The 57387-nt window shown below is 42.1% G+C and carries 54 protein-coding genes (1 of these 54 only partly in view); 36 read left to right on the top strand and 18 right to left on the bottom strand.

Annotated features, from left to right (window positions below):
• Nucleotides 1-77: 77 nt before the first annotated feature.
• Together HMPREF9444_RS11230 and HMPREF9444_RS11235 are read left to right on the top strand one after the other, a co-directional pair.
• A complete protein-coding gene (locus HMPREF9444_RS11230) occupies nucleotides 78-413 on the top strand; it encodes an AAA family ATPase (protein WP_009143224.1) in 336 nt (111 codons plus the stop codon).
• Entirely contained in the window at nucleotides 407-784 is a 378-nt protein-coding gene (locus HMPREF9444_RS11235) for a PD-(D/E)XK nuclease domain-containing protein (RefSeq protein WP_407083899.1), read from the top strand. The genes HMPREF9444_RS11230 and HMPREF9444_RS11235 overlap by 7 nt, the downstream gene beginning before the upstream one ends.
• Nucleotides 785-897: 113 nt before the next feature.
• Here the strand turns inward: HMPREF9444_RS11235 and HMPREF9444_RS04705 are convergent, their stop codons facing one another.
• Genes HMPREF9444_RS04705 through HMPREF9444_RS04720 form a run of 4 tightly spaced genes read right to left on the bottom strand, consistent with a single transcriptional unit; the run spans nucleotide 898 to nucleotide 6814 of the window.
• Complete coding sequence (locus HMPREF9444_RS04705; RefSeq protein WP_009143226.1) at nucleotides 898-3123, bottom strand: DEAD/DEAH box helicase; 2226 nt, start codon at nucleotides 3121-3123, stop codon at nucleotides 898-900.
• On the bottom strand, nucleotides 3120-4448 hold the full coding sequence (locus tag HMPREF9444_RS04710; RefSeq protein WP_009143227.1) for an ATP-binding protein: 1329 nt from the start codon (nucleotides 4446-4448) through the stop codon (nucleotides 3120-3122). The genes HMPREF9444_RS04705 and HMPREF9444_RS04710 overlap by 4 nt, the downstream gene beginning before the upstream one ends.
• Nucleotides 4449-4503: 55 nt before the next feature.
• The gene (gene prmA, locus HMPREF9444_RS04715; protein ID WP_009143228.1) at nucleotides 4504-5385 is read right to left on the bottom strand and encodes a 50S ribosomal protein L11 methyltransferase; all 882 of its coding nucleotides are present in this window, start codon (nucleotides 5383-5385) and stop codon (nucleotides 4504-4506) included.
• A 7-nt stretch (nucleotides 5386-5392) separates the two neighbouring features.
• On the bottom strand, nucleotides 5393-6814 hold the full coding sequence (locus HMPREF9444_RS04720) for a hypothetical protein (protein WP_040909243.1): 1422 nt from the start codon (nucleotides 6812-6814) through the stop codon (nucleotides 5393-5395).
• Between the two features lie 197 nt (nucleotides 6815-7011).
• Between HMPREF9444_RS04720 and recJ the strand changes: the two genes are divergently transcribed.
• On the top strand, nucleotides 7012-8709 hold the full coding sequence (gene recJ, locus HMPREF9444_RS04725; protein WP_050779003.1) for a single-stranded-DNA-specific exonuclease RecJ: 1698 nt from the start codon (nucleotides 7012-7014) through the stop codon (nucleotides 8707-8709).
• 90 nt (nucleotides 8710-8799) lie between these two features.
• Nucleotides 8800-9432, top strand: coding sequence for an RpiB/LacA/LacB family sugar-phosphate isomerase (locus HMPREF9444_RS04730; protein ID WP_040909244.1), 633 nt, complete (start codon nucleotides 8800-8802; stop codon nucleotides 9430-9432).
• Between the two features lie 50 nt (nucleotides 9433-9482).
• Here the strand turns inward: HMPREF9444_RS04730 and HMPREF9444_RS10525 are convergent, their stop codons facing one another.
• Complete coding sequence (locus HMPREF9444_RS10525) at nucleotides 9483-10292, bottom strand: DUF2786 domain-containing protein (RefSeq protein ID WP_009143234.1); 810 nt, start codon at nucleotides 10290-10292, stop codon at nucleotides 9483-9485.
• Between the two features lie 60 nt (nucleotides 10293-10352).
• Nucleotides 10353-11102 (bottom strand): polyphosphate--glucose phosphotransferase, encoded by a 750-nt coding sequence (ppgK, locus tag HMPREF9444_RS04740; protein WP_009143235.1) that lies wholly within the window; start codon nucleotides 11100-11102, stop codon nucleotides 10353-10355.
• Between the two features lie 208 nt (nucleotides 11103-11310).
• Between ppgK and HMPREF9444_RS04745 the strand changes: the two genes are divergently transcribed.
• The 6 genes from HMPREF9444_RS04745 (at nucleotide 11311) to hfq (ending at nucleotide 18669) form a co-directional block, all read left to right on the top strand.
• The gene (locus tag HMPREF9444_RS04745) at nucleotides 11311-12822 is read left to right on the top strand and encodes a bifunctional ADP-dependent NAD(P)H-hydrate dehydratase/NAD(P)H-hydrate epimerase (protein ID WP_009143236.1); all 1512 of its coding nucleotides are present in this window, start codon (nucleotides 11311-11313) and stop codon (nucleotides 12820-12822) included.
• Complete coding sequence (gene tsaE, locus HMPREF9444_RS04750; RefSeq protein ID WP_009143237.1) at nucleotides 12809-13312, top strand: tRNA (adenosine(37)-N6)-threonylcarbamoyltransferase complex ATPase subunit type 1 TsaE; 504 nt, start codon at nucleotides 12809-12811, stop codon at nucleotides 13310-13312. Before HMPREF9444_RS04745 ends, tsaE begins: the two co-directional genes overlap by 14 nt.
• Nucleotides 13300-14934 carry an N-acetylmuramoyl-L-alanine amidase gene (locus tag HMPREF9444_RS10530; protein WP_009143238.1) on the top strand — a complete coding sequence of 545 codons (1635 nt, stop codon included), beginning with the start codon at nucleotides 13300-13302 and terminating at the stop codon, nucleotides 14932-14934. The genes tsaE and HMPREF9444_RS10530 overlap by 13 nt, the downstream gene beginning before the upstream one ends.
• Nucleotides 14935-14936: 2 nt before the next feature.
• Nucleotides 14937-16889, top strand: a complete 1953-nt coding sequence (mutL, locus tag HMPREF9444_RS10535) for a DNA mismatch repair endonuclease MutL (protein ID WP_009143239.1) — start codon at nucleotides 14937-14939, stop codon at nucleotides 16887-16889.
• The gene (miaA, locus tag HMPREF9444_RS04765; protein ID WP_009143240.1) at nucleotides 16882-17823 is read left to right on the top strand and encodes a tRNA (adenosine(37)-N6)-dimethylallyltransferase MiaA; all 942 of its coding nucleotides are present in this window, start codon (nucleotides 16882-16884) and stop codon (nucleotides 17821-17823) included. The genes mutL and miaA overlap by 8 nt, the downstream gene beginning before the upstream one ends.
• 591 nt (nucleotides 17824-18414) lie before the next feature.
• Complete coding sequence (hfq, locus tag HMPREF9444_RS04770; RefSeq protein ID WP_009143241.1) at nucleotides 18415-18669, top strand: RNA chaperone Hfq; 255 nt, start codon at nucleotides 18415-18417, stop codon at nucleotides 18667-18669.
• A 261-nt stretch (nucleotides 18670-18930) separates the two neighbouring features.
• Here the strand turns inward: hfq and HMPREF9444_RS04775 are convergent, their stop codons facing one another.
• Complete coding sequence (locus HMPREF9444_RS04775; RefSeq protein WP_009143242.1) at nucleotides 18931-19866, bottom strand: ribokinase; 936 nt, start codon at nucleotides 19864-19866, stop codon at nucleotides 18931-18933.
• A 305-nt stretch (nucleotides 19867-20171) separates the two neighbouring features.
• Here HMPREF9444_RS04775 and hflX point away from each other — a divergent pair, with 305 nt between their 5' ends.
• The 4 genes from hflX to HMPREF9444_RS04795 all read left to right on the top strand — a co-directional run bounded on the left by hflX (nucleotide 20172) and on the right by HMPREF9444_RS04795 (nucleotide 25195).
• Nucleotides 20172-21536, top strand: coding sequence for a ribosome rescue GTPase HflX (gene hflX, locus HMPREF9444_RS04780; protein WP_009143243.1), 1365 nt, complete (start codon nucleotides 20172-20174; stop codon nucleotides 21534-21536).
• 26 nt (nucleotides 21537-21562) lie between these two features.
• Complete coding sequence (hflK, locus tag HMPREF9444_RS04785; protein ID WP_198002758.1) at nucleotides 21563-22852, top strand: FtsH protease activity modulator HflK; 1290 nt, start codon at nucleotides 21563-21565, stop codon at nucleotides 22850-22852.
• Nucleotides 22852-23817 carry a protease modulator HflC gene (hflC, locus tag HMPREF9444_RS04790; protein ID WP_009143245.1) on the top strand — a complete coding sequence of 322 codons (966 nt, stop codon included), beginning with the start codon at nucleotides 22852-22854 and terminating at the stop codon, nucleotides 23815-23817. The genes hflK and hflC overlap by 1 nt, the downstream gene beginning before the upstream one ends.
• 79 nt (nucleotides 23818-23896) lie before the next feature.
• Nucleotides 23897-25195 (top strand): adenylosuccinate synthase, encoded by a 1299-nt coding sequence (locus HMPREF9444_RS04795; protein ID WP_009143246.1) that lies wholly within the window; start codon nucleotides 23897-23899, stop codon nucleotides 25193-25195.
• Between the two features lie 71 nt (nucleotides 25196-25266).
• Here HMPREF9444_RS04795 and HMPREF9444_RS04800 read toward each other — a convergent pair whose 3' ends face one another.
• From HMPREF9444_RS04800 to rnhA, 3 genes are all read right to left on the bottom strand, one after another.
• Nucleotides 25267-26109: an aldo/keto reductase gene (locus HMPREF9444_RS04800; protein WP_009143247.1), complete on the bottom strand. Its 843-nt coding sequence runs from the start codon at nucleotides 26107-26109 to the stop codon at nucleotides 25267-25269.
• Between the two features lie 262 nt (nucleotides 26110-26371).
• Nucleotides 26372-27313 (bottom strand): lytic transglycosylase domain-containing protein, encoded by a 942-nt coding sequence (locus tag HMPREF9444_RS04805; RefSeq protein WP_009143248.1) that lies wholly within the window; start codon nucleotides 27311-27313, stop codon nucleotides 26372-26374.
• A gap of 35 nt (nucleotides 27314-27348) precedes the next feature.
• Complete coding sequence (gene rnhA, locus HMPREF9444_RS04810; protein ID WP_198002759.1) at nucleotides 27349-27816, bottom strand: ribonuclease HI; 468 nt, start codon at nucleotides 27814-27816, stop codon at nucleotides 27349-27351.
• 373 nt (nucleotides 27817-28189) lie between these two features.
• Between rnhA and dnaQ the strand changes: the two genes are divergently transcribed.
• From dnaQ to HMPREF9444_RS04825, 3 genes are all read left to right on the top strand, one after another.
• The gene (gene dnaQ, locus HMPREF9444_RS10540; RefSeq protein ID WP_009143250.1) at nucleotides 28190-29119 is read left to right on the top strand and encodes a DNA polymerase III subunit epsilon; all 930 of its coding nucleotides are present in this window, start codon (nucleotides 28190-28192) and stop codon (nucleotides 29117-29119) included.
• 12 nt (nucleotides 29120-29131) lie between these two features.
• A complete protein-coding gene (gene gmhA / locus HMPREF9444_RS04820; RefSeq protein ID WP_009143251.1) occupies nucleotides 29132-29713 on the top strand; it encodes a D-sedoheptulose 7-phosphate isomerase in 582 nt (193 codons plus the stop codon).
• A gap of 145 nt (nucleotides 29714-29858) precedes the next feature.
• Entirely contained in the window at nucleotides 29859-30383 is a 525-nt protein-coding gene (locus HMPREF9444_RS04825; RefSeq protein ID WP_009143252.1) for an SMI1/KNR4 family protein, read from the top strand.
• Between the two features lie 70 nt (nucleotides 30384-30453).
• Here the strand turns inward: HMPREF9444_RS04825 and purM are convergent, their stop codons facing one another.
• On the bottom strand, nucleotides 30454-31491 hold the full coding sequence (gene purM / locus HMPREF9444_RS04830; RefSeq protein ID WP_009143253.1) for a phosphoribosylformylglycinamidine cyclo-ligase: 1038 nt from the start codon (nucleotides 31489-31491) through the stop codon (nucleotides 30454-30456).
• A 167-nt stretch (nucleotides 31492-31658) separates the two neighbouring features.
• Here purM and HMPREF9444_RS04835 point away from each other — a divergent pair, with 167 nt between their 5' ends.
• Nucleotides 31659-32810: a DUF2066 domain-containing protein gene (locus HMPREF9444_RS04835; RefSeq protein ID WP_040909245.1), complete on the top strand. Its 1152-nt coding sequence runs from the start codon at nucleotides 31659-31661 to the stop codon at nucleotides 32808-32810.
• A 10-nt stretch (nucleotides 32811-32820) separates the two neighbouring features.
• Nucleotides 32821-33531, top strand: coding sequence for a DnaA regulatory inactivator Hda (gene hda, locus HMPREF9444_RS04840; protein WP_009143255.1), 711 nt, complete (start codon nucleotides 32821-32823; stop codon nucleotides 33529-33531).
• Between the two features lie 6 nt (nucleotides 33532-33537).
• On the opposite strand, the gene HMPREF9444_RS04845 is transcribed toward hda, so the two are convergent.
• Entirely contained in the window at nucleotides 33538-34977 is a 1440-nt protein-coding gene (locus HMPREF9444_RS04845; RefSeq protein ID WP_009143256.1) for a M48 family metalloprotease, read from the bottom strand.
• A 186-nt stretch (nucleotides 34978-35163) separates the two neighbouring features.
• On the opposite strand from HMPREF9444_RS04845, the gene HMPREF9444_RS04850 reads away from it, so the two are divergent.
• Entirely contained in the window at nucleotides 35164-36345 is a 1182-nt protein-coding gene (locus tag HMPREF9444_RS04850; RefSeq protein WP_009143257.1) for an AI-2E family transporter, read from the top strand.
• Nucleotides 36346-36440: 95 nt separating this feature from the next.
• On the opposite strand, the gene HMPREF9444_RS04855 is transcribed toward HMPREF9444_RS04850, so the two are convergent.
• From HMPREF9444_RS04855 to HMPREF9444_RS04865, 3 genes are all read right to left on the bottom strand, one after another.
• Nucleotides 36441-37469, bottom strand: a complete 1029-nt coding sequence (locus HMPREF9444_RS04855) for an alpha/beta hydrolase (RefSeq protein WP_009143258.1) — start codon at nucleotides 37467-37469, stop codon at nucleotides 36441-36443.
• 103 nt (nucleotides 37470-37572) lie between these two features.
• Complete coding sequence (locus tag HMPREF9444_RS04860) at nucleotides 37573-38409, bottom strand: tetratricopeptide repeat protein (protein WP_009143259.1); 837 nt, start codon at nucleotides 38407-38409, stop codon at nucleotides 37573-37575.
• A gap of 6 nt (nucleotides 38410-38415) precedes the next feature.
• The gene (locus tag HMPREF9444_RS04865) at nucleotides 38416-40134 is read right to left on the bottom strand and encodes a DUF3413 domain-containing protein (protein ID WP_040909246.1); all 1719 of its coding nucleotides are present in this window, start codon (nucleotides 40132-40134) and stop codon (nucleotides 38416-38418) included.
• Between the two features lie 210 nt (nucleotides 40135-40344).
• Between HMPREF9444_RS04865 and HMPREF9444_RS04870 the strand changes: the two genes are divergently transcribed.
• The 8 genes from HMPREF9444_RS04870 to HMPREF9444_RS04905 all read left to right on the top strand — a co-directional run bounded on the left by HMPREF9444_RS04870 (nucleotide 40345) and on the right by HMPREF9444_RS04905 (nucleotide 49869).
• Nucleotides 40345-41934, top strand: a complete 1590-nt coding sequence (locus HMPREF9444_RS04870; RefSeq protein ID WP_009143262.1) for a vWA domain-containing protein — start codon at nucleotides 40345-40347, stop codon at nucleotides 41932-41934.
• Nucleotides 41935-42024: 90 nt separating this feature from the next.
• Nucleotides 42025-43104 (top strand): tRNA preQ1(34) S-adenosylmethionine ribosyltransferase-isomerase QueA, encoded by a 1080-nt coding sequence (queA, locus tag HMPREF9444_RS04875; protein WP_009143263.1) that lies wholly within the window; start codon nucleotides 42025-42027, stop codon nucleotides 43102-43104.
• Between the two features lie 12 nt (nucleotides 43105-43116).
• The gene (gene tgt / locus HMPREF9444_RS04880; RefSeq protein ID WP_009143264.1) at nucleotides 43117-44226 is read left to right on the top strand and encodes a tRNA guanosine(34) transglycosylase Tgt; all 1110 of its coding nucleotides are present in this window, start codon (nucleotides 43117-43119) and stop codon (nucleotides 44224-44226) included.
• 261 nt (nucleotides 44227-44487) lie between these two features.
• Entirely contained in the window at nucleotides 44488-44838 is a 351-nt protein-coding gene (gene yajC / locus HMPREF9444_RS04885; RefSeq protein ID WP_009143265.1) for a preprotein translocase subunit YajC, read from the top strand.
• Nucleotides 44839-44889: 51 nt separating this feature from the next.
• A complete protein-coding gene (secD, locus tag HMPREF9444_RS04890) occupies nucleotides 44890-46767 on the top strand; it encodes a protein translocase subunit SecD (protein WP_009143266.1) in 1878 nt (625 codons plus the stop codon).
• 14 nt (nucleotides 46768-46781) lie between these two features.
• The gene (gene secF / locus HMPREF9444_RS04895) at nucleotides 46782-47729 is read left to right on the top strand and encodes a protein translocase subunit SecF (protein ID WP_009143267.1); all 948 of its coding nucleotides are present in this window, start codon (nucleotides 46782-46784) and stop codon (nucleotides 47727-47729) included.
• Between the two features lie 10 nt (nucleotides 47730-47739).
• The gene (nlpI, locus tag HMPREF9444_RS04900) at nucleotides 47740-48747 is read left to right on the top strand and encodes a lipoprotein NlpI (protein ID WP_009143268.1); all 1008 of its coding nucleotides are present in this window, start codon (nucleotides 47740-47742) and stop codon (nucleotides 48745-48747) included.
• A gap of 138 nt (nucleotides 48748-48885) precedes the next feature.
• A complete protein-coding gene (locus HMPREF9444_RS04905) occupies nucleotides 48886-49869 on the top strand; it encodes an amidohydrolase family protein (RefSeq protein WP_009143269.1) in 984 nt (327 codons plus the stop codon).
• A gap of 258 nt (nucleotides 49870-50127) precedes the next feature.
• Here the strand turns inward: HMPREF9444_RS04905 and HMPREF9444_RS04910 are convergent, their stop codons facing one another.
• The gene (locus tag HMPREF9444_RS04910; RefSeq protein ID WP_040909248.1) at nucleotides 50128-50457 is read right to left on the bottom strand and encodes a DMT family transporter; all 330 of its coding nucleotides are present in this window, start codon (nucleotides 50455-50457) and stop codon (nucleotides 50128-50130) included.
• Between the two features lie 158 nt (nucleotides 50458-50615).
• Here HMPREF9444_RS04910 and HMPREF9444_RS11325 point away from each other — a divergent pair, with 158 nt between their 5' ends.
• From HMPREF9444_RS11325 to HMPREF9444_RS11240, 3 genes are read left to right on the top strand one after another with little or no spacing between them, the layout of a single operon-like run.
• Nucleotides 50616-51257, top strand: a complete 642-nt coding sequence (locus HMPREF9444_RS11325; RefSeq protein ID WP_009143272.1) for an AAA family ATPase — start codon at nucleotides 50616-50618, stop codon at nucleotides 51255-51257.
• Entirely contained in the window at nucleotides 51223-52002 is a 780-nt protein-coding gene (locus HMPREF9444_RS11330; protein ID WP_009143273.1) for a P-loop NTPase family protein, read from the top strand. Before HMPREF9444_RS11325 ends, HMPREF9444_RS11330 begins: the two co-directional genes overlap by 35 nt.
• The gene (locus HMPREF9444_RS11240) at nucleotides 52002-52298 is read left to right on the top strand and encodes a PD-(D/E)XK nuclease domain-containing protein (RefSeq protein ID WP_009143274.1); all 297 of its coding nucleotides are present in this window, start codon (nucleotides 52002-52004) and stop codon (nucleotides 52296-52298) included. Before HMPREF9444_RS11330 ends, HMPREF9444_RS11240 begins: the two co-directional genes overlap by 1 nt.
• Here HMPREF9444_RS11240 and HMPREF9444_RS04925 read toward each other — a convergent pair.
• Nucleotides 52295-52912: a hypothetical protein gene (locus tag HMPREF9444_RS04925; protein ID WP_040909249.1), complete on the bottom strand. Its 618-nt coding sequence runs from the start codon at nucleotides 52910-52912 to the stop codon at nucleotides 52295-52297. The two genes, HMPREF9444_RS11240 and HMPREF9444_RS04925, sit on opposite strands and share 4 nt — an antisense overlap.
• Before the next feature lie 35 nt (nucleotides 52913-52947).
• A complete protein-coding gene (locus HMPREF9444_RS04930) occupies nucleotides 52948-53160 on the bottom strand; it encodes a hypothetical protein (protein ID WP_009143277.1) in 213 nt (70 codons plus the stop codon).
• Between the two features lie 208 nt (nucleotides 53161-53368).
• Here HMPREF9444_RS04930 and HMPREF9444_RS04935 point away from each other — a divergent pair, with 208 nt between their 5' ends.
• The 5 genes in view from HMPREF9444_RS04935 to HMPREF9444_RS04955 are tightly spaced (at most 15 nt apart) and all read left to right on the top strand, a layout consistent with a single transcriptional unit that may run on beyond the window.
• The gene (locus HMPREF9444_RS04935; protein WP_222859202.1) at nucleotides 53369-53716 is read left to right on the top strand and encodes an ArsR/SmtB family transcription factor; all 348 of its coding nucleotides are present in this window, start codon (nucleotides 53369-53371) and stop codon (nucleotides 53714-53716) included.
• A 4-nt stretch (nucleotides 53717-53720) separates the two neighbouring features.
• A complete protein-coding gene (locus tag HMPREF9444_RS04940; RefSeq protein ID WP_040909251.1) occupies nucleotides 53721-54911 on the top strand; it encodes a cysteine desulfurase family protein in 1191 nt (396 codons plus the stop codon).
• Nucleotides 54912-54926: 15 nt separating this feature from the next.
• Nucleotides 54927-56267, top strand: coding sequence for a putative peptidase B (locus HMPREF9444_RS04945; RefSeq protein ID WP_009143280.1), 1341 nt, complete (start codon nucleotides 54927-54929; stop codon nucleotides 56265-56267).
• Between the two features lie 8 nt (nucleotides 56268-56275).
• Complete coding sequence (locus HMPREF9444_RS04950; RefSeq protein ID WP_009143281.1) at nucleotides 56276-56683, top strand: lysozyme inhibitor LprI family protein; 408 nt, start codon at nucleotides 56276-56278, stop codon at nucleotides 56681-56683.
• A 9-nt stretch (nucleotides 56684-56692) separates the two neighbouring features.
• Nucleotides 56693-57387, top strand: partial view of an NAD-dependent deacylase gene (locus tag HMPREF9444_RS04955; protein WP_009143282.1) — the 5' portion only. The gene runs 34 nt beyond the window's last position; the window shows 695 of its 729 coding nt (coding positions 1-695); the start codon lies at nucleotides 56693-56695; the stop codon falls past the right edge of the window.

Raw genomic sequence — 57387 nt, forward strand, 5'->3', positions numbered from 1 at the left:
GACAGGGTCTTAGCCGCTGATCTTTTTTGATAAACTTTGCTGTTAATCTCTTGATTGTATGAGATCTGTAGAAAGAAATGATGATCAATTTAACCGAATTGCCTTTAAGTGTTACTTCCTTTAGTGAGTTTTGTGATAGGGGTAAAATTTATGTGGACAAAACGGATTTAGTTGCCGATTTGGCAAAATTCGATGCTCCGATTTTTTTATCCCGCCCGTGCAGATTCGGTAAATCTACTCTGCTCAGTACTTTCCATGAGCTGTTCTCAAACGGGCTTGATAAGTTCCAAGGTCTTAAAATCGTTACCGATAATTTATGGAATGATAGAACCTATAATGTAATTCATCTTGATTTATCTAAAATCAAAGTGATACCTAATTTGGAGGTAAAGCAGGCTTTTGTAGAATCTTAAACGAGTTTTCCTATGAAAGCGTAGTAAGTTTTAAAGAATACGCATTTCGTGACGTATATAAGGGGATGCTGCAGATACTGGGGTATAACACTTATGCGGAGTATCATACGGCTTTAGGCATAAGCGACTTATGTTTTGGGGATGGGGATAGGATTTATATCTGTGAATTTAAGGTAATAGGCAAGTCCGACAGCGGCAAAGAGAAGCTTGAGGAAGCGAAAGCGCAAATCCGGGAAAAGAGATACGGATTAAGACTTACAAACAAAGAAGTGATCACGCTTGCTGTTATTATTATCAATGAAAATAAAGATGATAAGCACGAAGCCATGCGTGAAGTGGCGGCAATTGAGGAAGTGGGAAAAACTTGTTGATTTTGGATTACAAATTAAAAACTCCTTTGTCGCATTATTTTCATAATGTTTGAGGAGCTTTAGTTTTTAGGTATGCAATAAAATTTGCTTGCGGCTGTTGCCGAATAATTACATTAAAGTTCTTTGGCAAGACGCTTAAAAAAGGTTAGAGCACCGTCTAAATCAAGCGAACGATGAGCATAGTTAAGGCGTTTTAGCTCATCGCTTAAACAGTAGTCAAACTTGTCTGTTTCAAGGTTTTTAACTTTCATTACCAAATCGTTAAGTTTAATGTCGTTTTGCCTTAGGATGTTGGCTACTGCGACTTTTAAAGAGTCAATAGAGCAGTATTCAAGCTCGATATGGCTATTGTATTGGACATTTTTAATCTGCTCTTTTGCGAGCATGAGACTGACGGTACGCATGATGCGATCTCCTTTCCAAGGGAAAAGAGCAAGCCCTTGCGGACCTGAGATCATGCACTTTTTATCAAGACCTAAATTAAAGAAAGTATCACGTCCTGCAGCAAGGTTTTCTTTAGCCTGTGAATTAAGACAAGGCGGATAGTTGCCTTTCATATAAATATCAAACATAGTCATGCGGATTTCATCATGGATAAAGCCGGTATTTCCGGAAACGGATAACGGAGATGCATGAAATTTATACGGTTTGACTGAAATGATGCGTTTTTGGGGGTTAACGTCGCTAACAATCCAACCGTTACCGGCAAAAAGAAAAGTATCTTGAACCGCTATCGGCTGACACAAAGGAATGGTTCCGATGTGTTTACCGTTATATTCAATAATGTAATCAGGTAAGGTTTCAAAAGAAGCGTAGAATTTCCATTGACTGCACAATCTTTCGCCTTCAAGCCCTAAAGTTAATGTACCGTCACGCAATTGTACGATGAGATCGTGCTCGGCAAGCGAACGCAGAAAGTTTGCGTATAAAGGTGCAGTACAAAGATTAAAAGGTCCTGTCTTGCAAAGCAGTTCCCAAAGATTTTTGGCTGAAACACTGCCGTTTGCCGCAATAACTGAAAGGGTTTGTTGGACTAATGTGGAAAAAGAGTACTCTTTTTCAAGCGGAGGCTCATACCAGCGATTTAGCAAAAGCTTAATCATTGCTGCTGACAAAACCGTGTCTTCCGAAAGTTGCTCGGTTAAATAATGTTTTGAGCTGTAATATTCAGGAATGAAAAGTCTTAAAACCGCAAGACCGTCACGGCGTCCGGAGCGCCCTAAGCGCTGACGCAATGAAGCAACGGATAACGGCGGAGATATCTGACCTATGGAGGCAACATTGCTTATATCAATACCGAGCTCAAGTGTTGCGGTGCATATGGCCGTAGTAGGCAGTCTCCCTTCCTGAAGTCTAGCTTCAAGACTTTCACGCATGTCTTTTGACAAGGATCCGTGATGAGGGAAGAATTCCTGCGGTACGTGATTCTTATCGCACAGCTCGTGAAGATCGTTTGCAATGACTTCGGTTGCGGCTCTTGAATTGGTGAAAACAAGATTAGTCGTACCGCGCAGCAATCTGAAAATATCTCCGGCAATTTCCCGATAGCGGGTATCGGAGGTTTTTATTATCTCTTCGTCCTTTGTTAGGCGCTTTACTTCATTAATTCCTTTTTCTACATCATCATTGTCAATGATATAGCCGCGCACTTGTACGGCAAGGCGAGATTTACCGACGCTGTCGTCTTTGATTAAATCGCATTTTATAGTATGGTTGTTCGGACGCAGGTATTCTGTTACTGAGCTTAAATTTGAAAAGGTGGCGGAAATGGCGATACGCCTTATAACGCGAGCAACGCTGTTTTCAATGCGGTGCAGCTGCGATTGGAGCTGATAGCCGCGCTGAGTGCCCATGAAAGCGTGGAATTCATCAATGATGACAAAATCGGTATTTTTAAACGCTTCTTTTACAAAAGCGTTATGATTCATCAAAAGAGACTCAAGAGATTCGGGGGTAATGAGTAAAATTCCCTGAGGATTGTCAAACAGCTTTTTTTTATTGTTGGCGGCACTGTCCCCATGCCATGGCGTAACGGTAATTTTCAGACTTTCGGTCAGATCTTTTAATCTTCTTGTCTGATCGTTGATTAAAGCTTTAAGCGGGCTGATGCAGAGGATCCTGATGCCTGGTTTATTTTCTTTTGCAATGTAAGTAAGTGCCGGCAAAAACGCAGCTTCGGTTTTACCGCTTGCTGTTGATGCGGAAATGATTATGTCATCGCTGCTGTTTAAAATCGGGATGATGGCATTTTTCTGCACCGGATGCAGATCCTGCCATCCCCGCTGTCTGATCCATTTTAAAAGCCGCGGATCCAGTAAATCTATAGGGTTTTCCGTCATAGGGTAAAGGCGGTCAGAGCGTCCTCGTCATTGCTGTCATCCTTATCGGATGAAGCGTCATTTTTAACCGTTACCAAAGAAGGATCACTTTCATTGGCGACATTAATGCCCTCAATCAGCGTTTGCCATTTCAGATCGGGGTTTTGCGCCAAAATAGCCAGAAGATCGGTAAAAGCCTTAATAGTATTGCGCGGTGTTCTGAAGTACGCATCGCCGATACGGTTGCTGCAATGCTGTAAGAATGCGGTAAGCGCTTCGTCCGGCAGCAGATATTTTTCTTTATCGCCGCCGGCAAACACATTGCGGATATTGCATAAAAGGACGTAAAGTTCTTCCGGGTGCAGATTTTCCAGCATCAAAACCGGACTCGTGTAATCAACGACGTTGGCAATTTGGGCAAATGAGTTTTCAGCAAGGCGTGAATGTAAAGCCTCATAACTGTAAAGACCTTTGCGCGGATCGATTAGAAATTCTGGAGTTCCGCCTAAAAGAAAACCTAAATATTCAGCAGAGCCCTGCAGACAATCATTTAAGATACGCAGAATTTGCTCATAGTTTGCCGAGCGGGAACGCTGGTTGGAGATCTTGTATAAATTGACCATTTCGTCAAGATTGACAATAAGACCTTTGTATCCTGCCTGGACGACAAAACGGGCTAATAATTTTAAGTGATCGTAAACGGAAGAATCATCGATGATGGTTCTTACGTCCAAATCGTTTCTTGCTTCGGTGCGGGTGGAATATTCTCCGCGCAGATATCTTACGGCTGCGGCTTTTAATTCTTCGTTATCTTCATTGTAGCCGCGCCAATATGCCGCAATCACTTTGGCAAAATCATAGCCGCCGACAAGCTCAGAAAGTGAGGATAGCTTTTCTTTGATAAGTACTTCAACGTCCTTTCCCTGTTTTTCAGCTTCAGATCGCTGAACGGTAATAAATTTTTCGATGATGGGAATCATCGCGTTGCCTTCGGGGTGGGCTCGGGTGGCAATATTGCGGGTTAACTCTTGATAGAGGTTGCGGGCTTGTCCGTTGCTTGCCTGCAGGCGGCGATCCGGTGACAGATCCGCATTTACGGCAACCATGCCTTTTTCCAGCGCAATGTAACGGATTAGTTGTAAAAAGAAGGATTTACCGGCACCGAAATCTCCGATGATAAGTCTGAAAGCGCTTCCGCCTTCGCAGATCCTGTCTAGATCTTCAATTAAGGCTTTAACCTCGTTAACTCGTCCTACCTGAATGTGTTCCAGTCCGATACGCGGAGTTACGCCGGCGCGCAGCGATTGAATGATTGCTGATCTTTCACGAGGTCTTATTGCTGCCATGCTTATTCCTTAAATCTACCAAAGAAAATTTTATTATAGCCCTATATATGCAAATTTACTTCTTTTGCCCTGTAATTAACGCCCATCCGTCCTTTTCACGACTTAAAGCCATGTTGAAGTCCTTACTGTAAGCGTCAATGATTTCAGGGGCCTGCTCGGTCAAAATACCCGATAAAGCCAGCATACCGCCTTGGGCGGTAAGTTTGGCAATATGCGGTTCAAGCTCTGCAAGCGGGCCGCAGAGAATATTGGCTACGGTAACCGGCGCCGGAGTTAAGACAGAGCTGGATTTTTTACCGTCGCATAAGGTTAATTTATCTAAAACACCGTTGCGCTTGGCGTTTTCTTCACTTGCTTCAAGAGCCTGCGGATCGATATCGACGCCGTAAGCTTCTTTTGCGCCGAGTTTTAATGCTGCGATGGCAAGAATTCCGGAGCCGCAGCCGTAGTCAAGAACTGTTTTATCTAAGAGGTTAAGGCCGTCAAGCCATTCAAGACATAAAGATGTGGTCGGATGGGTTCCGGTTCCGAAAGCAAGACCGGGATCGAGCATAACGGTAACGGCGTCAGAGTCGGGAACCTTACACCAAGTGGGGCAGATCCATAGCTTTTTACCGAATTTTAACGGCTTGAATGAATCCATCCAGGCTCTAATCCAATCTCTGTCTTCTAAATTGACCGACATGACAGGCACATGATCGCCTAAAATTTGCTTTAACGAATTGACGATGGCTTTATCGTCGGTTCCTTTATCAAAAAGACCGGTTACATCCGTATTGGGCCATAAGCGGCGTTCGCCGGGGAGGGGCTCTAAAATCGGGCTGTCTTCTGCGTCGGAGTAGGTGACGGCAAGCGATCCTAATTGCTCCAGCAATGCTGCGATAGTATCGGCGTTTTTTGAAGTGGTACGTATTTTAATTTGAATCCAGTCAGACATATATCACCTATAAGGGTTTAACGTGCGGCATGGGTTTTATTGCAAATGCCGGGGTTAAAGGGACTTCCTGCTCGGTCATGAAGAATTCATTGGCGTTTAGAAGCTGCAGGCGTTTTTGAAAGAAAGCCGCATTATCCCCGAAATCACAGGATAAAACCCGTTTAATGCGGTCATAAGAAATTTTCTTGTTGGTCAAAGTGTTTAAAGTCGGCATATTGATGAACGCGATATCGTTAATATGCAGGAAAACGGTACTTCCTTGCCGTTTTACGTCACGCAAATTACTAAGTCCGCCTATGGAACGCAAAATCGCAATAACACTTAAATCGGGGCTATTTTTATTATTGGCGCCGGTTCCCGCTTTTATTAAGGATTTTCTTTGCTTTATTACCTGAGTGCGCTCTTTTTTGAACATAATGCTGATAAGGACGTAAAAAACGGGGAAGATGAAAGCAAATAGGAAAAGATAAAGATGTGTTTTTCTAAAACCGATAAGGTGACTCGTCATCATATTGATGTCGGGAGTATAGAGATTGGAGATCTCGGTTAAAGCCGGCAGGATCATGAAGTAAGACAAAAAACACAGGATTACGCTGTTTAATAAAAACACGATGAAGGTCCCGGGCAGAAAAATCATTATCAGTAATGAAATAAGCGAGACGCAGCCGCCTATTGATGCAGTCATGGCACAGATAGCTGAGAGAAAGGTTAAAAACACTCTTAAGCCGGGCCCGTTAAAAAAAGATCGCACTAAAATAATCGTCGGCAATGAAATGACGTTGCTGACGAAAATAGCATTGATAAATGCGTTGCGCATTAAAGGATCGTAATTGGTTGAAGCAAGATAGCTTAAAAATTCATGATGACCGAAAGTCTGCATTACAAGAAAAATCGGTGCATAAATAAAAGATAAGAAGCTTGTTCCGAAGGACGGGCTGAAGCTGAATTCGACAAAGCTTTGTATTTGCCGCAATATGACGATCGATCCTATAAGAACGAGGTAGGGCAGGATAAAAGCCGAAATACGGTTGCCTTCATGAGAGTCATTTACGGATTGATCTTCGTCAAACAATACGGAAGACGGCAGCATCGCAAGAATTGAGGCGGAAGCGGCAAATGAGCAGATAACGGGGTTATGCAGCAGATCGGGATTGATATTGGCGACGAGAACAATGAGGATGATATAAGAACTTAAAGTGATGACAAATTGAATGAAACGGTTTTTAAGCGGAATAAGTAAAACCAGCATCACGGCAAAAATTCCGGGAAAAACGACGCGGATGATATTAAGGCACAAATGACGAAGACCCGGAGTCATTTCAGTGGTAATGCGCGGGTTAAGCGTCCATATAAGCAGAGCAAAAAGCATGAGAGGAAGCAGGAGAAACAAGCTTCTTTGCTGATAGGCCTGATTTTGCAGTCGCTTCAATTTATATCCCCGTTAACCGATCTTAGTTATTTTAACAAAAACATAGCGATTTCAATGAAAAAACGATCATTCTTTCATGAGATAGGAAAAATCTTGTTTTGGGTATGATAAATTTCCTTAAGTTTTAAGTCCGGCTTATAACCCTAAGAGGCTTTTTTCTTGTGTTACAATTTGTGCCGTTTTTAGAGGAGAGAAAAGTGAAGATTGTAAGACGGGAAAAAGTAGATGACAGTGCGCTTAAAGATTGTATTTCCGATCCGATATTGCGGCAGGTTCTGGTAAGCCGCGGAGTTACATCGGATAAAGAGCTTTCTCCCGATCTTGCATTACTTTTACATTATCGTGATTTAAAAGATATCAAGGAAGCGTCTGAACGAATTGCTGCAGCCGTAATTAATAAAGAAATCGTCATGGTTTGCGGCGATTATGATGTAGACGGGATTACGGGTACGGCTCTTGGGGTTTTGTGTCTGAAAACTTTCGGCTTGGATAAAGTGTTGTTTGATGTGCCGTCTCGGTATGACGGCGGATACGGATTGTCATTTAAAATGATTGATAAAGCCGTAGAAAATGGAGTGACACTGATAATTACCGTAGATAACGGTATTAGCTGCTGTGAAGCGGCATTATATGCCAAAGAAAAAGGAATTGATTTAGTCATAACCGACCATCATGAAAGTTTAGGTACTCTGCCCGAAGCTGCTGCGGTCGTCGATCCTAAGCGGTGTGACTGCAATTTCGCTTCTAAGAATCTGTGCGGAGTCGGGGTTCTTTTTTATGTTTTAATCGCGGTTAGGGCGGTTCTTATTGAAAAAGGATATTACTTATCACGCTCGGCAGCTCCCTGCATGGGGCAGTTTTTGGATTTAGTTGCAATCGGAACTATAGGTGATGTAGTAAATCTTGATGCCAATAATCGTCGTTTGGTTAAAGCGGGATTGCAGCGCATGCACAGGCAAAATGCGCAAATCGGGGTGAAAGCTCTTGCCGAAGTGTCAAGAATCGATATGGCAAAAATCGATCCTGTCTCTATCGCTTTTGACTTATGTCCGCGTCTTAATGCGGCAGGAAGATTGAAGCTTGATGATAATCCGGCGCTGTTGTGTCTTTTAAGTGATGATTATGACAAAGCACTTTCCCTTGCGGTAAAACTTGATTTTTGCAACCGCCGCCGCAGTGATTTTGAAAAGGTAATGCTTGCCGAAGCCAAAGAGGACGCTTTGCTGCAGGCAAACGATAATGTTTTGGTTTTATACCGATCTTCATGGTTAAGCGGAATTTCAGGACTTATCGCCGGGCGGCTTAAAGAACAATATCAAAAGCCTTGTTTTGTTTTTGCCGGAGATACGGAGAATGTTACTGGATCGGCACGCTCGGTTCCCGGTTTTTCCATAGTCGGGGCTTTAAATCACATCAATGATGCCGCACCGGATTTGCTGCTGCGTTACGGCGGACACTCAATGGCGGCAGGAGCTACTTTGAAGGTTACGCAGCTCAAGCGCTTTAAAGAGCTTTTAAATAAAGAAGCATTGATCCTTAATGATAAAGGTGAAGAGGAAGTTCTGTCAGACGGCATTTTACCCGAATCTTATTTTAAGGATCTGGATTTTGCCTTGGCACTTGAGGCATGCGGGCCTTGGGGGCAAGGTTTCCCCGAGCCGGTATTTGACGGCGTGTTTTATATTGAAGAGACTCGAGTCCTTGCCAATCGGCATGTCAGATTCAGGTTGCGTACGGATAATACGGTTTTTAGCGCGATAAGGTTTCGGGCTTCGGTTTATGAAAAAAATCTTTTGCCGGGAATTGAGGTTAAAGCTGCTTTTTCGGTAGGCGTCGATCGTTATTACGCCAATGAGCGGGTGGAAATTAAGATTGAGTATATTGAACCTGTATAGAACAATGAAAAATTTGTGTTTTTTTGATACAACCTGTCGTTGATTGCTATATAGTATGTTCTGGTAATTTCTTTTTTAGGAAAAATGAATATGAAAATCGCTCTTATTCTGGAAAATTCCCAAGCCGGAAAAAACAAGATTATTTTTGAAGAGTTAAACCGTGCTGCTAAAGCTCACGGTCATGAGGTTTTAAATTTCGGTATGTATACCGCTGAAGATAAGCGCTGCCTTACATATGTAATGAACGGTTTGCTTGCTTCATTGGTACTAAACTGCAAGGTTGCCGATTTCGTCGTAACCGGCTGCGGTACCGGTGAGGGTGCCTGCGTTGCATGCAACGCATTCCCCGGCGTGCAGTGCGGTCATGTGACTTCTCCTGTTGATGCATATCTTTTTACCCAGGTAAATGCCGGTAATGCCATTTCCTTGCCTTATGCCCAGAATTTCGGCTGGGGCGGCGAGCTTAACTTGCGTTATACCTTTGAAAAGCTGTTTGCAGCTCCGTTCGGCGGCGGGTATCCTCCTGAGAGAGTCGAGGCCGAGCAGCGCAACAAGAAGATTTTAGACGGCGTTAAGGAAATCACTCAGCGTCCTTTAATCGAAGTGTTAAAGGGATTGGATCGCGATTTCGTCAAGAACACTATTGACGATCCTAAGTTTGCCGAGCTGTTCTATCCTAACTGCCAAGATGAAGAAATCGCGGCTTTCTTAAAGTCTTTATAATCTCTGAAAGCTGTAAATGAAGCGCTGATTTTATTTTCAGCGCTTTTTGTTTAATCATCAAAACGAAGCCGAGCCGTAGTTTTTCCTTTCACTCCCTGAAATATGTTGAATGTTTGTGCATCTTTATTACCGCGGGTATATGACTGTATCATTTCTTGAGTAAATTTTTTGCTGCGTTGTCTCATATCGGTAAGATTCGGGTAGTTTTGGGCCTTATATTCCGTTATCAGTTTTTGTTCACTAAAGCTTAAAGCGTAGTCCTGAACTTTTTCTTTTAAAACTTTTAAATAACCGTAAACGTAAGCTTCGGTATTTTTACAAACTTCTTTATTTTCTTGCTGCTTGACCGTTTTCTTGATGTACGCAAAAACGGCGGCAGGAGGCATTTTAAAAGATTGTGAGTACTCTAATATTCGTTGTTCTGAAAATAAGGCTATTTTTTGCCGTGTAAGTGCGGAAAGTCTGATGCGCTCTTGTTTGGCAAATTCTTTTTTAATTACGCAAATTTGGCGGGAAAGCAAGGTGAAAGCATATCCTGCCGCTTCAACACGATCTTTTGCACCGATAAAAATTATGCTGTTTATTTTGCCGTTTACGGTGTGAAAAAAATAGTCAAGGCCGAAAGCGCTGCTTATGATGCTGCCTAATAGTCCTATCAAATGTTTGGCGCGCAGCGCGGAAGGGGCATCTAGCTCAAGTTCCGTAATTGAATTTAAATTGATATCATCAAGAGTTATGCTGTGCTCTTTCATGAGTTTTTGCGCTCGCGAAAGAGCGATAGCTGCCTCTGAGGAATTGGAACTGTGCGATAGGGCTAAAAGCTTTTTAATTTTTTCAAATATCTGCTGCCTGTTTAGCATGTTTATTTACAGTTAAAAAAGGAGCACAAAAAGCGCTCCTTATTAAAAACAGTTTAAAAATCAGTTTCCGGTAAGTCTTTGCTCTCCGTATAAGGCTGCGCCGATAATGCCTGCAAGATTAAGCGTTTTAGCGGGAATCACTTCCGTAGACAAATTAAAGCGATCAGCATATTTTTCAAATTTCTTGGAGGCTCCGCCGCCTAAAATGAAGACGTCAGGATGCATGACGAACTCCAGATGCTTGAGGTATTCATTGAAGCGATCGCCGAATTCTTTCCATTTGATGCCGGCTTTTTCGCGGGCGGCATCCGAGCAGTATTTTTCAGCGCTGTCGCCGTGGAAAATCAAGTGACCTAATTCCGAATTGGTATAAAGTTTGCCGTTTAAGAAAATAGCCGATCCGATACCGGTGCCGATAGTAAGCACGATGACCTGTTTATCAAGGTATTCTTTACCGGCGCCGAAATGCATTTCGGCGATTCCTGCAACATCGGCATCATTAGCGACGAAAACAGGTTGTCCTAAAGTTTCGGAGAAAAGTTTTTCAACCGGTGTATTAATCCAGCTTTTATCAATGTTAGCCGCGGTAAGAACCGTACCTCTTATAACGCGGGCCGGAAAACCGCAGGATACGGGACCGTCCCATTTTATAGTTGCAACCAGCTCTTTTAGCGTTTGGGCTATGGCTTCGGGAGTGGCGGGCTGCGGAGTTTTGATTCTGATCCTTTCTGTAAGCAAAGTGCCGCTGTCGGTTTCGACGATAGCGCCTTTAATGCCGCTTCCGCCGATATCTACGCCTAATATTTCCATTATGCTTCCTTCATATAATTAAGGTTTTGCATTTACTTTTAAAAAGTAATTTAAGTGTAGAAAATATTAATATAAGCTTAGGTTTTTAAATTAATTTTTTCTCACAGTTTTATAATTTTTTACTCGGTTTTTGAGATTGACTTGCAAAAAATAGAAAACATCGCCCGGTTTTCTTTACAATTTAGATAAGCATAAGGCGGAGCTTAGTATGTCTAATTTATCTCATTTAGTATTTACGTCAGCGCAGATCCGCGCTATTGAAAGATTTCATGCCAAAGAGCATGACGGGCATTGCTTTGATTTAATGGAGGAAGCGGGAAAAAGCGTTTTTAATAATATAAAGTCGCATTGCCCCGATTTCCATGACGTTTGGGTTTTTGCCGGCAGCGGCAATAACGGCGGTGACGGGTATATTGTTGCCGCTTTGCTGTTGGATGCAGGAATAAGTCATCGTGTTTTTGCTTTAAATAAGCCGCATCCCGGATCTGAGGCAGCAACCGCTTGCGAGTATTTTTTATCTTTAGGCGGAAAGATTGAGCATGCACTGCCTGAGATTAATGACGGATGCCCTGACGTGATAGTTGACGCTCTTTTGGGCACGGGGATAAAAAGTGCACCGCGTGCCCCTATTGATGAGTGGATTTTATTTATAAACCGTACTAGGGCATATACTGTGGCAGTTGATGTGCCCTCAGGCGTAAATGCCGATACGGGGACGGTTGAGGGAGATTGCGTCAAGGCTGATTTGACCGTTTGCATGCTGGCTTTAAAACCGGGGCTTTTAACCGGGGATGCCGTGGATTACACCGGAGAGGTTACGGTTGAGTCGTTAGGCGTTGACGTGAGTGTTTTTCACGGCAAACTTACGGATCTTGACGAAGAAATTCATTTGCCTTTGCTGCGTCGATCTTATGAAGATATCATTGATGATTTGCCGCATCGTGAAAAAACGGCCAACAAAGGAGATTGCGGTAAGGTTTTGATTATAGGCGGGGCCAAAGGTATGGGCGGGGCTGCCCGTATTTGTGCGCAAGGTGCGCTGCGTGCCGGAGCCGGGCTTGTCAAAGTTGCAACCGATAGTGTTAATATTAATGCACTAAATGCCGGATTGCCTGAGGCAATGACGGTTGATTTTAACGATGAAGAAGCTCTGTCAAAAGCTTTATCTTGGGCTGATGTAACTGCGATTGGCCCCGGTCTTTCACAAAATGAAAAAGCCCGTAAACTGCTTGAACTTGCTCTCTCTTTTGACGGCCCCGTTGTTTTGGATGCCGACGCTTTAAATCTTATTGCCACAGGAGAGTTTTCTCTTTCTGATAAAATTATTATGACGCCGCATCCCGGTGAGGCGGCACGACTTTTGGGACTTACCGCTGATGAGGTCAATTATGACCGCATTAAATCCGCCGTGATGCTGCAAAGAAAATACGGAGGCATTGTCCTTTTAAAGGGAGCTGGCAGTGTGATTTGCGACGGTAAGAGGATCACTATCGTTCAGGAAGGCTCTCCCGCGATGGCATCAGGCGGCATGGGAGATTTGCTAACCGGCATAATTGCAGCTTTTTTAGGCCAGGATTTAACTCCCAAGCAAGCTACCGTGGCAGCAGCATGCGTGCACGGCAGAGCAGGTGAACTTGCCGGTCGTGACGGCGGAATTGTCGGAACTTTAGCTACTGATTTAACTTCATATGTAAGAGCATTGGTAAATGGAAGAAACTGAGTTTTCATTTAACGTAAAGGATGAAGAGCACACTAAAAAATTAGGTGCGGTTTTGGCACGGATCATGCCTGCGTTTTCTCGGCGGGTCAAACGAGCGGCATGCGTGTTTTTAGAAGGTGATTTAGGTGCGGGAAAAACTACTTTATCCCGCGGCTTTATTCGCGCTTTAGGTTATGACGGGTTGGTTAAATCGCCGACTTATACTTTGGTAGAGCCTTATCAAATCGAAGATTTAAATATTTTTCATTTTGATTTGTATAGGCTTTTAGATCCGGAAGAACTTGAATTTATGGGAGTACGCGATTATTTTGCTAAAATCGGAGTATGTCTTGTAGAGTGGCCTGAAAAAGCTTGCGGATTATTGCCCGAGCCTGACGTTACCGTAACTTTGTCTTATGCTGACGGAACACGCAATGCCGTTATAAATGTCAAGGCACTTAATAAAGAAGAATTAAACGAATTTGAAAAATTGTTGCCGTGCTTAAATTAATTAAACTTTTTTGTGTAGTCGTTTGGTGCGTGTTTTCTGTCGTTTTCGGCAGTACCGCAATGGCTGACAGCATTAATAATGTCCGGGCATTTGCCAACGCTGATAAAACTCGCGTGGTCTTCGATCTTGACTATAATGCCCGTTTCTCGACGGCATTAAATGACGGCGGCAAGACTTTCGTTATCAGAATCAATAAAGTAAGTAATCCGGTTTCAAGCCCAATAAGCTTTAGCGTACAGGCAAACAGTGTGATAAAAAAAGTGTTGCGCAATATTCAAAAAAATGACGTGCGCTATATTTTCACGCTGGAAAATTCAGATAAGCCCAATGTCTTTATGCTTGCGCCGCAGGACGGCTATTCTTATCGTCTGGTGGTTGATTTCCCGCATTTAAAAAAGACTGTGGCAGCTTCAAATGAGATCAGAGTCATATCACAAGAAAGTGCTCAGGATTTAAAAGGAAAAAATCGCGGTGCGGGCGCTTATGTGGCACAAGTCGTAACACCCGACAAGGCCGATAGAGCGGAAGATGCTTTACTTAATAAAATGGGTAAAGTCGGAGATGACGGCATCAGAACTTTAACCCCGGCCGAGGTTCAGGCTTATGAGAAGCTTTTAGAGGAGCTTCGTGAGCAATATGCCAAAACCCCGGTTATTGAGGATAACAGTCCTGAAGAGTCTGTTCCCGAGGCTAAAGCGCCGCCTCCGCCTAAGGTAATAATGTCCGATCCTGATCCGTTTATCATTGCCGTGGATGCCGGACACGGCGGTAAGGATCCTGGGGCTATCGGTAAGCGCGGTGTGCGTGAGAAAAACGTTACTTTGGCAATTGCCCAGGAGCTTGCCCGCTACATCAATTCCAACAAGCAATTTCGTGCCCGTCTTATTCGTTCTAAAGACGTGTTCGTTGATTTAAATCGCCGCTCGGAAATCGCAAGACGTTATAAGGCTGATATTCTGATTTCAATTCATGCCGATTCAGTGGCCTCAGGTTCGTCGGCACGCGGTGCTTCGGTGTGGGTATTGTCAAACAATCGTGCCAAACGCGAAAATCGTAAACTTTTAAAGGACAGCGGTAAGTCGTCGCGTCTTTTAGGAGGAGCTGGTGAGGTGATTTCCGATCGCGATCAGAACCCGTATCTGGCGGCGACTATTTTGGATATGTCATCAGATAACGCACGTTCTGACGGCTATATGTTAGGTGAGGAGATCTTAAAGAAATTAGGCAGTTTTACGCGTCTGCATAACCGTAAACCTATTCATGCCTCCCTTGCAGTCTTAAAATCCCCGGACATCCCGTCGCTTTTGATTGAAACGGGCTTTTTATCCAATCGTTATGAAGAAATTCAGTTAAATCAGCCTAACTATCAAAAACAGATTGCCTATCGTATTTATCAGGGTATCAAAACTTATTACGCCAAATATCCCGCACAGCGCTTTAAGTCACGTCAGGAATCTGCTTTAAGAGCCAGTTTGCCTGAGCGTGATCATGTCGTGCAAAAGGGGGAATACCTTACTAAAATTGCTCGCCATTACGGAGTTTCGGTAAGTGCTATTCGTCAGCGCAATAATTTAAAAAGCGATACTCTAAAAGTAGGACAGCTTTTAATTATTCCGAAATAATTATGCCGATTCGTCGTTTATCCGTACAGCTTGCAAACCAAATCGCGGCAGGAGAGGTGGTCGAAAGGCCGTCTTCCGTCGTAAAGGAATTGCTTGAAAACGCCGTGGATGCCAAAGCCACCAAGATTGTCTGCGATTTGAAAAACTCAGGAAAAACTCTTATCAGAGTAAGGGATAACGGACAAGGGATCCCGCATGAGGAATTGCCGCTTGCTCTTGCTCCGCACGCTACCTCCAAAATAGCTACGCTTGAAGATCTTGAGGCGATTTTAACCTTAGGCTTTCGCGGTGAAGCATTAGCTTCGATAGCTGCGGTATCGAAGCTTACCTTAACCTCTCGCACCAAAGATGAAGATCATGCTTTTAGCGTTGAAGTCGAAGGTCCACAACAGGATCCGGAAATTAATCCGGCGGCCCATCCCGTCGGTACGTCGGTTGAGGTTTGTGAGCTTTTTTTTAACACTCCGGCAAGACGGCGCTTTTTACGCTCCGATCGTACCGAGTTCATGCATATCCGTGAAATTTTCGTGCGCACGGCTTTAGCTAATCCGGATATTGATTTTGAACTTAATCTTGACGGTAAAAACGTAGTTAACGTTAAAGCGGTAATGGGCGATGAGAAAAAGCGCTTAGTCCGTTTGTCAAAGCTTGCCGGCAGTGATTTTAACCGTAACGGTATCTTTGTCAGAGGTGAAGATCCGTGCCTTAACGTAAGCGGGGTGCTTTTGCCGCCGCCTGACGTTGAAGAAAGCGCGGTGGAAAATATCTTTTTGTTTTTAAACGGCAGACCGATTGCCGATAAAGTTCTCACTCATGCATTAAAACAGGCTTATTCGGAAGTGGCGGGAAGAAGTTGTCCGGTGCGCTGCGTTTTATATTTAAACTGCGATCCTCATGAGGTTGATATTAACGTTCACCCGAGAAAAGATGAAGTACGTTTTCACGAAGCAAGACTTGTACATGACGTGTTGCTTGAGACGGTGGCAAATTCCCTTAGAAAAGAGCTTCGTTCTGTAGATGACGGGTTAAAAAAAGAGTCGGGAGTTGATGATGTTTCTTCCTTTGAAGATAAAGATCAAGGTGCTGATGAAAATCCTTTAGGTCAATTTGTAAAAGATATTAAAAGCGCTGCTTCATCAAGATTAAAATTTTCATCTTACAGTGGCGGCAATTTTGATAAAAATAAAAGCTTTGGAGCAGATAATTATGTTGCCTTAGATTCTATCGGAAATCGCCGCAGCATCAATTACAGTCCTCACGCTATTCAAATGCCGTCAAGTAAAGACAGCGTTAAAGAAAATCTGCGCCGTTATGATTATCGTATTGCCGCGGGCAATGCTCAAAGTCGTGCCGGTATTTATGATATTGAGCGAGTTGATTTAACTTCACCTAAAGCAGCCAAGCTTCTCTCTTTGCCGGCACCTGACGTACTCCTTGTTATGCAGGAAAATCGTTATTTTTTAGTCAAAGCCTCGGTTTTAAACCGTGAACTGGTCTCCCGCGACTATATGGCAAAGGTAAAACTCGGCACGGTTGAGGTTTACGCTTTGTCCATGCCTTTTGTGCTGAAGGCGCAAAAGACGCTGATTAATGCTATAAAAGCTTGCCCTGAGGCTTTGGTTCGAGCGGGATTTACATTAAATCTTAAAAAAGAAAGCATTGAATTTTTGAAAATTCCCTCACTTTTGCAGGGTGTGGATTTGGCCGGCATTTTGTTTAAAGCTTTGCCGCTTGCTGCAGCTGGGGCTAAAAATTTAAGTATGGGTATTTGCCCAAAGCAGCTTGCCGATATGTTTGCCGCAGCAAAAAAAAGCGTGGTTTACTATAAGGATGAAGCGCAGGTGATTGTAGATAAGATCTCCGATCCGGAAATTTTGGAAAGTTTAGGAGCTGACGCGTTTGAGCTTGATATCGCACGGTGGGCACGGGAACTTGGAGGCGCGAATAATGCCTGATTTTGATGCTTTAGTGATTTTAGGACCGACAGCTTCAGGAAAAAGTGCTTTAGCCCTTAAAGTTGCCGAGCATGTTAAATGTGAAATCATAAGTCTTGATTCCGCTCTTGTGTATAAAGATATGGATATCGGGACGGCAAAACCCACCAAGGAAGAGCTGTCCTTGGTACCTCATTATTTAATCAGTATCATCGATCCTAAAGACAGCTACAGCGCGGCGCAATTTAGAACGGATTGCATAAGACTTGTAGGTGAAATAAAAGCACGAGGCAATCTTCCTATAATCTGCGGCGGTACTATGATGTACTATAAAGCTTTGGTTGAGGGGTTGTCTTCCTTGCCTGAAACCGATCCTTTAGTTAGGGATAAAGTTGCAAAGCAAGCAGAAATTTACGGTTGGCCTTACATGCACGCAAAGCTTGAGACGATTGATCCGCCTTTATTTGCAAAGCTTGCACCTAATGACAAGCAGCGCATTTCCCGCGCACTTGAGGTTTATGAAATGACGGGAAAAGCTTTAAGCTCTTTTTATGCAGCTAAAAAAGATGCCTGTCCTTTTTCCTTGTGTGAGTTCGTGATTTTACCCGATAACGATCGTAAAGCTCTGCGCAACGGCATAAGAGCAAGATTTGAAAAGATGCTGAATCTCGGACTTATTGATGAGGTGAAAAAACTAAAAGATAGGGGTGATTTATCTCTTGATATGCCGTCGATGCGCTCGGTAGGTTACCGACAGGTATGGGAATATCTTGACGGCGTTTATGATTATGACACGATGATTGAAAAAGCGGTAATTGCTACCGCAAGGCTGGCAAAACACCAGATGACCTGGCTGCGCGGCGGACTGAAAAGTGAAAACCGTACCGTTCTTGACTATAAAGATCCGAATAATCTGCAGAAAATCCTTAATAAGGTTGGTAATTTACAAGCCTAGTGCTTACACATTCTCTTAATAAGAAACAGTAAAAATTTTTTATATCAATCCTCCTTATGAAGTTGATTTTCTGATTTAGCATGAAAAGGACATTTTCCCTGCGGAAGTTAAGTCTGAGACCAATATTAAAAGCAGGAGTTTTAAAAATTTTTAAGAATTGTATGAAGATAAAGTTAAGCTGCGCATCCGCTTCTTGCTTAATAATTTAAAGCTTGACGGCGATGTTCTTAACATTCCTTTGTTCATGGCTGATCATCTGCTAGGCTGATCGGTTTTGCGCTTAAAAAAACAGTAAGGCAATGTTGAAAAATAAGTTTGATCCTACAAAAGGAAGAAGTAAAAAACAGATTTTTCAGATAGGCATAAGTAATATGAACAAAGTTTAAAAAATTTGATATTGGTAAATTTTTTAATAAAAAAGTGCCTTTTTTTACTCACATTAGGTAAGCTTTTTATTAAAATTTAGCGTCTCATCACTACTATTTATTTAATTTAGTTGTAGTTTTGTACAAAAGACGTTTAAACAACAGTAAAAATTGTTTGTCGTCTATTATTTATAATGATTAATAAGCCAATAATAACGGGATAAATATGGCAAAAGTACAGTCTCTTCAAGATCCGTTTTTAAATACTTTAAGAAAAGAGAGGATCTTGGTTTCAATATATTTGGTCAACGGCATTAAGCTTCAAGGTCAGATTGAGTCATTTGATCAGTTCGTGGTTCTCTTAAAGAATCAGGTAAGCCAGATGGTTTACAAGCATGCTATCTCTACTATTGTTCCGGCTCGTGCTGTAAATATGCAGACAGGACAGCAAGATCAGACGGCAGAAGATGTTTCGTCCTAATTAACAATAAGTGCCTAAGTTCATTTTTTAGGTTTAGGCACTTGTGATCTTATTTTTGTTAATATGTAAAAAAGCAAGAAAAACGTCGGTTTAAATATGAATCGGCGCGGAAGGATTGCAGATTAAAATCATTTTTTAGATAAAACTTTTTTAATCTCTGCTTAAAAATAGAACGAAACTTTGTTCTCTATCTCTTTTTGTGAAAGTTTGTGCTGCGTGAATTCAATGTTGTTTATATGAGTTTACAGAAATCAGCTACAATTAAAGTTTGTCGGTAAGCACTTCATCCTTTGTTTTAGATAAAAATTTCGTTACTTCATTATTTAAAGGAATTGACGGAGAAGCTCCCTTCCGCGTAACGGCAATAGCCGATGCGGCCGTGGCGGTCTTAAGCGCTAAAGCCGGATCTATGTTATTAGCCAGATTCGCTATAAGATAACCTAAAAAGGTATCACCGGCAGCAGTGGTATCAACCGCTTTTACTTTAAATGATTTGCATGAAATAACATCTTTACTCTGAATTTTAAATAGAGAGCCGCGAGATCCTAAGGTTAGGACAAAAGAAGTTTCGGGGAATTTTTGGGCAAGCGCTTCAAGGATGATATAAGGATCGGTATCTTCAGTCATATCTACCATTGAAGATCCTTCAATTTCATTGACGATAAGATAAGAGCAAAGATTAAGCGGCAGCTTTAATAATTCAGCAGTGAAAGGGGAAACGTTAAAACATACGCGCATACCTTTTGCTGATGCCTGCCTTATCATGTATTCGATATTGTTGACTTCATTTTGCAGAATTAAAAAATCACCTTTGGTAAAGCTATCCAAAGTACAGTCAATTTCTTCTTTTGTTATAGTTTGGTTAGCACCGCCGTAAAGGAGAATACAATTTTGTCCTGAGGTGTCGACTTGAATGAAAGTGTGTCCGCTGGGACCGTTACGGCGCATTAAAAACTTATCATTGATATTGTTGGCGGCAATTGCATCGGTTAATACTTGGCTGTCGTCCTTACCTACGGCTCCTGCATGATAAACTTCACCGCCGGCGCGAGATAATGCTACTGACTGATTTAAGCCTTTGCCTCCGGCAAAAACATTCCTGTTGATGGCTGCCAAGGTCTCTCCCGGCATGACGAAATGCGGAACGTTATATACATAATCGATATTAAGTGAGCCGTAATTTAAAATTTTGCTCATAGTTTTACCGCCCTTATAAAAAATTACTGACAGATTAAATTATGCTCATTAAAAGCCAAGTGTGATATTTATTTTTAAGCTATAGCTGATTTTTTTGAAGTAAGCTGTATATTTAAGATAATTAATGCCGATGTTTTAATAAGAAGCAATGATACTTGGTGTAATGCAGAGCTATCATTCAGTATTTGGAATTAATCTGCGATAATATATTATGATAAATCATAATGTTTAGAGGCTTGATAATAATTAATACTACGCAGTAAACAGGTTTAGAAACAAAAAAGAGGAATTTTATTAAGGAAAACATGTCAGATCAGAAAATTGAAGCATTAGGTCCGACACTTTTAGTTCATGTTGAGCTGCCGCAGGCAGAATCCCAAGAAGATTTAGATGAGTTGTACCGTCTTGCAGAGTCGGCAGGAGGAAATGTGCGCGATGCCATCGTTTGTAAGCGCGATGTTCCGGATGCCAAGACTTTTATCGGGAAAGGCAAAGTCGTAGAAGTAGCTGATGCCGTAAGAGCGCATGACGTATCTTGCGTTATCTTTAATTCGCCGCTTACTCCTGCTCAAGAGCGCAATCTTGAAAAAGAGTTTAGTGTTCGCGTCATGGACAGAATCGCGCTTATTCTGCAGATTTTTGCGCAGCGTGCCAGAACCTATGAAGGAAAGCTGCAAGTTGAACTTGCCATGCTGCGCTATGAACAGGCGCGATTGGTACGCGGATGGACTCACCTTGAAAGACAAAAGGGTGGTTTCGGTTTGCGCGGCGGACCGGGTGAAACTCAGATTGAGCTTGACAGGCGAGCTTTGCGTGAGCGTATAGCGGCAATCAAAGCCGACCTTGACGTCGTTGCCTCACGTCGTGAGCAAAATCGCAGACAGCGGGTTAAAAACGCTGTTCCCGTAGTTTCTTTTGTCGGCTATACCAATGCGGGCAAGTCAACACTGTTTAATCGCCTTACCAAATCTGCGGTTTATGAAGCCGATCAGCTTTTTGCCACGCTTGATCCTACGCTGCGTACCGTAAGCCTTGATGTGGTCGGAAAGGCTGTTTTTGCCGATACCGTAGGTTTTATAAGACATTTGCCGCACGATTTAATAGCCGCGTTTAAATCCACGCTTGAAGAGACGGTCAAGGCTGATCTGCTTTTGCATATCATTGACGCAGCTGACAAGCGCGTTGAAGAAAATATCAAAGCGGTAAATGCGGTATTAAAACAAATCGGCGCTGATGAAGTTCCGACGCTTTTGGTGTTTAATAAGGCCGATTTACTTGATACTCCTTACGATAAAGTTGTAAGAGATGAAACTGGTAAGCCCGTTAGGGTTAATGTCAGTGCCAAAACCGGCTCGGGACTTTCCGATCTTTTATCATGCGTAAGTGAGCTTTTATCTTCAAATTTATGCACTTTTGCTGTTAAGATATACCCTCAGGACGGTAAATTGCGCAGCATGCTTTATGAAAGTAAAGCCGTAAGTAAAGAGAGTTATGCCGATGACGGCTCATTAATTCTTGAGCTTAAGATTTTAGCTGCCGATGCCGCGCGCATAGACAAAAAGACAGCAGGTCGCTTGAGAGCTTCATGCGTTGACGGAAAAGCTCCGTGGATAACGACTGAGGCAAAAGAAGATCTTGATCTTGATTTGGTTTTTGATGATATAGATTAAATATGAAAGAAAATAATCGCGATTATATGGCTTGGAATGCTCCTGGATCGTCTGGTTCGGGTAATTCTGGTCAAGGACCGCAAAACAACGGCAGTCAAAACAATAATAACGATCCTTGGGGTCGAAATAACAACAATAATAACGATCCGTGGGGAAGACGTAAAAAGAACAATCAATTTGACGTAAACGATCTGCTAAATCGCCTTAAAAAAATGTTCGGCGGAGCCGGCGGCTCTGCAGGGAAAGCGGCTAAAAAAGGTGCCAGTTACGGACTTTATCTTTTAGTTGCCGTAGCCTTGGGCGTTTATATTTTTTCGGGTTTTTATACCGTACGCGAAGCTGAGCGCGGCGTAGTGTTGCGTTTTGGTAAAGTTTATGACGTAGTTGAGCCGGGCCTGCGCTGGAAATTTACCGGCATTGATGATGTTAACGTAGTCGATATCGAGCAGGTACGAGCTATCCAATCTTCAGGCATGATGCTTACTGAAGATGAGAATGTGGTTATCGTTGAAATGGATGTGCAGTATCGCATTTCCGATCCGGTTAAGTATTTATATTCGGTAACCGATCCGGATAATTCTCTTACCGAGGCCACCGACAGCGCTTTGCGTTACGTAGTCGGTCATACCATGATGGATGATATTTTGACTTCCGGTCGTGAAATGGTAAGACAGAATACCCGTGATTTGCTGGTTTCAATCATTGAGCCTTATGATATGGGTCTTAGTGTTGTTGACGTAAACTTCTTGCCGGCCCATGCTCCTGATGAAGTTAAAGAAGCTTTTGATGATGCAATTGCCGCTCAGGAAGATGAGCAGCGCTTTAAGCGTGAAGCTGAAGCTTACGCCAATGAAGTGCTGCCGCGGGCTGACGGTCAGGTGCAGCGTATTACTCAGGAAGCTGAAGCCTATCGTTCCCGCGTAGTTCTGGAAGCACAAGGTCAAGTTGCCCGCTTTGAGCAGATTTTGCCTGAGTATCTTGCAGCTCCTGAAATTACGCGCAAGCGTATTTATCTTGATACCATGCAGCAGGTAATGGGCAGCTCCTCCAAGATTATTTTGGATACTCCCGAGGGATCTTCTCCTGTTTTATATTTGCCTCTTCCTGAGAACAGGCAGGCACCTGCTCCGGTACAAAGCTCTGTAAATTCCGATCAAAGTGCCGATTCGGTTCCTGTAACCGTTACTGAGACTTCGGTAAATGAACCTTTGCCTTTGCCGAGAAATGAAAGTTCTCAGACATCAAGCTCAAATACTAATCAAAGATATGGAAGCAGTTCGTATAACACTTCAGGATATGGAAGGAGCGTAAGATAATGAGCAAAGTAGGTTTTAATTCAATTCTTGCCGTTATCGTCGTTCTTGCGTTAGTGGCTTTTAACTCTCTGTTTGTGATTAAAGAAGGAAATGTCGGTATCGTTACACGTTTCGGTGCCGTTGTCCGTACTTCCGATGCCGAGCTTAATGTCTCAAGACCCGGACTGCACTTTAAGATTCCGTTTATCGATAAAATCAGAATTCTTGATTCAAGAATTCAGACCTTAAGTTCACGTGCCGATCGTTTCGTTACTTCAGAGAAAAAGGATTTGATTATCGACTCCTATGTTAAGTGGAGAATAAGCGATCCTGCTACTTTTTATCTGACAACTGCAGGCGGCAACAAGATGCAGGCAGAGGAATTATTGCGCCGTCGCATCACCAACTCTTTGCGCAGCCAAATCGGCCGTTTGACCATTCATGAGATTGTCTCGGGACAGGGCAGTGAAGATATTAATACTCCAAGCGGCGCTAATGAAGAGCCTGCCGTTATCGGTGCCTCAAAACGCGATGAAGTTATGCAAAATGCCTTAAAAGATATCGGTACTTCAGCTACTGAGCTTGGCATCGAAATTGTCGACGTTCGTATTAAGCAGATTAATTTGCCGCCTGAGGTATCAAACTCCATTTATCAGCGTATGCGCGCCGAACGTAATGCCGTTGCTAAGCTGCACCGTTCCGAAGGTCGAAAAGAGGCCGAGACCATTCGTGCCAAAGCTGACCGTGAGGTGGCGATAAAGGTCGCATCAGCCGAACGTGATGCCCGAAAACTTAAAGGTGAGGGTGATGCTGAGGCTACCAAGATATATGCTGAGGCTTATTCCCGCAATCCCGAGCTCTTTAATTTCTTGCGCTCTATGGATGCTTACCGCGCCTCAATGCAGAGCGGTCGTGACGTCATGGTATTAAAGCCTGACAGCGAATTCTTAAGATACTTTAATGATTCGCATGGCAATGCTCAGTAAAAATAGCTATAATCTATCGTTTGCGATTTTTACCTTGATTTTGGTTTAAAGCGGATTTTCCGCATGAGAGAGATGCAAAATGCCGAATAATGTTGTAGTTCTCGGAACACAATGGGGTGATGAGGGCAAAGGCAAAGTGGCCGATTTGCTTACTGCAAAGGCCGGAGTCGTTGTTCGCAGTCAGGGCGGCAATAATGCCGGACATACTTTGGTGGTAGGCGACAAGAAAGTCGTGGTACGTTTGGTACCGTCAGGTATTTTACACAGTTCCTGCCAGTGCCTTATCGGCAGCGGCGTAGTGGTTTCTCCGGAGGCGCTTTTCACTGAAATAGAGGAGTTGAAACAAGCCGGATTTACCGATGCTGAATCCCGTATCAAGGTATCAGGGGCTTGTGCCATGCTGCTTCCGATCCATCCGGCTATTGATCGCGGTGCTGAGAAAAAGCGCGGCAAGAATGCTATCGGCACTACCGGCCGCGGTATCGGTCCTTGCTATGAAGATAAGGTCGCTCGCCGCGGAGTTCGTATCGGTGACTTATTTGACATGAAGCGTTTTGAAGAGCGTTTGAAGTCTTTGCTTGATTACCGTAATTTCATGCTCAAAAACTACTATGATGAGCCTGAAGTTTCATTTGAATCCGTAATGGAAAACGTCATGCGTTACCGTGAGCGCCTTTTGGCTATGGTTACCGACGTTTCGGATGTTATCGCTAAAGCACGCGCTGTCGGTACTAAAGTTTTATTTGAAGGAGCTCAGGGTACATTCCTTGATATCGATTACGGTACTTATCCGTACGTAACCTCTTCAAATACTGTAGCAGGCGGCTGCTGCACAGGATCCGGTGCCGGTCCTTTGCATATTGATTATGTTTTAGGCATTGCTAAAGCCTATACTACCCGAGTAGGCGGCGGCCCTTTCCCTACCGAGCTTACTGATGAGATCGGCAAGGGAATTTGTACTCGCGGTAAAGAGTTCGGTGCCGTAACCGGACGCCCGCGTCGTGCCGGATGGTATGATGCTGTGGCTATGCGCCGTGCCGTTACCATTAATTCTTTGTCAGGCATCGCTTTGATGAAGCTTGATGTTTTGGACGGGATGGATGAAGTTAAGATATGTACCGCTTACAAATTGCCCAACGGTGCAATTACCGAACTTCCTCCGCTTGCTGCTGATGATTATGCCATGGTCACTCCGGTATATGAAACGATGCCGGGCTGGAAGGAATCTACTTTCGGTATAACCGAGTTTGATAAATTGCCGGTTAATGCCCGCAATTATGTACGCCGCTTAGAAGAGCTTGCCGGTGTTAAGATTGCTATCCTTTCTACCGGACCTGAGCGCGATCAGACCATTTATATCGAAGATCCTTTTGCTTAGTTTTTAAAGATCTTAAAGAAAAATGCCCTGCAATTTGCGGGGCATTTTTACTATGGTGATATGTTTTCTGTTTAGAAATCGTAAGTGTCGGGATCCGGTCCTACACGCTCGTCTTTATTTAAACTGTCTATAAGTGCAATATCTTGAGCGCTGAGCTTAAAATCAAAGATGTCAGCATTGGAAATAACTCGTTCTTTTTTAGTGGAGCGTACGGCAAGACATAGGCCTTTTTCAATGATCCACCTTAAAACGATTTGAGCTGCGGTTTTGTGATATTTTGCGGCGATCTTATTGATGGTTTCATCATTTAAGACTAATCCTCGCATTAAAGGAGACCATGCCTGAACTACGATATCCTGTTGTTTACAGAATTCAACTAAATCTTTACGTGTATTGTAAGGATGAAATTCTATTTGATTTAAAACCGGCTTTACTTTAGCAAAAGTGAATAAATGTTCTAAATGATGAATTTGAAAGTTGCTGACACCAATGGCTTTTGTTCTTCCGCTTGCGTAAATTTCCTCAAGAGCTTTCCACGGCTCTACATAAGCCTCGTTTTGTCCGGGCCAGTGCAGCAGGTATAAATCGATATAATCAAGATTAAGCTTTTGCAGGCTTTCGTCAAAGGCCTTTAATGACTCTTCTTTTGAAATATGCTTGTTCCACAGTTTTGTGGTAACGAAAATGTCTTCACGCTTAAGTCCGTTTTTTTCAAGTCCAAGCTTGATGCCGATACCGGTTTCAACTTCATTACCGTAAATTGCGGCGGTATCAATAAGGCGGTATCCTGCACTTATAGCATCTTCAACATTTTGTGCGGTCATATTGGTATCGACTTTAAAAACGCCGAGACCAAAAGCGGGAATTGCGGTTTTGTTATTAAGCGTGATCCTTGAAGCAAGTGAATCAATCATAGAAGCCTCTACGGTAAAAAAGAAAAAGCAGCAATTAATATGCTGGTACTGTCAAAGTATACTTTAAAAAAAGATTATAAGTTTCAGCTTGTTCATCTATTGATCTTAAAAAGGCAAAATTAACTGTATATAACGGTTTGTTTTTTTACTTGCCTTGCTCAGATTAAAATTAACAGTTTTATTTTTTAGGTTAATAAGTTTTATCAATAGAAAAGAGCCGACTGGGAAGTCGGCTAAAAGACAGAATTTTTAATTGAAGCTCTTACTTGCTCAAGGCTTTTTCAAGACGTCTTGCGTTTTCAATCGGTACCAGCAATCCGTACTGGTGTTTAGTCTTAAGCGAGTCGGTTAAATAACCTGCGTTTAAATGCTGCAAGGTAGTGATCTTAACGCCTGAAAGCTCGGCAGCTTTTTTCATGGAGTTAATCTTTCCTGCAACTTGAACGCGTTTGAAAGCAGGACGATTCTTAAGCATAGGACGTTCTACGCCGTATTTTTCAGGGAAACGCAGAATGTCAGCATATGCATGGAATCTTCTTACATATAAGCGTGCATGTTTTGAAAGCTTCAAAGTGCTCATATTGTAAGTTTTCACGCCGCTTTTTTGGGCGTTGCGGATTGCTCGCTTAATAGTGAACTCGCCTTGGTTATAAGCGGCGATGGCAAGATCCCAGTTATGATTGAGTTCGTTGTATAGATGAGTCAAATAACGCAATGAGGCATCGGTAGAGCGGATGAAATCATAAAACTCATCATAGTTTGAAGAGGTCTTAAGTCCGTATGATTTTCCGGTGGCACGGATAAACTGCCACGGACCTTTAGCCCCGGCATTGGAACGGGCACGCTGATTATAGCCGCTTTCAAGCAAAGGAAGAGCTACAAGCTCTACCGGAAGATTGCGATTTTTAAGCTCGGTGAGCAAATGGTGCATAAACGGCGCACCCTTTTCCATATGTGACTCAAAAGAATTAACCAGCTTTTTTGCCTCCTTCTTTTCCGCCTCGGTAAGTTTTATGTTGAGCATAAAACGTGAAGGATTAAAAAGATCGCTGCTCCATAAAGAACCGCTTGAGTTGCGGTTTACAACAACGGAGTTTTCCGTTTTATAAGTTTGGTTTTTGTTTACCGTAGCAGATTGTGCTGAAAATACGGTCAATACGCATAATAATATAGCTGTCGCAAGCGCAATAGTTTTACTAACCATTTTCACCAACTTGGCTAATGCCGTTTACTTTCTCCCTAGGAAAAGGAAAAACCGGTATCTTCCTGTTTTCCTTCGCCGCTGGCCGCGGCACGGGCAAGTTCATCGCAACGCTCATTCTCAGCGTGTCCGGCGTGACCCTTTACCCACTCCCACTTTACAAGGTGTTTTTGGCAAAGTGAATCAAGTCTTTGCCATAAATCCTTGTTCTTGACGGGCTTTTTGTTGCTCGTCATCCAGCCGTTTCGTTTCCAGGTTTTGATCCAGGACGTAATTCCGTTTTTGACATATTGACTGTCACTGGTAACGGTTACGCAGCACGGCTCTTTTAGTTGTTCAAGTCCCACAATGACTGCCATTATCTCCATGCGATTGTTGGTCGTTTGAAGATAACCGCAAGATAATTCTTTTACGTGTTCCTTATATTTTAAGATTACCCCGTAACCTCCGGGTCCGGGATTGTTTAGACAGGAACCGTCTGTATATAAATTTATTTCTTTCATTATTATTCGCAGCTAGATTTAACTTGGCTGTGCGTAGATTATAACATAAAGTTTATTAAAATACTTTCTTATAAATCAATAAGTTACTTACAGAAGGGCGAAAATTGGATGGTTAAAAAGCGTGATCGGAGTCAAAATTTGAAAAGAGTGCACAAAAAGTCATAGTAAGGCAGAGATTAAACAACAAATTATTTTAATTCGCTGTTTTTCTTTTTTACTTAAAGTGATTTTCTCACTTTTGTATGTTTTGTCATCTGCATTATGTATAATCACATAACTTGTATATTCTCTTCTCTTTTTAAAGATCAAGCTGGTTTTCTTTTGTTTTATAAGCGCAATTGTTGCCGCATTTTTAGAAGAAGGCGTTTGTGAGTTTATGGCTCTTTTAAGACAGGTTGCACTGGATACCGAAACTACCGGTAAATCCGATGACGGAACCACCGGAACCCATCGTATTATCGAAGTCGGATGCGTGGAGATTATAAATCGCCGTCTTACAGGGAGGCAGCTGCAGTTTTTTGTCAATCCCGATCGTCATATTGATGAAGAAGCAACGGAAGTTCACGGAATCACCGATGAGATGCTTGCCGATAAACCGCATTTTGCCGATGTGGCAAATGAGCTTATTGATTTCATTCGCGGTAGTGAGTTATTAATTCATAACGCAAAATTTGATAGCGCGTTTTTGGATAAAGAGTGGGATTTGCTCAAATTAAACGAGCATACAAAGGATATGTGCAAAATTGTCGATACTGTGGAGCTTGCCAGAAAAATTAATCCCAATAATCAGGCAAACCTCGATAATTTGTGCTCTATTTACGATATTGATAATTCGCGTCGTACGGTGCACGGAGCGTTGCTTGACGCCCAGCTTTTGGCCGAAGTATATCTGGCGATGACCGGAGGTCAAAGTTCTTTTGATTTCGGTGAAGACAGCGTAAATGCGTTAAGCCGTCATTGGGAACGCCCTAAGGATATAAAGCTTCCTTTGATGCACGTGGAGACGGATAGGCATGCAGTTCACGTTGCACAGATGATTTCTTTGGCACAGAGTACGAAAATATCTGATGACGGAAACGGCAACGTTTTGGCCGGTTCGTATTGGAGCGATGATTTTTCGATGCCTTTTCTTGCCAAAGGTAAAGAAGAAGGTAAAAAGGATTACGCCAAGCGCCTTGCCGCTCAGAAGGAGGAGATGTTGAATAAGCTTCTTTCGCAAAAAGAGCGTGAAGGATACGCTTCTTATAAAGCAAAAGATCAGGCTCTTTATGATGCCTGGGTGGCAAGAGTTATGAAAACCCACTGATAAGGAGAAATTATGCTTTCTTTTTCTGTAATGGATGATTTGAAAGAAGCTTCGAAGGTACTTAATGATTTTATCAATAAGGCAGATACCGAAGAAAAAATAGAGAAAGCTATTTCTCTTATGGCCGATTCCATAAAAAACGGCGGCAAAATAATTTCTGCCGGCAACGGCGGCAGTATGTGCGATGCACAGCATTTTGCCGAGGAGTTAAGCGGACGCTATCGTAATGATCGTCCTGCGTATCCGGCGATTGCCGTTTGTGATTCGAGTCATTTAACTTGCGTCGGCAATGATTACGGTTTTGATTATGTCTTTTCTCGATTTCTTGAGGGCTTAGGTTTTAAAGGAGATGTCTTTTTAGGCATTTCAACTTCCGGTAATTCCCGCAATATTATCGAGTGCTGCAAGGTATGCAAAGACAAGGGACTAAAATCCGTAGTGCTTTTAGGCAAAGACGGCGGCAAGTTAAAAGATGTATGCGATTTGCCGATAATCGTTCCGCATTTTGGCTATGCCGACCGTATTCAGGAAGTTCATACTATGATAATTCATATTATGATCCGCGGAATTGAAGATCTGCTGGCAAAAAAATAATTTTTAAAACTTTAAGTAAAAAGCCGACCTGTGCGTCGGCTTTGTTGTGAACCGTCTTTGCTTTTTTTCAAGGTGTTATAATTTGAATGCCGGATTTTAAATATTATGATTTTTACTAAATTAGCCGTCACAAGGAGAAAGACACATGATGATGTCTGATCTTAGCAAAGCCGGAATTATTTTTAAGCAGGGGCTTACGATTGCCTCAAAGACAACTGTTGTTGATTTGGAAAAAGCTTGCGGTACGACTTTCTCAGATGATTACAAAGAGTTTTTGGAGAAAGTGAACGGAGCAAGAATTGCCTTAAAGGACAAAGATCCAAAAAGTGTTCCTTCGGCGACTGTAAAGTGGGAGAGTGCAAGTTTTCTGCATCCGGAGCAAGAATTTGTCGGTGTTGATTATATTTACGATAAGGATACTGCGCTTAAAGTTTATCGTAATATGAAACATTATCCTGTAGGACAGGTCTTTCCCGTAGCTGCGGCTAACAATAATACTTGTTTTGTAATGTCACTAAATGAAAAAGATAAAGGATCGATACACGCAGTTCGTGTGTATACTGAAAGTACGCACAATATTATGGGCAGTGTTATCGTGTGTACTTCTTTATCTATAGCAAAGAATGTGATTGACTTTTTCTTAAGTTTAAAGTCAGTAAAGCGTGCCTAATTAATTTTTAGCGGACATAAAAAAACCGGCTGATGCCGGTTTTCTCATTATCTTGAAATCTACACTGCTATTAAGCAATAGTAACCTGAGCGCCGTCAGCACCTTGCTTGACGATTGAGCCGATACGCCAGGCTTTTTCTCCTTCGGCATTTAAGACAGCGATGGCCTTTTCGACTTCGGTTTCAGGCATTGCAATAATCATGCCGGCGCCGCAGTTAAAGGTGCGATACATTTCATGACGATCGACACCGCCTTTTTCCTGCAGCCAATTAAATACTTCAGGCCACTGCCAGGTTGAAGAATCACAAGCAGCGCAAGTGCCTTCAGGCAGAACACGAGGGATGTTATCCCAGAAGCCGCCGCCGGTGATATGGGCTAAAGCATGGACTTCAACTTCTTTTAAGAGCTTAAGTACCGGTTTAACATAAATACGGGTAGGCTCAAGCAAAGCATCGGCAAGCAGCTTGCCTGACGGTAGTTTATCCTCAAGCGGTTTTGCTCCTGATACTTCAACAATGCGGCGGATTAAAGAGTAACCGTTGGAGTGGGGGCCGGATGAGGCAATGGCAACTAAAGCGTCGCCGACTTTAACGGCAGATCCGTCAATAATCTTGGAAGCTTCGACAACTCCGACACTAAAACCTGCCAAATCGTAATCGCCGATTTCATACATGCCCGGCATTTCTGCAGTTTCACCGCCGACCAATGCACATCCTGCCATTTCGCAGCCGCGGGCAATACCGGTTACAACTTCGGTAGCGATATCGACATTAAGTTTGCCTGTTGCATAGTAATCAAGGAAAAACAGCGGCTCTGCGCCTTGAACGATAAGATCGTTAACGCACATGGCAACCAGATCGATTCCGACAGTTGAGTGACGGTGTAAATCAATAGCAAGACGCAACTTGGTTCCGACGCCGTCAGTACCGGAAACTAAAACCGGCTCTTTATAACCTGCAGGAATGCGGGTCAGAGCACCGAAACCGCCGAGGCCTCCGATGACTTCAGGACGATTAGTTCTTTTGATTGGGGCCTTAATACGCTCGACGAGCTCTTCACCGGCATCAATATCAACACCGGCTTCCTTGTAGGTTAAATTAGTAGCCATAGATCCTCCGAAATAAGCTGTGCATATTGTACAAAAAAAGAAAGGCCGGTTGAATGTAAAAGTGGCTATTTTTAGGGAAAGGGTCAAGAATATTTTTTGCTTTTAATAAAAGATGTAATTGCATAAGCTAAAATTAAAACGTGATAAGTGGGCTTAAAGGTTTTGGTATGAACGGTTTTAAGAAAAGTTGTTTATCGGCAGTGTTTTTGTTTTTATCTCCGTGTGCGTTTTGCGCGGCACAAGGAAGCAATAATTCATTTTATGCTGATTCTCTTTCTTTGCGAGACGGTCTTGATGCTGCAGTTAAGTCCGCTTTTTTCAAAGCGGCAGAAGATATTTCTTTAGGTTCGACGGATAAAGTAAAAATTAAAGATGACGATGTATATTCGGCAGTAACGAGCTTACGCTTGAATGCAGGAAAGCTTGACGCGGTTTTTGATACTAATAAAGTCGCTGCAGTTTTGGAAAAGTACGGAGCGCAGGCATGGCAGGGCCTTGCCGATCCTATAATCGTGTGGATGTATGAATCAGGTAATGATTCAGGAAGCTTTGTCGGCGGGGAGCTTACTGCTTTTGCCAAAGCTTTTGCCGGCAGCGCCGACAATAATAAATATCGTCTTATGTTTCCTTTGCTTGACCTTGAAGATATTCAAAGCGTCACTTACGACACTATGGCAACAGCGGATAGCGGTGCTTTAGTTGCGGCGTCCAAGCGTTACGGCACCGATTTTGTAATTGCCTGCGTTGTAGATCATTTAGCAGACGGCAATATTTCCATTTCCTGTAAACTGCTAGATAAAGACGGTAAAATTTTATATGAGTATGCAGGAGTCGGTGCAGCAGATTCTCTTGCCGACAATCAAGCCAAAGCTATAGCCGGAGTTTTAAGTTCCTTGCAGCAGGGAAATATGCTGACTGCTGCGGCAATTGCCGATCCTGATACACTAGGTGCGCACGGAGACTTTGTAAGACTGAAACTGTACGGTATTAATAATTTAAATGATTTAGTGGCATTTGAGCGGGTTTTATCCGGTATCGGGGTTGAGGGAAACGTAAGCTGTGCGATGGTAAGTGACAGTGATGCCATCATTGTCAACGTTTATACTCAACTTGATCCGGCATCTCTTGACGGATCTTTAGAGCATAGTTCTGAATTTTCAAAAATAGAGCCTTTTGCCTACAGTTATAATCACGGCAGTGCTAAATTGAATCCGCAGATAAACAGTATAGGCAAAGCTTCGGCGCAGCGTCCTGATACCAGGGTTGCCGTTTCTGCAGATTCTCTTGTAAACTTTCCTGCATCTTCAAGCGCGTATTAAAGGAAAAGACATGATAATTACTCCTAAGGCTCCGCGTCAGGAGCCTTTGGCACTTAAAATCAATGATGAGGGCTTTTTTGATTCTTTTGTCCCGGGAGGAAATCGGGCGGCAGTGGATTTGCTGCATGAGGCGGTTTTACGCAACAAAAATGAATTGTTCTTTGTTTTCGGGCCGCAGCACGTCGGAAAAAGTCATTTATTAAACGCCCTTTTTAGGGAAATAAAAGATCCTTCATCTAATGCTTTTTTTGTTGATTTGCGTCTGGTAAAAGATATTTCGCCGCTGCTTTTGTCGGTTGAACCGTATCCTATCATTATTCTTGACAATATTGACGCAATTGCTGGAGACAGTGATTGGGAGTTGGCGCTTTTCGGCTTGTACAATCGCTGGATAGATAAAGGGGAAGGAACCTTTATCGCATCTGCCCGCACATCTGCGGACTTAATTCCTTTTTTGCGCAAAGATCTGAATACCCGTTTTGAAAACGGAGTTTCGCTGCCGCTTGATTTTTTAGATGAAAAATCATGCTGCGATGCTTTGCAGATAAGAGCTAAAAAACGCGGATTTATCATTCCTGAAAAGGTTGCCGCTTTTTTAGTCAAGCACAGCAACCGTGATATGGACAGTCTGGTTAAAATTCTGGATCGTCTGGATGAGGCGTCTCTTAGTGAGCAGCATGAACTGACGGTACCTTTCGTAAAGAAGGTATTAAGTATTTAGCTCTTATCAGGATTTATTTAGTTCTGCGTCAAAAGCCCTTTGTTCAATCAGCTCGCTTACGCGGGCTTTGATTATTTCTACTGTCAGATTGTTGCGGCAGACATTTAAAGCCTCGTTGTAGGATCCTATGGCACGATTGTAGTTTGCTTTTAACGCATAGTCCTCTCCTTGAGATTGCAAAGCTTCGCAGCGGTTGCCGCTTTTTAAATAGGCTTCGGTCAGCAGAGTGTATGAAAGCGGATAGCTGCGATCACGTTTTAAATAATCTCTAATAATTCTTATGGCGCTTTTATTTTGTCCGCTCTGAATGTATGCGTTGGCTAAGTTAACGACAACCGCTTTATTGCGCGGCATTCTCTTGTATAAGCCGTTAAGACGATTGATGGCGCTTTGATAAGCGTGCTCTTTAAGATCGATATCGGTTAAAAGATCGACGACAAAAAGATTGTTTTGCATGTTAGCGCCTAAATTATTTAAATATGTTTTGGCTTCTTTAAATTCGTTTAACTCAAAACAGGTTAAAGCCAGTGCGTAGTTTTTGTAATAACGGTTTGCCTTGAGGTCATTTTTTAGTACTTCTTTTAAATCGGCAAAATCGTTTTTCTTATAACGTACGTCAATACGGGCTTTGGCCATAAAAAAGTCAGGATTGGTTGAATCTTGTCTCTTTTTTAATTGAGCAATACGGTTTTCGGCCTCGGCAATACGCACTTCGGATAACGGGTGATCGATAAGTAAAGCAAAAACAGGATTAATATTACCCTGCATGTTCAAAAGTTTTCTGAACATGTCGGTGGTTCCTTCAGGATTAAATCCGGCACGATTGAGAAGATCGATGCCGATGCGATCGGCTTCGGATTCGTTGTCCCTGGTAAAGTTGATGCGGCTTTGTTGCGCAAGTCCGAGCGAAGTGGAAAGTGCTGCCATTCCTACGGCCGGATTAATGATGGACAGTGCGATGGCACCGACTATGGAAGCAATTGAGGTATTGCTTTTTTTGACTTCGCTTTCGATAAAGCGCGCGATATGTCTTTGGGTAACGTGAGAAATTTCATGGGCAAGAACCGAAGCAAACTCGTCTTCAGTATCGGAATAAACGAATAAGCCGGTATTTATCTGAACTTTTCCGCCTAAAAAAGCTGAGGCGTTAAGGTTTAAATTATTTACGATGAAAAATTCAAAAGGAAACTGCACGCCTTTTGCATGCATTAGGAGTTTGTTGCCGACAGAACTTACATATTCATCTAAAACCGGATCGACGATGATCGGCAACTGCGATCTTGCAGCTCGCATAAAATAATTACCGATTTGCTCTTCTTTTTGTACGGTCAGCCCCATGATTCCGGCGGTTCCTATATCCGGCACTGATATTTCAGCGTATACCGGTATTGATAAGAATGAACTTAATGCAAGACTTAAGGAAATTTTCTTTAACGCTTTAAGCATGATGTTCTCGATTTTGTTTTTTTTTGTATGACGGCGTTTCTTATGATTGTAAACAAAAAAATTATATATGGACAAAAATGAGTAAAAAGATAGCGGCAGCTTGTTTAATACAAATAATTAGTCGGTAAAAAGGTCATTGGCAAATAGTTTTTAGAGTACAATCAAAGCAAAAGAATAGGGATTATTATGATAGAACTGTTTAAAAACTGGTACCGGAGACATTTTTCAGTTCCCGGCGCGCCTGAATTTGCCTGCGTGCTTATCAGTATTTTTATTATCATTTATTTTTTCATGTGGCTTGTCGGCCCCTTGGTGGTTGCATTGTGCCTTGCTTATTGCCTTGACGGCGCAGTATGTTTTTTTATGCGACACCTGCATGTCGGGAGAAGATTAAGTGCAAGCATCGTTATGTGCCTGTTTATAGGAGCCGCTCTGCTTGCTTTGATCTTGGTCGTACCGCAAATAATCAATCAGGGAATTTCTTTTTACAACATTATTCTTTCTATGGGCGCTGATGTAAGCCAGGCAATAAGCGCAGAGGCGGCACATTCTGATGAATTTGTTATGTCGGTAAAAGACATTGATTTGCTTATTACTCAACACATTATGAATTTTGTCAGTACTCTTCCTGATCCTATACCGTCAATGGTGGCAGAAAATACGGTATTGTCGGCTCTTACTTCGATTCGCTCTCAGCTGATGAAAGCAACGGCGGTACTGATGCGTACGCAGTTGGTGCCTTCTGTTTTTAATGCTTTTAGCTGGCTTATTTATTTAATTATCGTACCGATTTTCACTTTCTTAATGCTTGCAAATAAGTATGCTCTGCAAAAACGCGTTCTTACTTACATTCTGCCCAATCGCCAAAATATCATTAAAGAATTTTGGCCTAGTATCAACTCGCAAATTGCAGGTTATATTCGCGGCAAGATTGTACATATCATTGTTATTGCAATTGCTAATACTCTTGCTTTTAAAATCATGGGGCTTAATTACGGAACGCTGCTTGGAGTCGGTGTAGGTCTTTCCGTTGTAGTTCCTTATGTTGGCGCCGTGCTTATCGGTGTTCCTGTGATTTTAGTGGCATTGCTGCAATTTGGCTTTAGTATGACTTTGGCATGGGTGCTTGGCGTTTATGTTATTATTCAGCTGCTTGACAGTAATGTTTTGACTCCGATGCTTTTTTCCAAAGCTTTAAATTTGGATGCGTTTTCTATTTTGGCGGCAATTTTGATTTTCGGCGGGCTGTGGGGCTTTTGGGGAGTGTTTTTTGCTATACCTCTTGCTACGCTTATAAAAACGATTATAAGCAGATGGCCTTCGGCGGATGCCGATCCGCAAAGACTGCTGCTTAAAGCTAAAGACTAAAACTGTGGGAATTTTCTGACAATTTAGATATGCAGTAAAAATCGGTATGAAACTATAAGACTCATACCGATTTGCATCAGAAGGTAAAATGTAAGTTAATTGCCAAGATGTTTATCAAAAAACGCAGTCAGATTTTTGTAGTGATCTTGAAGCTCTTTTGCTGTAGGCGGCAAGCCTAAGTAAAATTGGCAATGAGACTGCCCCTCATAAACGATAAGATTGTTTTCAATTCCCGCTTCATTAAGTTTTTGCTGCATTCTTACCGTATTGCTTAAAAATAAATCCCTGGTTCCGGAAACGAGTAAAGTCGGCGGAAATCCTGTTACATCGCCGTAAACAGGTGACAGATACGGATCTTTTAAATCATTGTCTTGTGCATAATAACGCGCGGCATCGTCAATCCATCCTTCATAGCCTACAAGTGTGTTATCGACGTGTTTGTTGGTGAAATAGCTGTCGCCGGTTTCGGTCAAATCGGTCCACGGGGTACATGGTGCGATGGCCCCAGGTACTTTAACGCCGTTGTCGCGGGCCTGCATGGCCAGTACTAAAGTCATGCCGCCGCCGGTTGATGATCCGAAAACACCGATGTTCTTACTCGGGTACTCGTTTAAAAGTTTTTTATAGACGGTAAAAGCATCGTCAATTGCTGCAGGATATGGGTATTTAGGCGCCATTCGGTAATCCACGGCGACCACTTTATATCCGCCGATCCCTGACAGCATTACGCCTTCATCTATTCCGGCAATTCCCGGATTTAAAACATAACCTCCGCCGTGAATGAATAAAATTACTTGATTTTTGTGATTATCGGGAATATTCGGCGGGGTGATGGTATAGGTATGGACGTTTCCTATATATCCTTCGTCAATACTTACTTTAAAATAATCAGCCATTATTTTTGAATTATGACTGCCGTATTGATATGAAGAGTCGATAAGAGGGAACCATTCATCTGCGGATTTGATGTCGAATTTCCAGGTGTTATTTTCTGCGGCGATGCTTTTTTGCATATCTGCACTGACAGTTTGCGGTACGGGAAAATCTCGTGATGGCTCGGATGCCTGAACCGTTCCTGAAAAAATAAGGCTGCTTAAAAGAAAAAGTGTTGTTTTGCGCATCATGTTAATTTTTATCTCCTTGCTGCATAGTTATTGTCTGGTACTGTAATACAAAAACAGCGCGTAATTAATGCGCGCTGTTATAAATGCAAAAGAAAGATTGAATTTAGTACATCAAAGTATAAAGATTGCGGCGATACTTGCTTTGCAGAGGATCTCCCTGCATAGTGTTCAGGATATCAATGATAAGCTGTTTTACTTGAGCGTTGCCGGTGTCTTTTTTGAAGGCTTCAAATAAAAGATCTAAAGCCTGCTGGCGTTTTCCTGCTTCGCTTAATGCGGCTGCAAGCTGCTTTAAGATTTCCATATCATCAGGGTGTTCTTTGTATTTTTCCTGCAACAGCGCAAGCTCCGGGCTCTCTTGGGCTTTTAATGCCAGATTTAATGCAGACAACAGATCCTGGTAATCTTTGCTCTCTTTTTCTTCTCTGGTGGCAGAATCAATAAGTTCTTTGGCTTTATCCAAGTTTTTTTGCTTTAAGCACAGCCTTATGTAGATAAACTTTGCCTGGCTGTTTTTAGGATTATCGTTATAGACTTTTGCTATTTTCTGCAGCGCGGTACCGAGATCTCCTGCAGCTTCCGCTTCAAGTGCGGCCCGCAGGGCAAGCTCTTCTTCAGAAGGCATATATTTGTTTAAAAGTTCATTTAATTTTTCAGTAACATCCGCTCCCTGCAGTGCATCAACGGGACGGCCTTCTTTAAAAACGATTAGAGCAGGAACATTTCTTAGTCCTATTTGCATGGCAATAGCTTGGGCAACTTCGTCCTGGACATTTGCCATAACGAGATTCACATAAGCATTGTTGTCCCCTATGGCACTTTGTACTGCAGTTGTTGCAGCGGCACATTCGTCTGCGTCAACATAAAAATAGGTAAAGACCGGTTTGGTCATTGAGGCATCGATTAATACTTCTTTTACGTTTTGAGCTGTAAGTTGCATTTATTTTTATTCCTTAAAACGATTAAGAGTGCGCATGGCGCGAATTAAATTTTCAAGATTAGGTCTGATGCGTAAAGCTTTGCCGTTGTCTTCTATTAAAGCATTGCCGTCATCACTGTAAACAGTGGTATCTTTACTGCCGATAAGAATGATTTCAGGTTCATCGCTGACGATGAATTTGCGATCGCTTAGCTCTTTTAGATTTTCACCCAAAGAATAATCTGCAGGTACGGTGGTTACCTGTAAAATTTCTTTAGCTACCGTTGCCGGCAAATCAAAAGGTGAACTTAATTTATTAACGGCTACAGCCATATTGTCACTTCCCGGCCATTTGATGATAAGCGGAACATGCTGACTGCTGCGGTTAAATGTCAAATCACTTTGTATAAAAGGATTGCCGGCAGCCGAGGTGACGATAATCATCGTATCGTCATAATGAGCGTTTATCTTAAGCACGTTGAATAAATCAACTATGCGGCTGTCTAAAATCTTTAACTGCCAATCATATTCACTTCGGTTCCGGGCTTTAAATAAATCCGACAGCACTACGGTAGTAGAATAAGGTCGATCGTGATCCCAATCGGCTATTTGCTGCGCAGCTTTATTTAATGTTTCATTGTCATCTTTTGCAAAGATGATTTGATTGGCGCGGGCTCCAGTGGCTCTTTCGATGACGGCGGGATCAAGATCCGAGCTTTGGCTTATGACAAAGCGGCTTATATATTCTTGAGCTGCCATTTCACTGAAAATGACCGGCTGAATATTTCTATTTAAGAAAGTATCTTTATATAAAAGCGGTACGCCGTAGCTTGAGGCAAAAAGGTTATCTTTTAAAAGTCGGTAAGGCAGATAGTGCTGCTCATAGCTTTCGCTTTGCTGCTTTAAAGATAAAAGGTAAGGAGTAACTTTAGGATCCTGCGAGTCATAGCTTAAACCGTTAATAAAAATAGTTACTATGTTCTGCGGCTTTCCTGACGGCTCAGACACAATCGGCTGCAGCGGATAATTGATAGCGCTGATGTTGTTGGATTTGGCGCTGCCGTCAATCCAACCGTGGCTTGAAAGGAATGATTTTGCGGTCATCGGATAATGTGCGGGGAAAGACGACCTTAAAATCGTGATTTTATCGTAACGGGTTGCATCGGCCCAAATGTGAATGCAATGAGAGCTGACGAAAGCAGCGATAAAAATAAGGCTGGTGATTTTGACCCATTTTTTACTGCCGTTGCGATAGAGGTTTTTGGTGGAAAGTTTGGCAAAAAACAGTTCGAAAGCGATTACTATAGGGATAGCTATAAACAGGAAGTTGTAATTAAGTCCGGTATTGAAATCCAGTTCGCGGAAAATGAGGTTTAGTGCGGTAAGCGATAAATGGATCTTGACGTATAAATATAATTTGGCGTCAAAAAGTAAGATTGAATGAAATAAAACGGCGATAATTACCGAAAATACTCGGTAGTAACGGAAATTGCCGATAAAGGTTAAAGGAAACAGAATAATAAGATAGGTAACAAAAGCCAAAAAGCCCATGTGCCCCATCCAGGTTACGATTAAGTAGAAAAATGCGGTAAAAGAGTCGGTTGACGGCGCTGCGTAAACATAAGTAAGACCGATTAAAAGCGATAGAAGGACATTTAAGAATAAAAAGTGATGTCCCCACAGGGCTGAGCGGGAAACCTGTTCTTTATACGAAAAATTTTTTAAATAATTTATCGAATTGTTCATTATCAGGTCCAAAAATGTAAAGCTTTAATTTAGCATTGTAACTTAGATGAAGGGTCTTTTTTTAGGCTTTGCAGCTTAAAAAATTTTTTACATTTTAAAAATGGCTTGTTTATGCTGTTTTTAATGCGGTTGTGTGTATTTTGCAGTGTTTAAAAAAAAAGACGGTTTTAAGTTGGGCGACAATATGGCTCTTTAAAAAAGGAGTTATACGTGAAAAACGCAATGCCTATAATCGTAGCCAATTATGCTAAGGCTTTTAATATAAATGTAAGGATGCAGGGGAATTTTGCTTATACCGACGGTAAGGAAATAGTTATTCCGCGACTTAATCTTACTGATGAGCGTGTAGCAAGACTTGCTTACGGCTATTTGGCCCATGAGGCCGCACATGTGCGGTATACGAATTTTAAAATTGTAAAAAGTATAAGCGGCAACTTTACTTTCTTTTCGCTATTTAACGTTCTTGAAGATGCCCGTATCGAACGGCTTATCGGCAGAGAATTTGTCGGAGTCTGGGAAAACCTTGAATTTTTGCGTTCAAGTTTTGATGAAAAATTAATTGAGATTTTAAATAAACCTCAACACCCGTTTACGCTTATCTTTTCATTTATTTCATATTATTTGTGCGCAAAAAGCCAGGGCTTTGCTTCCCAAAGAAATAACGCCTTTTTATTGTTTAAAAAAGTAAAGGAATTGCTTTGCGCTAAAGCGCTAAACCGGCTTACTTTTTTTATTAAAAAGGCGCCGTATCTTAAAAACAGCGCAGCAGTACTTAAATTGTGCGAACAAATAGGAGAACTTTTGTCTTTAAAATCTTCGTATAAAAATAAAGATACGGTTTCCCAAAGCGATTTACGAGCAATAAACGGTAAGGATTATCTTAAAGAAAGCAGGTTTTTACGGGATGATAATTTGTTTGCCAAAGTATGTTTGAATAAAGCGGAAAAAGCTTATGTCGGCGCGGATAAATCCGTCCTTTTAAATTATGAGGCCGCAAAAGACGAAGGATCTTCTCGCGATGACTTGGGTCTTGTCGGTTCTTGCGTATGTAAAGAAGGCAACTTTAGAAACATTATGGCGGCTGCAAAAGATCTTTATCCTTTAAAAAGGGCTTTGATGCTGTCGGCCCGTGCATTTATCGATAAGAAGCGATCAGGCAGGCAAAGTCATACGTATCTTGATACCAAACATTTATCAAGGCTTTTTATGTACGATGACAGATTGTTTCTTAAAAAGGAAATAGAGGAAGACTTTTCGACCTATGTTCATATTCTGGTAGATGTTTCCGGCTCGATGATGTTAAAAGAGAAATTAAGCGGACGCATGCGCAGTGAAATCGCCTGTAGCTGCGCTTATTGTCTTGCAAGCGCGCTTGAAGGAATAGACGGGATATTTTGTGAAGTGACTTTTTTCCCGGGATTTAGGTCTGAATATGAAATTGCGCTAAAGCATAACGAAAAACCGAGTTTTGTCATTGCAAGATTTGATCAAAAGCCGCGGGGCTCTACTCCTCTTGCACAGGCATTATGGTATGCCATTGGCAGACAACAGGAGTTTTCATGTCAGCGTAATATTTTTATAGTAATAACCGACGGAATCCCCGACAGCGTTAAACAGACCGAGAAAGCATTGGCTTTTGCTAAGGAGCATTCATGTGAAGTTTACGGCTTCGGTATAGAAAGTGCGGTAGGAAATGATCTTTTTACCAGTTTTGCTGTGGTAAATGATGTAGGAGAATTGCCTAATGCAGTTTTTGAGACGATGTTTATGATCTTTAAAAAACAGCGTGGCATGCAGTAAAAATTTGCTGTCTCTTACGTTTTTTTACGTGCATTTTTTACCGTAAAAATCATTAAAAAATGCTAGAATGCTTCGAGTTTTTTTGAGGTTATGACAGTGTTACGCAGTGATTTTAATTTTGATTTGCCAAAAGAGCTTATAGCCAATTATCCGAGCGCCGAGCGCACAAAATGCAGGATGCTGTGTCTTGACGGAAACACGGGAGAGCTTTGCGATCGTACTTTTATCGATCTTAAAGATTTTTTACGGCCGGGCGACCTTTTAGTGTTTAATGATACTAAGGTGATTCCTGCTCGTTTGTACGGTACGAAGAAAACCGGCGGAGCTGTCGAACTTTTAATTGAAAGAATCACGGGTCTTAATACCGCTTTGTCGCATATAAGAGCGAGCAAGGCGCCTAAAGCCGGTTCGGAGCTTTTTATCGACGGCGGCTATGTTTTAAATGTAACGGGCCGCGACGGCGATTTATTTATGATTGAGACAGCAGACGGATCATCGCTTCTTGATCTTTTGGATAAGGTCGGACATATTCCTTTGCCTCCTTATATTGAAAGGGAAGACGAGGCTTTAGATAAAGATCGCTATCAGACCGTTTACAGTAAGGTTCCGGGGGCTGTTGCCGCTCCTACCGCAGGGCTTCATTTTGATAATGCGCAGATTGAGGAATTAAAGAGCCTCGGTGTTAATACCGCTTTCGTTACTTTGCATGTCGGAGCAGGAACTTTTCAACCGGTTCGCGAGGATGATATCGTAAAGCATCATATGCATAAAGAATTTGTCCAGCTTCCCGAAGAGGTGGCAAACGCGGTCAAAGCTACTCACGCAGCAGGTCATCGCGTTATAGCCGTCGGAACTACTGCCGTCCGTTCTCTTGAAAGCGCTGCAACTTATGCAAGAGAAAACGGTCTTGGAGAAATCGCTCCGTTCCATAACGATACTTCAATCTTTATTTATCCGGGGTACCAATATCAGGTGGTTGATTGCTTAATCACTAATTTCCATTTGCCTGAATCAACCCTTATTATGCTGGTGTGCGCTTTTGCCGGTTATAAAAACACTATGCATGCCTATCATCACGCAGTTAAAGACAAATATAAGTTTTTCAGTTATGGCGACTGCATGTTTATAACTAAGAGAACCAAGCCGATGGATTTGCCTCCTTCCGCTTAAAAAGGATCACAGATGGAATTTAAAATTTTAGCTAAAGACGGCAAAGCCCGTCGCGGTGAACTTCATTTTAAGCGCGGTATCGTACGTACCCCGGCTTTCATGCCTGTAGGAACTTTGGGGACCGTTAAGGGAATTCGTCCCGAGCAGGTTGAAGAGTTAGGGGCAGATATCCTTTTGGGAAATACTTTCCATTTATGGCTGCGTCCGGGAACTGATGTTATAAAGCTTCATGGCGATCTTCATGATTTTATGCACTGGAATAAGCCGATTTTGACCGATTCGGGCGGATTTCAGGTTTTTTCTTTGTCCGGTATCAGAAAAGTAACGGAAGAGGGCGTTAAGTTTCAGCACCCTATAAACGGTTCGAAATTATTTTTGTCGCCGGAGATTTCCATGCAGGTGCAGCACGCTTTGGGCTCGGATATTGTTATGCAGTTTGACGAGTGCATCGGTCTTCCTGCCGATTACCGGCGCATGGAACAAGCTATGGAGTTGTCGCTGCGCTGGGCAAGACGCTGTAAAGACGAATTTTTAAGGCTTGAAAATCCCAATAGCCTTTTCGGTATTATTCAAGGCGGAACCGATGAGGGGCTGCGTGAAAGATCTTTAGAGGGGCTTACTAATATCGGCTTTGACGGATATGCAATAGGCGGACTTGCCGTAGGTGAACCTAAGGATGTCATGTACAAGGCTTTAGGCCATATTGCTCCCCTTATGCCCGATGATAAACCGCGTTATTTGATGGGAGTGGGCCGCCCTGAGGATATTCTGCAGGGAGTTTTAAACGGAGTTGATATGTTTGACTGCGTAATGCCGACCCGCAACGCCAGAAACGGACATTTGTTTACATCTCAAGGCGTGGTTAAGATCCGTAACGCAAAATACGCGACAGATACGACTCCGCTTGACCCTAATTGCTCCTGCTATACCTGCAGACATTTCTCCCGTGCTTATTTGCATCATTTGGATAAATGCGGAGAAATGCTCGGAGCACATTTAAATACTATTCATAATCTGTGGTATTACGAGCACTTGATGCAGGGAATTCGTGATGCTATTGAGAGCGGTACGCTTGAATCTTTTGCCGAGAACTTTTACAAAACGGCTTGCAAAACCGTATAGCCTTTTGTTGGGCTGCTCTTTGCATTGATAATATAAGCTCTTTGCGATATGTGCTATACTTGTCGCAATTCAATCTATGCGGTCTTTGATTGGGGCATGTTTTTTGCTTTGAAGAAAAAACCGCAACTTTTTGCGCGATATAGTAATATTATCTCTCGTGCATAAAGTTTCTTTCTTAATGAAAGAAAAGATGTTAATCAGCTGATGAAACGGGATTTTCAAAATCTCGTAATTTTTAACTTTACTTAAGGTACTTGTACTATGTCTTTTTCTTTAATTCCTGCAGCTTATGCCGCTGAAGCCGCTCCTGCCGGCGGTGATATGAGCATGATGATCGTTCTTGTGATGTGCATGCTCGCGGTGTACTTTTTCGTAATGCGCCCGAACTCCAAAAAGCGTAAAGAAATGCAGAAATTGCTTGACGGTCTTTCCGTGGGTGATGAAGTTTTAACTAACGGCGGTATTGCCGGACGCATCAGCAAATTGCCGGAAAACAAGGAGTATGTTCTTATTTCCGTAGCAGACGGCATCGTTATTCAGATGAAGCGTAATTACATCGTTGCCGTTTTACCTAAGGGCACTTTAGTTGCCACCGGTGCTGAAAGCAAATAATAAAAATATGCCGCGGCAGTAAGTCGCGGCTTCTTCTTTTGGGTAGTCATCGTGATTAATAAATTCCCTTTGTGGAAGAATCTTTTAATCGCAGTTATTATTTTGCTGGGATTCTTCTACGCACTTCCTAATTTATACGGTGAAGATCCGGCGCTGCAGATTTCAGGCACGCACGGAATCGAAGTAGATTCTACAGTTTCTTCTCAGGTTCAAACCTTGCTTGACGGCAAGAATATTAAGGGTGATTATGAGCTTGAGAACGGTCAGTTGTTAATTCGTTTTGCCAACACCAACGATCAGATTTTAGCCAAAGATATAGTTGCAAAAGCTTTGGGTGACCGTTTTATTACCGCTTTAAACTTAGCTCCAGCAACTCCTGCATGGATGCGTTCTTTAGGCATGCATCCTTTAAAACTCGGACTTGATTTGCGCGGCGGCGTTCATTTCCTTATGGAAGTTGATATGGACGAAGCTATGAGAAAGATGAAAACTCAGCTCGTGTCCGATTTCAGATCAGAATTGCGTAATGCCGATTTACGTCTTGCCGGCGCTCGTACCGAGGGTGATGACGTTGTCGTTACTTTCCGTGATGCCGCTACCCGTGACGCTGCAGAGAAGCTGCTTTCCGATCATCATCGTGATTTTGTTTTTCAAAGCTATGATCGTGACGGCAGATATTTCATTTCCGCCAAAATGACTCAGCAGAAGTTGTCTGAGATCAGAACCAATGCTGTTGATCAGAACATTAACATCATTCGTAATCGTGTGAATGAATTGGGTGTTGCCGAGCCTTTAGTGCAAAGACAAGGAGCTGATCGTATCGTGGTAGAACTCCCAGGTATTCAGGATACGGCTCGTGCTAAAGAAATTTTGGGCGCAACCGCTACTTTGGAGTTCCGTTTGGTTGACAGCTCAGCCGATTTGAATGCTGCGATGCAGGGGCGTGTTCCTGCCGGAACCGAACTTCATTTTGACAAGAATAATTATCCGGTCGTACTGGAAAAACGCGTGATTTTAACCGGCGACCATATTGTTGATGCTTCTTCTTCAAGCGATGAAAACGGTCGTCCGCAGGTTAATATCAGCCTGGACTCCCGTGGCGGCAGTATTATGTCAGCATTTACCAAGGATAATGTCGGTAAATCAATGGCAACTAACTTCATTGAATATAAAGTTATACCTAATGAAGATGAGAATGCTCCCAAAGCCGGAGAGGAAGGATATAAGCCGCGTTTTGAAAAGGTTGAGCAAATTATTAACGTCGCAACCATTCAGACCCGCCTTGGCAGTAATTTCCGTATTACCGGTATTGATTCGGTAAAAGAAGCTCATAACCTTGCGCTGTTGCTGCGTGCCGGCGCTTTGATTGCTCCGATTCAAATCGTTGAAGAGCGTACTATCGGACCGAGCCTCGGTCAGCAGAACATTGACAGCGGTATGCAGGCAATGTTTTACGGCGTATTGTTCCTTGCCGTATTCATGCTGATTTACTATAAAGCTTTTGGTTTTATCGCTAATTTGGCATTGATTTTTAATTTGGTTTTGATTGTCGGAGTTATGTCTCTTATCCCGGGCGCGACAATGACCTTGCCGGGTATCGCGGGAATCGTATTAACTCTCGGTATGGCAGTTGACGCGAATGTGCTTATTTATGAGCGTATTCGCGAGGAACTACGGGCCGGAAGAACGGTTCAGCAGTCTATTAACCTAGGCTATGAGCGTGCTTTTGCAACTATTGCCGACTCTAATATCACGACATTCATCACCGCTTTGATCCTCTTTATGGTCGGTACCGGCTCGGTCAAAGGTTTCGCTCTTGTCCTTATGGTCGGTTTGGCATCTTCAATGTTCACTGCTGTCACGGCTTGCCGTGCCATCGTAAATATTATTTGGGGCGGACGTCCTAATTTGAAGAAGCTGAGCATATAAGGAGGGAATGGGCTATGATGCAGTTTATTAAAGAAGGTGTCGTCATCCCCTTCATGAAAATCAAGGAGATTGTCGAGATCTGTGTCACTATTTTAGTTATCTCCTGCATTGCCGTTATGGCAATCAAAGGTCTTAACTGGGGCCTTGATTTTACCGGCGGTATCGTGGTTGAAACCAAGTATTCCGAGCCTATGGATTTGGAGAAAGTGCGTGAAGCTTATGCCCAGCAAGGAGTAGAGGGTGTAACGCAGCATTTCGGCTCTACCAGCGACGTTATGATCCGTGTGGCACCTAAAGAAGGCTTGAATCAGCAGATTGTTGCCGACAAAGTCATGACAGCGGCAAAACAGCTTGATCCTAACGCTACTTTAAGCCGTTCCGAGTATGTCGGTCCTGCTGTAGGTGAAGAATTGGTACAAAGCGGTATTTTGGCTATTGTCGTTTCCTTGATTGCGATTTTGGCTTATATCGCTTTCCGCTTTGAGTGGCGTATGGCGACCGGTGCCGTTATTTCTCTTGCTTACGATGTTATCGTGGTTTTGGGCGTGTTCTCTTTCTGGCAGATTGAGTATGATTTGACTGTTTTGGCGGCAGTGCTTACTGTGGTCGGTTACTCCCTTAACGATAAGATCGTTGTGTTTGATCGTATCCGTGAGAATGCCAGCCGTGTTTCACGCGACGTAAGTATGGAACATTTGTTCGATATTTCATTGACACAGACTTTGTCTCGTACGATTATTACCTCAGGTACGACTCTTATCACGGTAATATGCTTGCTGGTTTTCGGCGGATCGCTGATTTTCGGCTTTGCTTTGGCCGTGACTATCGGTATCGTATTCGGTACTTTCTCGTCAATTTACGTGGCAAGTACCTGGCCGCTCCTGCTCAAGATTCAAAGACGCCATATCCTGCCTATGAAGATTGAGAAGAAAGAAACGGACGGTATCGAAACCATGGATTAGTAAAAAATAAATGGTTAAATCGTTAAAATTAGTAAAGGCAGGAACCGAAAGCTTAGTTCTTGCCTTTTTCTTATGCGCAGGTTTATGTTCCTGCTCTTTGCTTTCTCCAAGAGAAACGCAAGGAGAAGCTCTTTCTTTTTTAGGAGCATTTAGTGTTCCTAAAGAAGATATCGTGATTGTCGAACCCTCAAAAGAAAATCGCGATCGCGACCAGCTTATCGTGATTCAATTGTCGCAGATGCTTGAGTCTTCTCAGGTAAAGACTCCATCAGCTCGAGCCGAAGTCTTTTATGATTTGGGCATTATTTATGATCGTTTAGGACTTGAAGCGTCTGCCCGCAGCATGTTTTTAAATTCTCTATCCGAGCGTCCTGATTTTGCCCCTTCTTACAACATAATAGGCGTATATCTTGCGCAAAACGAGAATTTTCAGGATGCTTATGAGGCGTTTGATTCGGCTTTGGAGCTTGATCCTGACAATTTGTATCCGCTAATGAATAGAGCTATAGCTTTATATTATGCCGGACGCTATTCACTTGCCGTTCCCGATATGGAACGCTTTTGCGATGATGATTTAAACGATCCTTATCGTATGCTGTGGCTTTATCTTATAGAAAGCAAGACTCTTTCCCACGGGGAAGCTCTTGCTCATTTAAAAGACCGTTATCAAAAGGCGACAGCAGAAGCTAAAAACGATAATTGGGCCTTTAATGTCGTTGACTATTATTTAGGAAAGAAAAGCAAAAAAGATTTGATTGAAGAGATGTCAAGCAATGAAGTTCCTCTTGCTGAAAAACAAAGCCGCTTATGTGAAGGATATTTTTATATCGGAAAGGAATTTGAAAGACTGGGGCAGGATAAGCTTGCTTACGATTATTTTAAGCTTAGCATCGCTACGCAGATGTACGGTTATCTTGAACACCGCTACGCTTTTTCCGAAATTAAAAACCTGCGCAAGCAATATGACTTTTTTGAGTATTCAGAACCTTCCCAAGATAATGAAATAGACTTAGAATAATTTAAAAGTGTCGGGACTGATCTACAAATTAAAGTAAGTCTTACAGTATATTAAACGAAAGCACATGACTGCGATACCGTAAGTTTGCAGTCATTTTTTTAAACTAAAAAAGCAGAAAAATTGACTGCTAAGGAAAAAATGATGCAAGCTGATTTGCTGTTTAAAAATGCTGAAATTTTCGATCCTGATACTTTAGAAATAAAACGCGGAGAGCTGGCCGTAACCGGCGGGATTATCAGCGGTAAAGGTGAAAAGCTTGACTGTCAGGCTAAAAAAGAAATTGATTTAAAGGGAAATATTTTAAGTCCGGGATTTATCGATCATCACTGCCATGTCTTTCCTGTAAGCTCGGTTTTAGGTATAAGCCCCGATCTCTTTTTCTCTTTAGGCTGTACTGCCGTAGTTGATGCCGGTAGCGCCGGTTTTGCTAATTTCAAAGCCTTTGCCAATGCCGCAGCCTATAACATGATGGATGTTTATGCTTATTTGAATGCAGCCTCTTACGGTCAGGTTATTTTGGATTGCCCGGAAGATTTTAGAAGCGTGAAAATTCATGCTGATGCGATTAAGGAAGTTGTAAAGCAGTACCCCAATAGAATTCGCGGCATCAAGATGCGTTTTGATAAATCTTGTGCTCTTGATGAAGATAATAAATCACTGCAATTTTGTGCAAACCTTGCTCATTCCCTTAATTTGCCTTTATGCGTACATGTCACCAATCACGGCAGTACTTTTGTCAAAATTTTAGATCCTCTTGAAAAAGGTGATGTTGTCTGCCATGTTTACCAGAATATGGGGCAGACAATTCTTGACGATAGCGGTAAAGTTCGCAAAGAACTTATTGATGCCCGAAATCGCGGCGTGATTTTTGATGCTGCAGATGAATATGTTAATTTCTCTTTTGATGTTTTAAAGCCTGCTGTTGAACAAGGTTTTTGCCCTGACATTATTGCGTCAGATTTAACTACTCTTTCGGCTTTTAATAACCATGTTTACGGCTTGCCTTTGCAGATATCAAAATACCTTGCTTTAGGAATGGATCTGCCTAAAGTCTTAAATTGTGTGACTAAAGCTCCTGCTGAGGCTATAGGACTATATGGCAAATCGGATCGCTTAAGGTAGGTGCAAAAGCCGATCTCACAATCTGCAAGCTAGAAGATCATGACTTTACGTTTAAGTCATACGATCATGCTTTTGTTAAAGGTGAAAAGCTTATTAAAGTATTGGCTACTTTAAAGCACGGTGCATTGCGTTTTGCCTCGTTTGATTATTATTAGAAGAAATTACTTATAGTTACGTTTTGATTAAGTGATAATTTAGCATTACTTAATATGCGATTTAGCTATTAAGTAATGCTATTTTCATATTAGAAGTGCAATGTTAAGGTTGAGGGCATAGTTTAAGTCCCACAACACCGATAACGCATAGACATATGAAGAATACTTGATACAAATTAATTTTTTCGTTAAACAGGAAAATTCCGGCAATAATGATCCCGACCGTACCGAGGGCGGTCCAAACAGCATATGTAAGACCGGCGGGAAGATAGCGCATTATATGGGCAAGTAAGGCCATATTAATTAGACTAAAAATGATTGGAATTGCTATAAAAAAGCGATTGAATGAAAAATACGATAGAGCTTTTAAACTGCAGCCCCAAGAGATTTCTGTTAATACGGCGATGATAAGCAAGCCCCAGGCAAGTAGCATAATACAATCCTTTAGGGCTCATATTAGTGAAGATTCAAAAGTTATGGAAACCCTTAGATAACCTTCAAATCGTTTTTTGCTAATTGTACTTGTTTTAACCGCTAAGTCAATCTATTTAAAGAATAAGGTAAACTCTTAAAAAGACTAAGGAGTATTTCATGATTGATTTAACCAAACTGCCTTTAAGCATTACTTCATTTAGTCAGTTTGCTGCAAATTCGATGATCTACGTTGATAAAACGGATTTAGTGGCAAATCTTGCTCGTTTTAGAAATCCGTTTTTTTTATCCCGTCCGCGCAGATTTGGTAAATCGACATTAGTAAGCACTTTTCATGAGCTGTTCTCAAACGGTCTTGATAAGTTTCAGAGACTTAAGATTGCCACTGAAAATTTATGGAATGATAAAACCTATAAAGTAATTCATCTTGATTTATCTAAAATCAAGGAGCAAAGCGGTGATGTTACTTTTAATGAATCATTTTTGCAGCAGCTTGACGATGCATTTAGTCACAGCGGCTATGAAAATATATTAAATGAAAAGATAAAGACTCCGGCCAGATATTTGGATATAAGATTCAATCAAAAAGATATTACCAATCTGGTTTTGCTTATTGACGAGTATGACGCCCCTTTAACCGCGGTGATGGGAGATAAAGAGGAGTTTGAAGTACGAAGAAGAGTATTGTCCAACTTCTTCTCCACGATAAAAGCCTATTCAGGCAAATTTCGCTTTATTTTTATCACTGGAGTAACGCGTAATTTCAATGATTCGATATTCTCTTCATTTAACATATCTTGAAGATATCAGCTTTAATCCTACTTATGGTGCTCTTGTCGGGTATACGCAGGAAGAGCTTGAGCATTATTTTAAAGATTATCTTGAAAACGCGGTAACGGAGCTTAATGAGGATTTAGGTGAAGATAAATATACCTATGATTCATTAATTGAAGCTCTAAAATTAAATTATGACGGTTACTCTTTTGATGAAAGGGGCCGTAATCATGTTTATAACCCCTGGTCGATATTGAACTTTTTAAGCGAGCTGCAGCGGGGTTTTAAACCTTATTGGCTTGAGACGGGCGGAGCGAAGCCGTCGCTTTTAGTAAATTATCTAAATACTTTTATTGATAAAAAAGTAAAGAAGACCGAGCTTGTTGATTATTTAAATCTTGAGTTTATACAAAGAACCAACACCGCGGCATTATCTCCCACGATAACCAGTATCGAGGATGAGAACTTTCCTTTCTTTGCCATTCTGTATCAGGCAGGGTATTTCACGATAAAAGATACGGGGATTAATTATCTTGAAGTGGGACTTCCCAATCTTGAGGTAAAAAAGGCGTTTGCCGAGCTTATCGTCGACAATTTAACGAATAAAACCGCATCGCAATTAAGTGATTGCTACGGTTTAAAGATAAAGGCGGCCTTGGCTGCGGGAGATTTTTCTGCGCTCAAGGATGAGTTCAACAAAATCTTAAACGAGTTTTCCTATGAAAGCGTAGTGAGCTTTAAAGAACCGCTTTTCGAGATGTTTACAAGGTGATGCTGCAGCTTATAGGCTTTAATACTTATACTGAGTATCAGACGGCGCTGGGCAGAAGAGACTTATGTTTTGAAAATGACAGAAGACTTTATATCTGTGAGTTTAAAGTCATAGGCAAGGCAGATAATGTCCGAGAAAAACTTGAGGAAGCCAAAGCGCAAATCAGAGAAAAGAGATACGGATTAAGACTTACAAACAAAGAAGTGATCACGCTTGCAATTGTCATCATCAATGAAAACAAGGATGAGACGTTCGGACCTGTGCGTGAAGTGGCGGCAATTGAGGAAGTGGGTTAAATATAGAAACAAACTACTGACAGCGTCATTAATAAAGAAAGTGTAACTTTAGTTTGCCATTTGGTTTTGTGATCGATAATCTGATCTTTAAAGAACATCATAACGATTACGATACCGAAGGCCCCGCGTAATGATTGAATGATGTTTCCCGAGACGACACCGCTTAAATTAAAGGCAATTACCATTAAAGTTGATGAAACGATCCAAGTTATAGCTACATATTTACAGTTATACATGTCGTTTAATTTGACTTTTTTGATAAAAGCACAGGGGATAAAGAAGACAAGTGCGGCAATATAGTTGTAAATATTAAGAATAATCGCCTGCTCTATAGGCGGTGCTTTAAAAGTTTTGGCAAGTGTTACTGTTGCGATATCAGCTAGAACATAGCAAAAACAGGCGGCGAAGATAAAAATTAAAGCTCTAATTCTTATTTGACCTGAAAGAGAGGAGAAGACCCACGATAACAACAAAATCGCGGTAATGGCAAAATATTGGTGCAGTTCAAAACTGTCGTGAAATAAAATCAATGATATTGCGGTCAGAATAGGTATCTTTAATACCAAAAGAGGAGAAACGATTGACGCGTCGCTTGAGCGCAGTGCCATAATCATAAAATATTGCGCCATTAAAAACGGAATGTTGATTTCTAACAGACCGAGAATAATCCGCCATTCAAAAATTCGTAATACTTAAAGAAAATAAACGGCCAGAAAACGATAAACGCTATCGCAAGTTGCTCGGCGATAAGCATTCTAAAACCGTAGATATGATAAGTATCCTGACAACTTTTGGTTATCGCGTAGTTAAGTCCTTGTAAAACTGCTGCAATGATACTTGATATAACGCCGATTAAAAACATACTTGATGCCCGTTTAAAATATAGCGCTATTATAGACAAAAGAAAGAACTTAGCTTATTTAAGCTTTACGGTTCAAATTAAATTTATTTAAAAACTGTAAATTTTTAAAAAGAAAAAGAATTTTTTCTTATATCTTAAACTTAAATAAAGATAGTTGTTAAAATAATTGAACAATTGCTCAATATATTTTGTGCTTAACAAAGAGATTATGAAGATGAAGGAAAAAGAAAACAGTCGTGAAGAACTTATTGAAAGCGTTAAGTCGCAGATGCTCGCTCCTGACGACGTGGATGTTACCGCAGAGTTTTTTAAGGCATTAGCCGATCCTACAAGAATTAATATAGTAAATGCGCTGCAGATCCATGAATGGCTGTGCGTTACCGATCTTGCTGAAATTTTAGGAATGACCAAATCAGCTGTGTCTCATCAGTTATGCTATTTACGCTTAAATAATCTTGTGATGGTAAAACGAGAAGGACAGCGGGTTTATTATGCTTTATGCGATGAACACGTAGAAAAAGTTTTTGAAATGGCGATTTCTCATATTAAGGAATAAAAAAATGAATCGTCCTGTGTACATGGATTATGCTGCGGCAACGCCGCTTGATCCTCGAGTTGTAAAAGTGATGGTGGATTGCCTGACGCTTGAAGGATCATTTGCCAATCCCTCCTCTAAAGATCATGTGTTCGGTTGGGAGGCTGCTGAAGTTGTTGAAAACGCTAGAGAGCAAGTGGCAAATTTAGTCGGATGCTCTCCTCTTGAGATTACTTTTACTTCAGGAGCGACCGAAAGTAATAATCTTGCCGTTATCGGTCTTGCCCGCGGTCTTAGGCATAAAGGAGATCCGCGCCGCCACATCGTGACTTCTATGGTTGAACATAAAGCGGTGCTGGAGGGATGCGAGTATCTTGAAAAATATGAAGGTTACAAAGTTTCTTATATAAAACCGCACCAGGACGGGAGCATTGATCCTGAGCTTTTAGCTTCATATCTTACAGAAGATACGTTTTTGGTTTCTATCTGTCACGGTAACAGCGTACTCGGTACGGTAAACGATATTCATGCCCTTGCTTCGTTATGTCGGGCAAAAGGGATCTTTTTTCATACCGATTGTGCGCAGACTGCAGGATGGGAAAAAACGGATTTTGCTAATTCCGCAATTTCCATGGCTTCGCTTACACCTGAAAAAATATACGGACCCAAAGGTGTCGGAGCTTTATATATAAAACGTGAGGCAAATGTTCCAGTCGAAGCTTTAATTTACGGCGGTGGTCAGGAAAAGGGGTTGCGCGGCGGTACTGTAGCGACGCATCAGGTTGCTGCTATGGGTAAAGCTTTTGAAATAATGGCAAAAGATGCAAAAAAGGATAAAGAACGCATTTTGCAGCTGCGTGAATATTTAGTTAATGAAATTAAAACCATAGACGGAGCGGTTATTAACGGCAGCAGCACCAGGCATTTACCCGGCATCATTTCTGCAAGCTTTGCCGGAATTGACGGGCGAATGCTGCTTCCGTCCTTGTCGGGAATTGCCGCATCAACAGGATCTGCCTGTTCTTCGGCAGAGCTAAAACCTTCTTACGTGTTAAAGGCGATAGGTCATAGTGATGAGCTTGCCAGAGCTTCAATCCGTTTATCACTGGGACGCTTTACTACCGAACAAGAGGTTAAACAGGCAGCAGACGAGCTTAAGACCAAGGTGGCTGCATTACAAGCTTCAGGCAGTATGTGGCAGGTAAGGAAAGATTAATTAAGGAAAGAAAAAATGCCGAAAATTAAAGTAAGTTCAGTAAAGAATGTTAATGCGGATGAGTTTATTTATGTAAAGCTTAAAGACGGAGATGCTCCTAAGCCTTTTAATAAGAAGGCAAAGCTTATTCCCGAAGGCAAAAACAGCGTAAGCCTCATGGTGAATAAGGAGAACTTCAGGTTTTATCAGGAAGCAGGTCGCAGTCTTTGTAATCTTGGAATTAATAATGCATTAATTGACAGCGGTGATATCCCTTTGTCCGTGCTTGATGCCGTATGGATGATTCAGGGAATGTACGACGGTAAATCGGATATAAATATCGCCTTTGCACTTTTGAAAAAAGATTGTGATAAAGTCGCCGGAATTTCCGATTTAATTATTGATTTTCGAGAACTGGCCGACTCTGACTCCAAGACGACTACGCCTGAGTCGTTAGTCAAAGAGGTATTTTCTAAAGTAAAGAAAGCGGCGGATAAAAAAGGCGGGGAGGCAACGCTTAAATTAATTAAAAAAGGGCACAAGGATTATCACGAATGTGTCGGACTGCAGGCTGTCGGGCGCGGCAGTGATAATTTGCCGTGTCTTGGTATAATCGATTATTTCCCTGACGGGAAAAAGGACGGGGACATTGATATTTCGCTTGTGGGCAAGGGCATTACCTTTGACTCAGGCGGATACGATATTAAGCCTCCTTCATACATGTCATCCATGCATTCTGATAAGTCCGGCGCCGTATATTTAGGCGGTGCTCTGACCTTGGCTATTTTGCAGGGACTTAAAAAGCGCGTTCGTCTTTATTTATGCTGTGCTGAAAATATGCTGTCAGGCAAATCAATGCTGCCGGGCGACATAATTTCTTATCCGAACGGCGTTAAAGTTGAAATCGGCAATACTGATGCCGAGGGACGTTTGGTGCTTGCCGACGGTTTGATTCATGCCTGCAAAGCAAAGAGTAAATTTATTCTTGATGCCGCAACTTTAACCGGTGCCGCAAAAATTGCAATAGGGCGTGATATGTGCGCGGCTTTTACTCCGTCAAATGAACTTCCTTTAGATTTACAGCACGCGTTTAAAGACTCGATGGAAGAATTGTGGCTCTTGCCGATGCGTCCTTACTTCAAGCGCTTTATTTTAAGTAAGCGGGCAGACATTTCAAATGCTGGTACAGGTGATGGGAATCCAGGTGCAAGCTCTGCTGCCGAGTTCTTGCATTGCTTTGTAGAAAAGGATATTCCGTGGGTACATCTTGATTTGGCCTGTGCATATCAAAAAGAAGGCTCTGCTTTTTATGCTCCGGGCGCCACCGGCGCCACTATCTTGGCATTAGCGCAGTTTTTAAGCGGCAAGAAATATTAGGAGTGTATATGAAATTAGCAGGAGTTTTAGCAATAGCTTCCGTGTTTGTTTTCAGCTTTACTGCTGTTGCTGATGAGGAGTTATCTCCGGGCTATAATGCCTGTATGTCGGCATCAGGAGGTGTTACCGTTCAAATGCGTAAATGTCAAAATGATGCTTTTATTTATTTGGACGGCAAGCTTAACAAGATTTACAAGCAGGCAATGCTGTCTTGCAATGATGAAGGCGATTCTAAGGCTTGCAAGAATACTATATTAAAAATGCAGCGCGCCTGGATAAAGTATAAGGAAGCTACTGTTGATTATTTATTTATGGCATTGGGCGACGGCACTTTAACCCCGGTAGTTGTTGATGATTTTGTTAATCAGACGACAAAAGAGCAGGTAAAAAAACTTGAGCTGATGCTAAACAGGTAAGAAATAAGCATGAGATATCAAAACATAGTTATTTTGACGGGAGCCGGAGTTTCAGCAGAGTCCGGAATTCCCGTGTTTCGCTCTGAGGACGGGTTGTGGGAACATCACAATGTTGAAGATGTCGCAACCTATGAAGGTTTTCTGCGCAATAAGACTTTAGTGCATGAGTTTTATAACAAAATGCGACTTTCATTGCCGACCAAAAAGCCAAATGCGGCGCATAAAGCGATAGCGCATTTACAGACAGAGTGGCAAAAACAAGGAGGGGAAGTTTTTCTTGTTACGCAGAATATTGATGATTTGCATGAAAGAGCCGGAAGTAAGCAAGTTTGTCATATGCACGGTGAACTTTTAAAAATGCTGTGTGAAAACTGTCATTCTTCTTTTCCTTTTTCAGGGGCAAGTTCGGTTAAAAGCGAGTGTCCTTATTGTAAGCATCAGTCTTTACGTCCTGACATCGTATGGTTCGGTGAGATGCCGTATGATATGGATGAAATTTACGCAAAGCTTGTAAAGTGCGAGTTGTTTTTAGCTGTCGGTACGTCAGGAGTGGTTTATCCAGCGGCGGGTTTTTGTCAGATAGCTGCAGGAGCCGGTGCCGTATGTGTTGAGTTTAATCTTGAGAAAAGCTTGACCGCTTCAAATTTTACTTACGGAATTTACGGTAAAGCCGGAGAAACCGTAAGCAAGTTTACCGAGTATCT

Origin of the sequence: Succinatimonas hippei YIT 12066, assembly GCF_000188195.1 — a bacterium.
Taxonomy (GTDB): Bacteria; Pseudomonadota; Gammaproteobacteria; order Enterobacterales; family Succinivibrionaceae; genus Succinatimonas; species Succinatimonas hippei.

Excerpts from the sequence above, each read along its gene's own strand:
- hda (WP_009143255.1), top strand. The coding sequence starts at position 32,821 with ATGATAATTACTCCTAAGGCTCCGCGTCAGGAGCCTTTGGCACTTAAA.
- HMPREF9444_RS04860 (WP_009143259.1), bottom strand. The coding sequence starts at position 38,409 with ATGCAACTTACAGCTCAAAACGTAAAAGAAGTATTAATCGATGCCTCA.
- hflX (WP_009143243.1), top strand. The coding sequence starts at position 20,172 with ATGTCAGATCAGAAAATTGAAGCATTAGGTCCGACACTTTTAGTTCAT.
- HMPREF9444_RS04950 (WP_009143281.1), top strand. The coding sequence starts at position 56,276 with ATGAAATTAGCAGGAGTTTTAGCAATAGCTTCCGTGTTTGTTTTCAGC.
- yajC (WP_009143265.1), top strand. The coding sequence starts at position 44,488 with ATGTCTTTTTCTTTAATTCCTGCAGCTTATGCCGCTGAAGCCGCTCCT.
- tgt (WP_009143264.1), top strand. The coding sequence starts at position 43,117 with ATGGAATTTAAAATTTTAGCTAAAGACGGCAAAGCCCGTCGCGGTGAA.
- hflK (WP_198002758.1), top strand. The coding sequence starts at position 21,563 with ATGGCTTGGAATGCTCCTGGATCGTCTGGTTCGGGTAATTCTGGTCAA.
- prmA (WP_009143228.1), bottom strand. The coding sequence starts at position 5,385 with ATGTCTGACTGGATTCAAATTAAAATACGTACCACTTCAAAAAACGCC.
- HMPREF9444_RS04805 (WP_009143248.1), bottom strand. The coding sequence starts at position 27,313 with ATGGTTAGTAAAACTATTGCGCTTGCGACAGCTATATTATTATGCGTA.
- hflC (WP_009143245.1), top strand. The coding sequence starts at position 22,852 with ATGAGCAAAGTAGGTTTTAATTCAATTCTTGCCGTTATCGTCGTTCTT.
- gmhA (WP_009143251.1), top strand. The coding sequence starts at position 29,132 with ATGCTTTCTTTTTCTGTAATGGATGATTTGAAAGAAGCTTCGAAGGTA.
- HMPREF9444_RS04845 (WP_009143256.1), bottom strand. The coding sequence starts at position 34,977 with ATGCTTAAAGCGTTAAAGAAAATTTCCTTAAGTCTTGCATTAAGTTCA.
- secF (WP_009143267.1), top strand. The coding sequence starts at position 46,782 with ATGATGCAGTTTATTAAAGAAGGTGTCGTCATCCCCTTCATGAAAATC.
- HMPREF9444_RS11325 (WP_009143272.1), top strand. The coding sequence starts at position 50,616 with ATGATTGATTTAACCAAACTGCCTTTAAGCATTACTTCATTTAGTCAG.
- HMPREF9444_RS04855 (WP_009143258.1), bottom strand. The coding sequence starts at position 37,469 with ATGATGCGCAAAACAACACTTTTTCTTTTAAGCAGCCTTATTTTTTCA.
- purM (WP_009143253.1), bottom strand. The coding sequence starts at position 31,491 with ATGGCTACTAATTTAACCTACAAGGAAGCCGGTGTTGATATTGATGCC.
- HMPREF9444_RS04795 (WP_009143246.1), top strand. The coding sequence starts at position 23,897 with ATGCCGAATAATGTTGTAGTTCTCGGAACACAATGGGGTGATGAGGGC.
- HMPREF9444_RS04835 (WP_040909245.1), top strand. The coding sequence starts at position 31,659 with ATGAACGGTTTTAAGAAAAGTTGTTTATCGGCAGTGTTTTTGTTTTTA.
- HMPREF9444_RS04775 (WP_009143242.1), bottom strand. The coding sequence starts at position 19,866 with ATGAGCAAAATTTTAAATTACGGCTCACTTAATATCGATTATGTATAT.
- HMPREF9444_RS04935 (WP_222859202.1), top strand. The coding sequence starts at position 53,369 with ATGAAGATGAAGGAAAAAGAAAACAGTCGTGAAGAACTTATTGAAAGC.
- HMPREF9444_RS04940 (WP_040909251.1), top strand. The coding sequence starts at position 53,721 with ATGAATCGTCCTGTGTACATGGATTATGCTGCGGCAACGCCGCTTGAT.
- HMPREF9444_RS04730 (WP_040909244.1), top strand. The coding sequence starts at position 8,800 with ATGAAAATCGCTCTTATTCTGGAAAATTCCCAAGCCGGAAAAAACAAG.
- HMPREF9444_RS04925 (WP_040909249.1), bottom strand. The coding sequence starts at position 52,912 with ATGATTATGGCACTGCGCTCAAGCGACGCGTCAATCGTTTCTCCTCTT.
- HMPREF9444_RS04825 (WP_009143252.1), top strand. The coding sequence starts at position 29,859 with ATGATGATGTCTGATCTTAGCAAAGCCGGAATTATTTTTAAGCAGGGG.
- HMPREF9444_RS04905 (WP_009143269.1), top strand. The coding sequence starts at position 48,886 with ATGATGCAAGCTGATTTGCTGTTTAAAAATGCTGAAATTTTCGATCCT.
- HMPREF9444_RS04800 (WP_009143247.1), bottom strand. The coding sequence starts at position 26,109 with ATGATTGATTCACTTGCTTCAAGGATCACGCTTAATAACAAAACCGCA.
- HMPREF9444_RS04945 (WP_009143280.1), top strand. The coding sequence starts at position 54,927 with ATGCCGAAAATTAAAGTAAGTTCAGTAAAGAATGTTAATGCGGATGAG.
- queA (WP_009143263.1), top strand. The coding sequence starts at position 42,025 with ATGACAGTGTTACGCAGTGATTTTAATTTTGATTTGCCAAAAGAGCTT.
- HMPREF9444_RS11230 (WP_009143224.1), top strand. The coding sequence starts at position 78 with ATGATGATCAATTTAACCGAATTGCCTTTAAGTGTTACTTCCTTTAGT.
- dnaQ (WP_009143250.1), top strand. The coding sequence starts at position 28,190 with ATGGCTCTTTTAAGACAGGTTGCACTGGATACCGAAACTACCGGTAAA.
- HMPREF9444_RS04930 (WP_009143277.1), bottom strand. The coding sequence starts at position 53,160 with ATGTTTTTAATCGGCGTTATATCAAGTATCATTGCAGCAGTTTTACAA.
- mutL (WP_009143239.1), top strand. The coding sequence starts at position 14,937 with ATGCCGATTCGTCGTTTATCCGTACAGCTTGCAAACCAAATCGCGGCA.
- HMPREF9444_RS04710 (WP_009143227.1), bottom strand. The coding sequence starts at position 4,448 with ATGGCAGCAATAAGACCTCGTGAAAGATCAGCAATCATTCAATCGCTG.
- HMPREF9444_RS04850 (WP_009143257.1), top strand. The coding sequence starts at position 35,164 with ATGATAGAACTGTTTAAAAACTGGTACCGGAGACATTTTTCAGTTCCC.
- HMPREF9444_RS11330 (WP_009143273.1), top strand. The coding sequence starts at position 51,223 with ATGATTCGATATTCTCTTCATTTAACATATCTTGAAGATATCAGCTTT.
- HMPREF9444_RS04745 (WP_009143236.1), top strand. The coding sequence starts at position 11,311 with ATGTCTAATTTATCTCATTTAGTATTTACGTCAGCGCAGATCCGCGCT.
- HMPREF9444_RS04865 (WP_040909246.1), bottom strand. The coding sequence starts at position 40,134 with ATGAACAATTCGATAAATTATTTAAAAAATTTTTCGTATAAAGAACAG.
- ppgK (WP_009143235.1), bottom strand. The coding sequence starts at position 11,102 with ATGGAAATATTAGGCGTAGATATCGGCGGAAGCGGCATTAAAGGCGCT.
- hfq (WP_009143241.1), top strand. The coding sequence starts at position 18,415 with ATGGCAAAAGTACAGTCTCTTCAAGATCCGTTTTTAAATACTTTAAGA.
- nlpI (WP_009143268.1), top strand. The coding sequence starts at position 47,740 with ATGGTTAAATCGTTAAAATTAGTAAAGGCAGGAACCGAAAGCTTAGTT.
- HMPREF9444_RS04910 (WP_040909248.1), bottom strand. The coding sequence starts at position 50,457 with ATGCTACTTGCCTGGGGCTTGCTTATCATCGCCGTATTAACAGAAATC.
- miaA (WP_009143240.1), top strand. The coding sequence starts at position 16,882 with ATGCCTGATTTTGATGCTTTAGTGATTTTAGGACCGACAGCTTCAGGA.
- HMPREF9444_RS10525 (WP_009143234.1), bottom strand. The coding sequence starts at position 10,292 with ATGCTAAACAGGCAGCAGATATTTGAAAAAATTAAAAAGCTTTTAGCC.
- tsaE (WP_009143237.1), top strand. The coding sequence starts at position 12,809 with ATGGAAGAAACTGAGTTTTCATTTAACGTAAAGGATGAAGAGCACACT.
- HMPREF9444_RS04705 (WP_009143226.1), bottom strand. The coding sequence starts at position 3,123 with ATGACGGAAAACCCTATAGATTTACTGGATCCGCGGCTTTTAAAATGG.
- HMPREF9444_RS11240 (WP_009143274.1), top strand. The coding sequence starts at position 52,002 with ATGCTGCAGCTTATAGGCTTTAATACTTATACTGAGTATCAGACGGCG.